Raw genomic sequence first — 45,421 nt, 5'->3', positions numbered from 1 at the left:
GGGAATGAAAAGCGGTATTTCTTTGGCTTGATTTCGGCGTTTTTCCTCAGTCATGTAGCTCGCTACATTCCTTTGTCACGCCTTGAACTCAAGGCCAAACGAACACCGCCATTCCGACAAACGAACCACTCAAATGGTATAAGAGCATCTACTGATGATGTTTCCACGGTATGAACACGGTGACGCATGCACTTATCCCCGCTGTAACAGCGGGGATTTTTTTGAACCTTTATCGAGGAAAAGAAGGTGGCTCGAGAGGGAGCTATAAGGACTTGTTGGTGATCGGGCTCTTCGGTGCGGCTCCTGACTTGTTGAATCCGCACATGTCATTGGAAGATCGGTATTCCAGTTGGTCTCACTCGATTTTTGCGTGGCTTGCCGTGTTGGTCTTTCTGCTTGTTAGCAAGTGGGTGCCCAGGCTCCCCTGGCAACGATGGCTCACCTGGTCGAAGCTTGTCTGGTGCTCGTCTGCTTATGGATTGCACTTGGCCTGCGATGCTGTGTCTGGCGGGATCGCATGGCTTTACCCATGGAAGGCGGATATCGTCGGTGCGTACCTGGTGCCACCGGTTTGGTGGATACCGATGGATGTCAGTTTGTTTCTTAGCTACTATTTTTTGTTTCGGGTGATACCCAAAACAAGGCAGCCGTCATCGGTCGGTGACCGCTGTGCATGAGCTCGATTACAGTATGCCGAAGTGTTCCATTGAGAAGGTGACACGTTCCTTGTAGTCGCGTTGCTTGGAGATTTCCGGCTCCACGGCATCGAAGCGGGTTTGCATACCGATGCCATTGGCCATTTGGATGGCGAGCCCCGGTCGCGCATTGAGTTCGAGGATCAGTGGACCTTTGTCGGCATCGAGGACGATATCGGCGCCGAGGTAGCCGAGCTCGGTGATTTCGTAGCATTGGCTGGCGAGCAGGAGGAAGTCTTTCCAGGCGGGCACGTGGAAAGCGTGTAAGTCCTTGCCGGTATCCGGGTGATTGCGGATGATTTGCCCGTGTTGGACTGCTTTTAAAGCTTTGCCGCTGCCGATGTCGATGCCGAGACCGACGGCTCCTTGGTGCAGGTTGGCTTTACCGTCGGAGTCATGAGTGGACAGGCGGGTCATGGCCATGACCGGGTAGCCTTTGTAGAGGATGATTCTGATGTCGGGAACCCCCTGATAGGAGTAGCCATCGAAGGCGGCATCGAAATTGACGAGTTCCTCGATCATGGCGACATCATTGGCACCGCCCAGACTGAACAGACCGCTCAGGGTGTTGGAGGCATGTTTGCAGACTTCGAGGTGGCTGACCCGTTCGCCACTGGGTTTGATGTAATCATCACCATCGCGACCGACAATGACCAGGATGCCCTTTCCTCCGCTGCCTTTGGCAGGTTTCATGACAAAGGAGGATTCATCCCTTAAAAACTCTTTGAGTTCTCTGACGTGTCCCTGGGTTTTGACGACGCCGATGAGTTGGGGCACGGCAATACCGGCTTCCCGAGCAAGCACCTTGGTCAGTAGTTTGTTGTCGACTCTTGGGTAGAGTTTGCGCGGGTTGTTACGGGCGATGCAGACCACGTTGCGGTGGTTCATGCCGATGATCCCTGCTTTGCGGAGTTTGGCTGGTGTGGTTAACATCTTAATGCTCCTTGGTCATGGGTTCGAAGCGGCGCAACTCGCTGAGTCGGTATCCTGAATAGCTGCCAATGATCAGAATCACAGCCAAGAGGACAAGCAGTAGCTCGGGGAAGGAATAGGTCAGGTGGCCGAGGAATTTATTGGTCATCACGAGGTAGATGATGCAGGCGGTAAACAAACTACCGCCCCCTTGGATCAGGACATCGCGTGGTCCTTCTTCTTCCCATAGCACAGACATGCGTTCGATGGTCCAGGAAATGATGATCATCGGGAAAAAGGTGACGCGCAGACCCTGTTCAAAATCCATTTTGATGGAGAAGACCGAGATGGCGACAAAGATGACGATCACGAAGACCAGCACCGCGGAAATACGAGGCACCAGAAGGAGATTCAGGTGGCTGAGATAGGAGCGCATCACCAGACCGACGCTGACGACCACGAGAAAGAGAATGAGCCCCCAGGTTAGCGAGGTTTGTAAGAAGGTGAGCGCGATGAGAATAGGCATAAAGGTGCCGGAGGTCTGGATGCCAACCAAATTACGCAGGATCACCACCACAAGGGCTCCGAGAGGGATCAGGAGCAGAAGCTTGAAGGTGTTTTGCTCGGCGAGTGGCAGTGAGTAGATTGAGAAATCGATCAATGCAGCTCCGCTGTTTTTGCCTGCCATCACGGCGGCCCGTCCGGCCATCATCCGTCCGGCATTCACCGAGAAGCTAAGAGAGGAGTTTTTACCTCCCTCGACTTCGAAGGTGGCGCCTTCTCCGGTTTGCCAGAGGATGTAGTTGTCTTCGGTTTTGACACTGGCAGTTTTGGGGTCGATTAGTTGCCAGCTCTTGCCGTCGAAGATCTCGAGCAGGCTGCTGAGTTTTTGTTTCCGGTTGTCATCATCGAGGAAGAGCACCTTGACCTTGGCCGCATGGACACCGGCTTTGGTGAGCATATCCCTGACGAGATCGAGGTGCGAGCCGGTGCCACTCTTGTTTTTTCGGAGCATTTCGAGGTGGGCTTTATCCGAGAGATTGAGTTGCTTGATGATGGATTGGGTGACCGCCAGGGGAGTGCCCTTGCCTTGTTGCTTGGCGCGGTCGACCATGAGTTTGGCGGCTTCTTTGGCAGCCCCGGAAAAAATGATGTCGCTGGCATCGGCATCTTCAGCAGGAATGGCCTTGGCATGAGAGCTGTTATCTTTGCGGTAGGCGGAGACGCGGTAGTAGAGCACTTGCTCGCCTTTGGCATCATCTTTACTCCAGACCAAATTGCGTTCGCCTTTTTCGAGGGTTTCGATTTGCCGTTTGAAATCACTGCCTACGCTTTCGTGGTTGAGCACGGCCATATTAGCGGTGTTATCGGCCTCATTCAGCCTGACGGTGACCGGGCCACCGTTGGCGGTGAAGGTAACTTTGGCCTCAATGGTCCAGGTATCTACTTTTGCCTGTGGCGATAAGGAGAACCCGAGCACCTGGATTTTATAGATCGCAGCTCCGAGGCCGATGGTGATCAGGAGGATGATGATGACCCTGAGCTGGGTTTTGGTTTTCATAGTTTTATTTTTTGGATTCTTCCTTGCTGATGGGGTGGGCGAGGTGCTTGCGACTGACATCGACCATGGCACGGCCACTGAGGAAGTTACGCCCGATCAGCACCGGGAACTCATACTTGCTGCGGTCGGTCAGGGAGAATTCGCAGCGGCATTTGATATTGCCGATGGAGACAATGAGGTAGACGACCGGGCGTTCTACGGCGTCGGCTCCGTGGCGTTTGATTTGGACGATTCGGGAGAGCGGTCGCTCCATTTTGATGGCTTGATCGTCTGGTCCGCCATTGATCTCGAAGCGGACCCATTTTTTACCATCGCGTTCGTATTGTTGGATATTGATCGCGCTGATGGAGGATGTTTGGGCGCCGGTATCGATGCGGGCCTGGAATTGAACTTTTTCTTTTTCCAAGGTGAGGGATTCAATTTCACCGATGACGGCCATCTTGGGTGGTGAATCGGCAGCGATCAGGCTGGTATGCAGCAGTATGGGCAGCAGGGTGAGCGAGAAGAGTAATGTTTTCATGGTTGTTGGGAAACGTGGTGAATCCTTGGTGGAAGGTGTCGTTCCATGGAAGCACGATGCAGCTATTGACGTCAACACGATTCCAAGCCATCCGCGGTTAGTCATCAAGGGTGTTTTTCCTGCAAAGGGCGGGTTTCGGTGGCGGAGGATGGGCTCATGCCTACAGGTAGGGCGAGAGCAGTCTCGCTGTGCCGTCTCTGAGCTGAATGGGAAGTGAGCGCGAGCGTAGCGCATCAGCATTTAACAAGCGTGATGCGGCCAATTTTTCATCGATGATGCTATCGAGTTGTTCGGCGAGGGCATCATCGTAACATTCGATGTTGTATTCGAAGTTGAGGCGCATGCTGCGGGCGTCCCAGTTGGTTGATCCGATCAGTGACCAGACACCGTCGACGACAAACAGTTTGGTGTGATCGAATGGAGCGGGGGACATGTAAACCCGGCATCCTTTTTCAATCAACTGTGGAAGCTGTGGGATCACCGCCCAGTTCATGATGGCAATGTTGTTTTTGGATGGCAGGATGATATCGACTTCCACACCTCGCATGGCGGTGACGGCGAGAGCTTTGAGGATGGATTCTTCAGGTAGGAAATAGGGGGTGATGATCCGGACCCGTTGGCTGGCCACGGCGAGAGCACCGAGGATCAGCTCGTTGATTTTGTCGAGATCTTCATCCGGCCCATCGGGGACACCACGGGCGAAGACCGGGCCGCAGCGTTGTAGCGGGGGGAACCAGGTAGGGCCGACGAGAGATTCCCCGGTGGTGAATGCCCAGTCGATGGCAAAGGTTTCTTGCAACTCCGCGACGACCGGGCCTTCAATTTTAAAATGCAGGCAGGCGACGGGAAATGAGGGCTGCAGTTTCAGGCAGTGACCTTCGCGGATGTTGGTGCCACCGGTAAACCCCGTGGTTCCGTCGGTGACGAGGATTTTCCGGTGATTGCGCAGATTGGCATAGGGGAGCATGGGGGCGCGTGAGGGAAGGAAGGCGGCCACGCGGATGCCTTCCTTTTTCAACCGGTCCACCATGCTGGGTTTACTGTAGCGGGCGCCGACGCCATCGATCATGACCCGGACATCGACCTGGCGGTCTTGAGCCTCTTTGAGGGCTTCGAGAAATTGCTCACCGATACGATCGCTATCGAAAATATAGCTGTTCAGGGCGACCGATACCTTGGCTTCGCGGATGGCCTTGAGCATTTCGGGGTAAGCATTGTCACCATTGACCAGCGGGGTGATTTGATTACCTAGTAGCGGGGTGTTGCCCGTTACGTCGGTGCCGAGTTTGGCCAAGCTGATGAAGGTCGGGTGGTATTGGTGCAGATCGTGGATCCGCTCGGCATCTTCATCGGTGAGATGTTGTTTGATTGCGTGATCCCAGGCGTCATAAAGTCCGAGTGAGACACCTTTGCGCTGAATCCGGTTGATGCCCAACAGCAGATAAGCAACGGATCCGATCACCGGTGATAGCCAGGCCAGGCCGATCCAGCCGATGGCGGAACGAACATCATGTTTGCGAAGAACGGCATGCAGGGTCACCGCCAGAGCGCCGGCGAAGTGCAAGGCGGTCAGGACATAGGGCCAAAGCCATTGGATGTGTTCGATCAGAGGGTCCATGATGCGAGGGGAACGATACCCTAGCAAAAGCATGGAAGAAGTCAATATGACGCTGAGCCGGCGTGCCGATCTACCCCGCGAGGGGGGTAGATTCTGTTAGTCCCTTTGGGTTTGGGGTCGCTTATTTTTTCGACCGTTTATTTTTACCGGTGTAGGGGAATGACTCATAGATGTCTCCTTTACCCTGCACTCGGAGATCGCCAGTGGTTTGCAGCTCTTGCATGAGTTGGGTACGAAGTTGTTTGAGTGTCTCGGCATGTTTTGGATCTGCAGCCAGATTGTGAATCTGCCATGGGTCATTTTTTACATCGTAGAGCTCGTCCTGTGGTCGCTTGGCAAAACAAAGTTCGTAGGCCTGGATGCTTTGCAGCTCGACCCGGTGGTCGAGAATGTACGATTTGCTTGGCCCGTTATCGCAGTCGGCCCAGTTGGATCGGAATTCGGCTTCGGGGGCCCCGACGGGCCAGCGGTCCGGGAAGAAATTGTGGATGTAGAGGAATTTGTGGTTGCGAATGGCCCGGCAGGGGGCTGCGATCGTTCCTTTTTCCTGGCAGGGGACATGACGCTCCTTGCCGTAGATGACATGGCTACGGGACGGCTCAACCTGTCCTGATTTTTGGCTGAGCAGCAGGGGGAGTAAGCTGCGGCCGCTCATGTCGTCGGGCCGGTCAACTCCGGCGAGCTCAAGAAAGGTGGGGGCAAAATCGACAAAACTGACAAAGTCATCGATGCGGCGTTTGCCTCCGAGTTTGTCTCCCCATTGCATGGCGAGCGGAACCCGGGCTCCGATGTCGTAGAGGTTGCTTTTCCCTCGAGGGAATGGCCAACCGTGGTCTCCGGTCATGACAACCAGTGTGTTGTCGAGCTCCCCGGATTGTTTTAAGCGGTCGAGCAGTTCCCCGACTTCGCGATCGAAGCGTTGCACTTCGAAATAATAATCGCAGATGTCACTGCGGACACTCGGGTGATCTGGATAGTAGGGGGGGAGTTGCACTTTAGCAGGATCCATTCCGCTTTTGATACCGGAACCGACTTTATAGCTGCGGTGCGGGTCGGACGAGCCAAACCAAAAGCAGAAGGGTTTGTCTTTCGGGCGCGCCTTGAAAAAGGCATCCACGGAGGCGTATTTTTTACCGGAGACGGATGGTGAGCGGTCGACTCCCGGCCCAAAAGCCTTACGGAATGACCCGACGTGGTAGCCGTGTTGGGTGAGAATGAGTGGGAAGGTTTGCACACCTTTGGGAAAGTGGCTCCAGAGATTGGCTCCGGATGTCAAGCGCCAGTGGTATTGGCCGGTGAGTGCGGCATTGCGAGAGGGAGTGCAGGATGGTGAGGAAACAAAGGCATGGTTGAAAAGCACCCCATTGGCGGCGATGCGCTGCAAGGTCGGAGTCTTGACAACTTGGTCGCCATAGAGTGGTGAGTGCGGCCAGCCCCAGTCATCGGCAATGCAGAAGACAATGTTGGGTCGGGTGTCACTGGTCTTGCCCATGGCCAGAAGGCTGGAGCACATCATGGCGGCTATGATGGTGAGGAGTCGGATCATGACGATACGCTACGGTGTGGTGTCAGATATTATTTCACCCTGGTGGACCGAGCGTGTTCGGTAGTGGATAAAGCGATGTGGCTTAAGATGCTAGAGGCTGCGGGGAGGAAGAGATGACGAGTTCTTGAAAAAAAGGGAAAAAAGGGCGTCACATTTCATCCTGTTTGTCATATGCTATGTAAGGAACGAATGAGTTATGGCGGATGCCCCGATCAAAGAAGATGCTTTTGTTAAATTGCTGGTGAGTCACCAGGATTTGATTCATGCCTTTGTGGTATCGTTGATGCCGGGCTCTTCCGAGACCGAGGATGTGGTGCAGGAGGTGAATGAAATTTTATGGTCGAAACGTGACAGCTTTGAGCTCGGAACCAATTTCAAAGCCTGGTCGCTCACCACGGCTCGCTTTCATGTCATGACACATCAGAGGAAGCGCAAGCGCGATCGTTGGGTGGTTTTTGAGGAAGAAGTTTGTGAGGCTATTCAAGAGGAAGCTCTAGAGGCGAATATGGCAGCCTCGAATAAAAAACTAACGCATCTCAATGAATGCATTAGTTTATTACAAGCCAAAGATCAGGAACTCATCATTCATCGGTATTGGAAAAAATCCGGACTGAGCAAGTATGCCCAGGCATCAGGACGTAGTGAGCAGGCGATTCGTGCTGCCCTGTATCGCATCCGTATTGCTTTGAGGAAATGTGTGCAGAAGAAATCCCAACAAGCCAATCACTCTGCATGAGCAATCAACAACAACCTCGATTGATTAGTTTGGATCAAGTGGAAAAGATCATTCAGGATCTAGAGGATGGTGTGATCTCGGATCGCGATCTGATGTGGCTTAAGGAAAACATCAAAAGTAATCCCGATGTCCGGAGTTTGTATTTCCAGCACATGGAATTGGTTGCTTTGCTGAAGAGGGATGTTCAGATCAGGGATGATTTAGGGAGTATCCCTGTAAGCGCGGTTCGTTTGGGAATGGAAAGGCGTAAAATGGCCGTGACATCCTTGGTGGTGGGACTGGCTGCGATTCTCTTACTCAGCTTTGGTTTTTTTCTCTTTCACGTTAGCAATCGACAAGTGCAGGAACCTACATGGGTCCTGATGGAACAATCGGGAGATGCCCTGTGTACTGTTACGACAAGCGACGGGGAAATGCGCCCGAACGGGCAATTGCTTCCAGGTGACTCGATTCAGATCGAGCAGGGGCTGGTTAAATTTTTATTTCCATCGGGTGTTGAGGCGCTGATTGAAGGGCCCTCGGATCTTAAGCTGATTGCCAAGACTGAACTTTCCATGCAACGGGGCGCCGCTTGGTTTCGGGTGCCGGAAGCGGGGCATGGATTTACGGTGACAACGGACCGTGCCCAAATCATCGATTTAGGAACAGAATTTGGTTTGAGATTTGATGGTGACGAAAAGCTTCAAGTGCATGTGAATCAAGGGAAGGTTCGAGTGGAGCCTGCGCTACAGGCAATGGAACAGATCGAGTTGAAGCAGAATCAGGCGATGGCCTTTAATATTTATGGCCAGGGTGAATCGATCAAGGCTGAGCCCAGTTTGTTTAGGAGAACATTCACCGATTCCATGCCCTATCTGCATTGGTCGTTTGATCATCAAAACCAGGGGAGGTTTGCGGCGGATGGGACCATTCCTGGTGCTGCGGGGTTTGGAGCAAGCTTACAGCGCTTGCATTCCCGGACGAAGCGCATTGATGCACCCAAGTATGAAACAGCAGGTCGTTTTGGCTCGGCCTTGGCATTGCATGGGGACGGCGTCTATGCCGCGTCCGCTTTTGCTGGTATTGGCGAAAATGCACCGAGAAGCGTAGCGGCATGGATTCGACACCGGAAAAATTGTGAGCGTCACAATATCACGCCATACTGCGCATGGGGGGTGCGTAAGAAGGGCAAGTTATGGCAGATCAGCTTCAGTGACGAAGGCAGGCTTAAAACATCACTCATGGAGCGCCCATTTGAAACGATTCAGGCGCAAGACACCATGCAACAGGAATGGGTTCACATCGCAGTTGTTTATACTGGTCGTGTCGATGATGATGGGTTTCCGGAAATTTACCACTATCTCAATGGTAAGCGGCAAGCCGTCAGCAAGCCAGATGAGCTGTGTAAGATGAAGACGGATAATTTCACAAAGTCTGCACTCCCTGTAAGGTTTGGTGCGAGCCTCGGTCCTGGTGCCGATAGTCGGACCTTGGATGCAGACATGGATGAACTCTATCTTTTTCGCGGTATTCTTAGCGAAAAGCAGATTCAGCAATTGATGAAGACCAATCACTTGGATTTCTTTCTCGATTAAAAAAACGCATGTTACGTTTTTTTTCGTCACATAGTAAAAATGGCCGCATTACTTAATGAGGCATCGAGGATTTTTTCCGGCGGTGCCGGTGAATCGGCTTAAGTGCCCATGAACCCCAGATATAAAAACACAATGAAAACAAAGCATCTATTCATGACAACGTGTGCTGCGCTCGTTACTTCGGCTGCAGTTCAGGCCGCCACTTCGGTGACAAACTGGAAGACTTGGAATAATGATACGACCGTCAGTTCGGGCCTGAATACTGACAGTCCTACGTTTGGCAATGGAACATCCAACAATGCCGATGGCTTATGGTATGCGGGTAAGTTTGGATCGGCGGTAACACTCGGCATTGGAGACACCCTCACGGTTTCAGCCATCATCAATTTAACGGGAGGAAATCATGATACCGGGGATAATGACTTCCGCTTGGGAATCTTTAACGATGGTGGACAGTTTGATGCGAATAGCGGGGAGAACTGGTCTGCAGGTTACATGCTGGTTCCAGGGACAGATCTATTTCAGATACGCACCAACGGAGCATTTATTTCCACGGCAACAAATGCAGTCGACCTTAATGCCACGAAAATAAACAACGGACTTTTTAGAGGAAACCATGTTGAAGATTACGTGTTTAGCATGTCCATTACGCGAGACTCAGCAACGACCGTCGATATCGTTTCAAGTTTAACGAGAAACGACAGTATATATGAGAAACTCTATACAGAAAACGACCGGGCAACTTCAAATTTCACCTTCACTGCCATGGGTGGATCTTTTGGAGGCAACCTCAATCTTGATCAGGGTTCTTACTCCAATGCCCAATACGAAGTGACAAGCGTTCCTGAGCCAAGCGCAGCTGCGCTTCTGAGTTTTGGTGGAGTCGCATTGATGATGCGACGTCGTAAATAATTCCTCTTGGTATCTCATATTCATCAAAAGGTATCCTACGCGAGTATGATACCTTTTTTCATCTTCCACCCTTTTTCACATGCATCCCATCAAAACCGTTTGCCTCATCAGTGCATTATTAGCCACCACCACCATGGCATTACCGGTCAGCGTAACGGACTGGGTCAAAATTTTTGATGGTTATTCCAATGCAACGCTGAACAACGCCGATACTGCCAGCCCAAGTATTACCAACGCAAAAAAATCATCCCTGGTCGCCCCGATCACTCCGGTGACATTATTGGATGGAGATCGGCTTACCTTAACTGGAACCATGACAGTGAATGGTTCTCTTAACTCTTCATCGTTCAGATTCGGGATCTACGATGCTCCCGACCCCCTGCCGGCATCAGGCACCGGTGATGGCTATTTGGGTATCGCTTACTATAACCAAGATGGGATTCAAAAGATATCTCCAACCACACAAACCCACCCTTTTACCGGAACCGTCAGTGAGATTCAAAACCACTCGACCACAGGAACCTATGTGCCCAATAGCCCCGTTTCGTATTCTCTCTCCATCGTGCGTGATGGCGACGACCTAACAATTACTGCCTCAATCACTCAAACAGGTGGAGCTTCTCCCTTTAGCTCCACTGCAAGCGGAAGCTACACCCCGTCTTCCGCTGCCGACTATTTCTTCGACACCGTCGCTCTCCTACACACCGATGGCTTCGATAACCAAGAGGCATTTTATAGCAATATCCAAATCGAATACACTCCAGAGAGCAGCCCAATCTCCCACTGGAAGACTTGGAATAACATCACCACCGTCAGTTCTGATTTAAACACAGAACACCCCACTTTTGGCGATGGCTCAGCAGACAATGCGGATGGTCTCTGGTATGCGGGAAAATTTGACACGCCTGTCACTCTTGAAGTAGGGGAAATGCTGACCGTTTCAGCCACCATCAACTTAACAGGAGGGGTGGATGCAGGTCACGGGGATTTTCGCCTGGGCGTTTACAATGATGGTGGACAGTTTGATGCCACTCCCAGTAGCGGAGAAAATTGGTCGGCAGGTTACTTCATCGTGCCAGGATCGGAACTTTATCAAATGCGAACCAATGGTGCCTTTATCTCCACCGGTGGGGACGCCGTGGATTTAAATGCGGATAAAACCAACGAAGGCGTCTTCCGCGGCAGTCATACTGAAGATTACATTTATAGTATGTCGATTACACGGGATTCCGCAACCAGCGTTGATATTGTCTCTCGTTTAACCAGAAATGAAAGCGCTTATGAGCAGGTTTACACAAAAAACAATCTGACCACCTCAAACTTTACCTTCACAACCATGGGGGGATCATTTGGAGGCAGCCTCAACCTCGATCAAGCCACCTATTCCAATGCCCGATACCAAGTCAGTTCCGCCCCGGAACCAGAACCCGGCTCCGAAGACAGCGATGAAGATGGAATGCCCGACACTTACGAATTTTTGTTTGGTTTCGACCCGGATGTCGATGATGCAGCCTCATCAGCGGATAGCGATGCACTGAGCAATCTGGAAGAATACCTTGGTGCGGATGGTGTTGCCAACACCGGTGATGAAACATCCCCCGTCTTGGCGGACACCGATGGCGACGGGGTGGATGACGATGATGAAATCACCGCAGGCACCGACCCCAATTCCCCTGAAGCAGGTTCTGCAGATCGTCTCTTTGGGGTCGATTTCAACCGCAGCGATGCTTACGCCTCCCCATCCCAGTCGCTTTTCCGAACGATTGCGGGTTCTACGGATCAGGCTTCCAATGCCAACAGTTACGCGAAAACCATCGGCTCCTACACCGTTACCGTCAGCCAACCTGACAGCGAAAAGCTTGAATTCCGGGGTGCTAACTCCGACAGCACACGTGCTATCCCCGGGGGCGATGTTTCTTGCTCCTTTCTTGTCTCGGATTTTATCGCAACACGTAAAGGCAGCATCCGGGTGACCATGGCTAACCTTCCTGCCGGCGATTACTTTTTCCGCTCCTATCATCTGGATTCCTACACGGGAGCAGGCTTCGCCTTTGCCCAAGGCTCATCGACTGAGACACCCAATACTATTTCTGTTAGCAAAGGAGGAGCTACTCTGCACTCGGTTCAACCCACGACCCTTGGCTCAGACGGACTCAATACCACCTTTATCAGCAACGCACAGGTTCCCCGCATCGGATGTTCTTTTTCCCATGATGGCTCCGGCCCTTTGGTTCTCGATTTCGATGCTTCACTCAGTAACGGTTCAGATCAGTTTTTGTTTTTGAACGGATTTGAACTCTATCTCATCAAACCATGAACATTCTTTCAGCAATCTCATTGATTATCACAACATCTGCTCTGGTAGCAGCGGATCCTCCGAATGTGTTGTTTATTGCGGTCGATGATTTACGGCCAGAGCTCAATTGCTATGGAGAAAGTCACATGGTGACTCCCCATATCGATACGCTGGCGAGTCAGGGCCGACTCTTCCGCAACCATTACGTGGCGGTTCCAACTTGTGGAGCCTCTCGTTATGCCTTGATGAGCGGTCTGACACCAACGTCAGCAACCGACGATAATGGAGCTTTTAGCAAAATGCCCACATCGTATCCAAGCGCACCCGAAAGCTGGGTGGACCTACTCCGACGCAATGGGTGGCATACGGTGTCGATGGGTAAACTCACTCACGAGCCAGACGGCTATCAGTGGTCCAATAACTCAGGCACCTATGACATTGGCCGCACCAAGGCAACCAACCCTGACATGCGTCATTCGTGGAATGAAATCCTTTGGGATCACAACAAATGGGGCGCCCAACGCTATCCACTTTTTGCTTATGCCGATGGCACCGGGCGCGTCAAAGTCACTACTCCGGCCTATGAGATCGGTGTGGATCAGCAGGGAAACTCGCTTCCGGATGAGGCCTACCCCGATGGCCAGATTGCACAGGGGGCTATTGAGAAACTACGTGAGTTCAAAGATGACGGCACAAGGTTCTGCCTGGCTCTGGGGTTTATGAAACCCCACCTCCCGTTTAATGCACCCAAGGCGTATTATGATCTCTATGATCCTGCAATGCTTCCTGCGGCGAGCCCGGCCGGCAAACCGACAGGGGCCAATGCTTCCACGACGACCAATTCGAGCGAAATCAACTCTTACACGAACCGAAGCGACCGCGATCAGCTTCGCCATGCTTATTTTGCCTGTGTTTCTTATGTCGACGCTCAAGTCGGTAAAGTCCTCAATGAATTGGAGGCATTGGGCTTGGCAGACAATACCATCGTGGTTCTTTGGGGTGACCACGGGTGGTGCTTGGATGATTATGGTTTGATTGGTAAGCACAAGGTGCTGGAGCGCTCTCTGGAGTCACCGCTTATCATCAAGGCTCCTTCCCATATCAGCCCTGATGTCTTCCACGGTATCCAAGCAGAGGGGGTTGTGGAAACCATTGATATTTACCCCACCATCGCTGACATGTGTGGTTTGACGACACCATCCGGAATCAGTGGAAAATCGTTATTGCCCATGATTCGTAACCCGTATGCACCCGGAAAAGAGTATGCCTATTCTCGTTTTGGAAGTCTTACCACAGTAAGATCGTTAGAGTGGCGCTTAATCAACACAGGATCAGACAAGGACTTGTATGACCTTTCGTCCTATCGTTACGAAGTGGAGGATGTCTCAGCTCAGAACCCAACCATCTTGAGTCAATTATCAGGGAAACTTGGCACCCCCAGTGAGAGAATCGATACCACCACCTACCCCGAGGCCGTTGCTCCCGAATTAGCCGATCCCAAGGCAGATGCCGATGGAGATGGTATTTCCAACGGGCTGGAATATTTGCTCGGAACCGATGCGCTTTCTCCAAGCGATACGCCGACTCCTTCGGCTGTCGTAGCAGATCTTTCCTCCGAGGGGTTCGGCTCAGAAGAAATCGTCTTTACCTACACCTCCATCGTCAACACCGACGACCTGACCATCAACCCCTTTGCCTCAGGTGATTTACAAACATGGTCACCCACGCGGCTGTCATTGATTGATGCCACTCCCGCAGGCGATGGCAAATACACCTTCCGCTGGCTCTATGATACGGATCAAGACCGCAATTTTTTCCGTGTGGAATTACAGGAGTAGGGTTGAGCCTGTTAATGCGTATCGGCTCACACCATACAAGGCACCAGAATACCATCCTTCATACCGTGGATTTTCTTTTTGTCGGCGGGAACGATGGTCGCGAGGCAGCCTGCAAAGGTGGTTTTGCCTGCCAGGTCGGTGAAAAAATATGGGCAAAGCCGGGCGCGTCCCTGCATGATGCGTTCCTGGCCGGTCTCGGGGTCGAAGTACGGGTGCTCGATGATTTTCCCGGCGTGGTAGCGTTGCATCATCCACGGTTGTTGATGGATGGATGCCGTTGCTTGCCGCACTTGTTCCTGCCATTCGTTGGATGGCATATCGTGACCGATGTGGACGCCGCGTGACCCCCAGGCGAGTTCGGAGAAGCCGCTGACTTTGAGAACCAACTGCCGTTCTTTTTGGCTGAAATTGGCAACGTCTTCCCAGGAGTGGACATTGAGCCCTGGAAGCGAAGCATGCGGTGGGAGAGGGGAGGGGTCGACGACCCATCCTTGCGGGATGATCTCGAGCAGCCGTTGGAGGTGATTGGCACGAAGCTCCTGTTGCCAGATTTTTCGTAATGATGGAGTGTGCAGCAGGGCGAGCCAGAGTTTCTCTTCGAGGTGGGGTTTGCAGGGGGAGCTTAGCTTTGGAGAAGCCGCAAGTTGTTGAGCTGCGGGGATATTTTGCCAATCGAACCACTCAAAAAATCGATAGGCGGCAGAGTGTTCTCCCTTGTCTTGTTCCGCACTTTGGGTGTTGAGGTTTTGGCATTGCGAAGCCAGCCATTCCATTTCCGGCAGGTAGTCGGCGGATTCTTCGCTGACCAGCACACGTCCGCCTGTGTCTGGAAACAAGGATTGAAAGCCTTCACGGATGCCCATTTCTCCTCCTAAGACATCATATCCATGTTGGCTGTAAAATTGGGATAGCCAGAGGGTGATGCCCATGCCGCCTGGGACGGAGTCGAGCTCGGTCAGGGCGAAGGAGCTATGGGTTTCATCGCCGGTGAGGATGAGGTCGGGTCGGATGACCCGGGGGAGGGTGTTGCGCAGTTCTGGTGAACGTTGGGCGCTGGTGATCCATTCGGGTTTGCCAGCATCCAGAAGCTCGGAGATCCAGGGGGGAAGTTTACCTTTGGCACTGCGTTGATAGACAGAGTCCGAGGCCCGTTGAAACTGGGCGAGTGGGTGTCCGAGCCGGGTCAGGGATTTGGCGGTACGCTTGTCCAGCTCCAGCGGTTTGGGTGAAAACAGCCAGTTGGCACCCTGTCTGAGGCCTGAATCAGGCAGGGCGGCTTGTATGGTTTCGAGTTTCAAGGTTGCGGAGGTTTACATGGTATCGGGTTTGATGACTACTGGTTTCCGGGTCAGCATTTCAACCGGGTCTGCGTCGTTGAAGAGGATGAAATATACGAGCCCATCCGGGCTGCTGAGTTTGATACGATTGGCTTTCAATTCCTCACCGGTGAGAAGTTTGTGCCATACCCGAATGTTTTCGATTTCACCGGAGGAGCCATGTTTACCGAAGGGGTCGGCAAAGACGGTGGTGCTGAGCACGCTGTTCAGTGAGTAGTCTCGGTCGGCTGGATCGATTTCAGCTTGGCCAACGGAATCACCATTGACGAACAATGTTGCCAGGCCCTGCGCACTGATGGAAAAGGCAAGTTGGACCGACTCCTCGAAGGGGACGCTCTTTTTGGGAGATGTGATCACCAGGGCCTGATCTTTCGGCCGTTTGTACGTGCGGCTGAAATTACCGTTTTGGCGTGGGGATAAATGCAAGGAGAGCTCCCCGTCCTTGTTGACGTCGAGATACCATCCCTTGGCATCTCTGAAAAACTTCCTGCGGTTGCCGGCGACGACACCCGCTTGGCTGAGTTTGACCGTGGCTTCAAAGGTAAGGTCTTGTTTTGCTCCGAACAACTCAAGCATACCCAGATCGATGTAGGATTTGTCGATCGCAACGGGCTTCGCCTTACCCTCTCCAAAATTGTCTTTCAGAGCGATTGCTTTCAGCGCTTTGGAGCGTGTTTCAATACCCGTGGTATGTTTCGGTTTCAGCGTCAGCTCCACCGTGTCGCCTGGTTTGCAGTTTTTGCTGACCAACATCGGCGTGTTACTCCCCTGAGGCTTTCCATTGATGGTCCAGTGGTAGTTGTAGTAGTCGGGCGTGACCAGTGGGCTATCGATACCGAACACCTTGATGTCAGCTAACTCGTTGAGCTGTTTGATGGCGAAGCCCTTGGGGTAAAATCGTTCGCAGGGGGTCATCAAAGGGGCTTCCCAGGCTCCGCGTCCGTAGCTGGCGGCCACCATCTTCTGCTGAGGGTAGTCGATACGGATTTCCTTGAAGTCCCTCAGGTCGAAACCATCCATCCAGAAGCTCCAATCATTGGAGTCTGCGGCTTTATAGAACACACCATATCCATTGATGAGTGCGTAAAGGTCGCCGCCCGTGCCTTCGTGCAGAATGAGCTCACTGACTTCTCCTTTTGGCAGGGTGCCGGAAAGATCCTGCCAGCTTGCGCCTCCGTTGTTGCTGAAAAAGACCTTGCCGTCTTTTCCCCCCAGCCAAAGTCTTTTTGGGTTGTTTGGATCAACTGCTCCACTGACTTTTCGGGTGCCTCCGGAGGCCTTGAAGGTTTTGGGATACGGATGGGTTTGCCAGTTTTGTCCCCAATCGGAAGTAGCCATGACGGAGGTGGCTGTAAAAATGGTGAGGATGGGAGCATCGGTGCGTGATACATTCATGGCGAAGACCGGCTTGTCCAGGTTCGGAACCCGGTCATAGCTGACGCCCCGGTTGTTGCTTTGATAAAGGAACTTCGGAAGCTGCTTGGATTTGGACGTTTCCCTGCGGCCAAAGGCGACAAAAAACTGGTCCGGGTTGCTGTAGTTGACCGTTGATTTCGGCATGTTCCACGAGTGCATTTTCCAGTTCCCGGGTTCCAGAAAATTCAGTCCCTCACCTTTCTCCGTTGGGGAGCATGGGTAATAGGTAACATTCGAGTACGGGTTGATAAAAATGGCATCCCCTTCGTAGCCGATCTCATTTTCCCAGACGCCGTAGCGGTAGGTTTGCACATTCAGGTCTTGGGTATTCCCGGCGATGTAGCGGTCGCCAAACTCGTTGACGATGATGGAGAACCAGAGGAAGGCCGGCATGTCACCGGAGATGTTGGTCCAGTTGGCCGCTTTATCCTCCCACTTTGCCATGATTCCACCATCACATCCCTTGACCCTGAACCCTCGCTTGGCCGGATGGAACTTAAGAACGTGGTTGTCGGCATTGTGGCCGGCATGGGGGGACGGGATCACCGAGCCATCGGGCATGATCGCATTCGCGCGCTTGCCCCAGGAGAAATAGTTCCAGGTCACACCACCGTCGAACGATTCGCAGTTGCCGACGCTCGATGCCATCAGGTGCTTTGGATCAAAGGGATCCACTTCGAAAAAGCTCGTCCATCCGCTGCTTCCATCGTTGCCAAAAATACCCTTTTCATGGCCGACTTTCTTGGCGGAATCCTGCCGGAGTTGCCAGTTTCTCCCCTTGTTTTTTGAAAAGTGAACCTGTGTGTCCCGACCGGTCGAAACGGCGACGTAGAGGCCATCGGCGTCAGCCCCATAGAGAGTCGTGATAAACATCGGGCGGTCACCAGTTTTAAAATCCTTGAGGAGTGAAAATGACTTCCCTGCATTCTTCGAAATGAACAACTTCGATCTGCCCGCCAAATAGACGATGTCCGGGTTCTTTTTGTGAAAGGCCATCTCTTGTAGTTTGTCGCCCTCAACAGCGATACGCTGCCAGGTTTTGCCTGTATTCTCGGTGCGGTAGACGCCCGGTTTCCACCCACCATTCCTTCCCGATCCTTTTGTGACCACCCCGATGATGACCAGCTTGTTTTTTCTATCGCGGAAGGCTTCGACCCACTTGAATTGTGGCACGTTGCCTTGTTGATTGGCGGTATTGATCACCAGTGACCAAGTGGCGCCCTGGTCTTTGGTTTCATACATCCGTCCGTAGTGGGAAATGGAGAAGACATGCCGGAAGTCCCGGGGGTCGACGATGATGTTTTCTGCACAGTTCCGGTGCAGGCGGGTTGGGATCGTATCTGTGATGACGTGCCAGTTTTTCCCTCCGTTTTTGGTGAAATAAATACCATCGCCATCCGGGTTGGCGTAAATTTCATCCGGATTTTTTGGATTCAGTTCCAGGTCATAGATACGTCCTCCTGTCGGATTCATGTAAATCCGCGACCAGACGCCTGCTTTGGATGGTGATCCCTTCGGGAGGGGGATGGAGGCATTTGGGAAATCCTTTTCAAACTTGGCGTAGTCCGCTTGGTACCCTGCAAAGAGCTTGGTAACAAACTGGTCCGGAGCCGGAAGTGGAAGCAAAAGGTCGTCGCCAAACGTATCTGCCAGAGCATCGGTGAGGGCATTGGCCTCCTTGCGGTGCCATCCCCGGTCGCGGAGTTCCTGGTTGTATTCTTCCAGTGCGCCTCGGTCTTTTTGGTTGGTTGATTCCTTTTCTGACTCTGCGTGGCAAAGAGAGGCCGAGGCAATGGCTGCAGCCAGCCATTGAGTGAATAAGGAAAGCTTGGATCTATTGTTTTTCACGACGGGAAAGTGATTTGTTGTGTGTGATGACCGGGAATCTTGTGATGGGGAGTGAGGTCCATACGGGAATCCGGAGGATGAATGCGGAGAGAAAATGGCGAGAGCTCAGGGGTCTGGCAAGGGGAAAGCACCGAGGCTAAGAGGTATAGAGCCACAATGCTGTTGTGATTCTCCCTGCACAGATGGAGGACGGGAGTAGGTGTTCGAGGGTATAGATAGCGATTAGGCATGCTGTGAGAATCTATTCAAATTGCCCCTTGATTGACGATATGGCCCATAGGCAGTCATTTGAAATGAGGTATGCTCTTTAGTGTTATGAAAAAAATATACACTACCGTTCTATGCATGGGAGTTATTACTTTTCCTGCTGTAGCCGCGTTAAGTTTCTCTCTCGATACTACAAGTTACACGAGCGCCGACGATGTGGTCGCCTCATGGTCCGGAGGCTCCGGATCAGGTAAAGACTGGGTTGCGATTTGCTCTGATGGCGTGACACCAAACAGGACAAACGCCGAAGACTGGCTTTATATCGGCGGGACTCAACAATCCAAAAAACGTGGCCCTAAAAGTGGATCCGTGACTTTTACCGGCCTGTCACTTTCACAAGGAACCTACAGTGCGTATTACCTGAGCAATGACAGCGATACGGTACTATCAGGCCCGATCAATTTTACCGTTTCTCAGGCAGGAGGCGGAAATCCGGCCGTCAGCCTTAGTCAAGATTCTTACGACGTCGATGAATCTGTCACGGTCAATTTTACAGGTGGGCCGGGGAATGATGCTGATTGGGTGGGTATCTATTTACCGGGGCAGACTCCTGCACAAGGGACGCCCTCTACCCTCTGGGCGTATACCAATGGCACGCAATCCACGGGTGGTGGGGTGACCTCGGGCTCGGTCACCTTTAACAACCCCGGGTTGGCAGAAGGAAATTATGTCGCTTATTTTCTCGAGAATAACGGCTATACGGTGCTCGATGGCCCTGTGGCATTTTCGGTAGACGTCGCCGGAGGTGATTCACTTTATACAGATAAAAGTTCTTATGATGTTGATGAAACCATCACCGTTAGTTATGCAGACGGTCCGGGCAACAGTACGGACTGGATAGGTATTTATTACCCCGGGCAAACTCCGGCACAGGGTACGACTTCACTGCTGTGGAGTTATACCAGCGGAACCTCAGGCTCTGTTGATTTTACTAACCCAGGACTGCAGGTTGGCACTTACGAAGCCTATTTCCTCGCTAATGATGGCTACACGGTGATCGAGGGGCCTATCTCATTTTCAGTGGTGGGCAGCCCTGGTCCAGCCAGACCGGAGTGGGTTCAATCTCCATTCAAGCGCATCCACGGAGTGGTTGGGCAAAGCTATACAGGATTGATCAGCGCTTATGCATCAGATCCAGACCTTGGTGATACCTTAAGCTATTCTCTGGTCAGTGGTCCGTCATGGTTGAGTGTGGCCGCCGATGGCTCACTAACAGGAACGCCCGGCAGTGCTGATGTGGGAGCGAACACCTTTGTCGTGAAGGCCACCGATCTTGGCGGTAAAAATGCGGATGCCACCATGCATATTGAGGTTTTTGCCGCAGGTGCAGAAGTGGTTACGGAACTCAAAGTCTTATCCTTCAACCTCTGGCATGGGCTTGGCAAAATCAACTTTGGCCACCGCAAAGGTGTCGAAGCGATCATCTTATCGGGTGCCGATTTGATTGGGACGCAGGAAACCGTTGATAACGTCAGTGGAACCAATGCTTATCAGGCGAAAAAAATTGCAGAGCTTCTTGGCTGGCACTATAGCCCGGCTGGAGCTGGTGATAGTGGCATTATCAGTCGTTACCCTATCACCAGTGAGTTTACCGCCGGAATTGCCAATGGTATCAAGGTGAAGCTGACATCCGATGCCGCTCAAGAAGTTATTCTGTATAACTGCCATTTGGATTATGTCTACTATGGGCCCTATGAGGCCCACCTGAATGGATCGACAGCTCAGAAAGTCCTTACGGAAGAGAAAAAATCCCAACGCGATGAAGAGATTGCCACGATTATCTCAGGGATGAACAACCATCTGAATCATGCGGACACTGTGCCTGTTTTATTGACCGGCGACTTTAATGCTCCGTCACATCTTGACTGGACGAGTGCGACCGCATCATGGCATGGCGGCGTCGGATATGTTGCTTGGCCAACTAGCCTCGCCTGTGTCAATGCCGGCTTGCTGGACTCCTATCGTATGGTTCACCCAAACCCGGCCATCGACCCGGCGGACACATGGTCACCACTGCATGGTGGAAGTGAGCCACAGGATCGAATCGACTTTATTTACTATAAAGGAAATGATTTGAATGCGACGGCCTCCGAAGTGTTTACCACCGAGGTTGAAGTGACTGTGGGCGCATGGGGAAGTGATATCACACCGGCGCTGAACAATACCTGGCCATCAGATCATAGCGCTGTTCTGACTACCTTTTCGGTGGCGCCTTGAGTCAGCGTAAGTGGACGATCTCCTTATCTAAGAGGATACATCTTTTCCATACCTCCAGACCATGCTTGGTGGGGGCACGGGGTGGCGCGACACCCCGTGAATGGGAAATTGCGCGTGCCGTAATTCCACGATGGTTTTATGTTAGGTTCTATGGGGGCTTGAATCCATTTGGGCATGGTATGTGATCTTTTTTTGTGTCGGCGCTTTGAAGGTATGAGCTTGCAGAGCCGGGTGAGAATAGGCAGTTTGGTATCGGTTGGTAGTTTTGATCCCTTTGCTTTTACGTCCAGCCGACTCAACTACTATTCTTTTTCGAAATGCCTGTCATTTTATTTCTCCTTCTCTGTTTGCCGCTATTAGGGGCTGAATCGAAACCCAACATCGTGTATATCATGGCGGATGACTTAACTCACCGCGATCTGGGGTGTTATGGTGGTCAGGCCCACACGCCGCATATTGATGCCCTGGCGAAGCAGGGAAAACGCTTCACCCAATGTTTTCAAGCCGCCCCGATGTGCTCCCCGACGCGACACAATATCTACACGGGTCTCTATCCGGTTAAGAGTGGTGCATACCCTAACCACACCTTTGCTAAATCCGGAACCAAGAGCATCGTTCATTACCTCAAGCCCTTGGGGTATCGCGTGGCATTGAGTGGCAAGACCCATATCGCGCCGAAGGAAGTGTTTCCTTTCGAATACTCGGGTAAGAAAAATCCGGACATGAAGGCGATCGATGAGTTGATGCGCGATTCAAAATCCTCCGGTAAGCCCTTTTGTCTCTTTGCTTGTTCGAATGAGCCCCACACACCTTGGGATAAGGGGGATGCCTCCCGATACCCTGTTGATCAAATCAAGCTGCCCCCGTATTATGTCGACACGCCTGAAACGCGTAAAGGCTTCGCCAAATATCTGGCGGAAATTACCTACTACGATAGCCAGGTTGGACAGATTCTTGCATTGCTCGATCAGCATGGCCTCACAGAAAACACCTTGGTCATGGTGACCAGTGAACAGGGGAACAGCCTGCCTTTTGCCAAATGGACTTGTTACGACTCCGGTTTGCAAAGTGGTTTGGTTTGTCGCTGGCCGGGCGTGGTGGAGGCGGGCACGAGCAGTGATGCTTTGGTGGAGTTTGTTGATTTTACGCCGACCTTTATCGATGCTGCCGGCGGGAGCCGACCTGCCACGCTCGACGGTCAAAGCTTATTACCGCTACTTAAGGGAGAGAGCAATGAGCACAAAGATTACGTGTATGGCATCATGACCACACGTGGTATTCATAGTGGATCGGATTATTATGGCATTCGCTCGGTGCGATCGAAGAGCCACAAGTTGATTGTGAACCTTAGCCCTGAAGCAGAGTTCTCGAATACCTGCATGAAAACGAAGGAGTTCAAATCGTGGGAAGCGCGGGCTGCTGCAGGTGATGCTCATGCCGCAACCACGGTGGCACGTTACAAAAAACGTCCGGCGCTCGAACTCTACGATTTGACCAAGGATCCGTTTGAAATGAACAATATTGCGTCGAACCCAGAGAACGCCCCGTTGATTGCGGCCTTGCGTACTCAGCTGGAAACCTGGATGAACAGCCAAGGTGATCTGGGGCAAGCGACTGAGTTGGCGGCCAATGAACGCCAAACCCGCGGTAAAAAGAAACGAAAGACAAACAAGAAAAAATAACCTATGAAATACCTTCTCCTATGCTTAGGGATTCTTTCCTGCGGCTTTCTCAGTGCTGCTGATCGGCCTAACATCATTGTTATTCTAGTCGATGATATGGGCTTTTCAGACATCGGGTCTTATGGTGGTGAGATCCAAACGCCTCATTTGGATTCCTTGGCGATGGGAGGTGTGCGATTTTCGCATTTTTATAATGCATCGCGTTGCTGTCCGACCCGGGCATCGCTCATGACCGGACTACACCCTCATTTGACTGGCATTGGACATATGACCAACCCACCTCAATCGATGTATCATGACAAGGGGGAGGCCTTCCCTAACTACCGTGGATTTTTAAATCGTCAATGTGTCACGCTGGGCGAAATGCTGCAGGCATCCGGGTATCAAACTTATCTGACCGGTAAATGGCACTTGGGCCATCATGACCGTTCGCGTTGGCCGTTGCAGCGTGGCTTTGAAAAGTTCTACGGTTGTATCTCAGGAGCAACCCGTTTATTCAAGCCTTTGGCTCCGCGTGATATCAGCCTTGGCAATGAAGCACTCACAGAACTGACCAGCACCACCGATCGTCCCTATTACACCACGGATGCCTTTACCGATTATGCCATCCGTTTCATTGAAGAAGGAAAAAAAGAGAAACCCTTTTTTCTCTATTTGGCTTACACTGCACCTCATTGGCCTCATCAGGCACATGAAGAGGATATTGATCGATACCGCGGAAAATACATGGCTGGATGGGATGCGTTGCGTCAGCAGCGATACAAGAGGCAGCTCGAGCTTGGTTTGTTGGAATCGAAGCATGCATTGAGTCCGCGCGATGCGAGAGTTCCCTCTTGGGAATCGTTCTCGCCTGAGAAACAGAAAGAATTGGACCTGCGTATGGCGGTTTATGCCGCAATGATTGACCGCATTGACCAGAATATTGGCAAATTAAAAATGGCCCTTCAAAAGCAAGGGCAATATGAGAACACCCTCATTCTGTTTATGTCGGATAATGGTGCCTGCGCTGAGGGGGCCGTTCTCGGGAGAGGCCATATTCTTGATCCGCAGAAACGTAATCTTGAGCACAACAACAACTACGGTGCCGCCTGGGCCAACGTCTCAAGCACACCTTTTCGGCTCTACAAGCATTTCACTCATGAGGGTGGTGCAGCGACTCCCTTTTTTATGCACTGGCCCAAGGGGATCAAAACTCAATCTGATTGGTATCGAGAAACGGCACAGGTGATTGATGTCGTGCCGACCTTGTTGGAGGTAAGTGGAACCCCATACCCGAAAAGCTATAATGGCAACAAGCTGCCAACGTTACGCGGAATCTCACTGGCTCCATCATTTTCGGGGGAGTCGCTTAAACGTACCGCGCCGATGTTCTCTGAGCACGAGAACAATGCCTTTATCATCGACGGTGAGTGGAAATTGGTCGGACGCGGTGTGGCCGCTGCTTCGGGGCCGGATCTGAAGAAGTGGGAACTCTACAATCTGCGTGAAGATCGTACAGAGCTACACAATTTGGCGGGCAAGCATCCGGAACGCCTCAAGCAGATGGCGAAACTTTGGCAGGAGTGGTCGCAGCAGGACAAGGTGTATCCCAAGCCATCTCGAAAGAAGAACAAAAAAACGAAATGAACTGGGGTGACTTAGATGTGAGCACGGCCATTCTCGATCTATCCGTAGGAGAAGCAACCCTCCAGCCCCTCCATGCCAGCTCCCCAGTTACGGAGAGCAAAGTAAAATCAAACCCAAGGTTATACCACTCCGTAAAACAGACGGGACGATTGATCATTGTTGAGGTATTTGGAAGAGCACTGCGTGATCCATGAGCGTTCCGGATGAATGACTCCTTTGGCTTTGTTTCTCCTTAGTCATGGTGCCCGCACCATTCCTTCGTCGCGCCTTGCCAAAGAACTCATTCCTCTCGGCTATCGTCCCGTCTGTTTTACTACTTGGTATTAGATAGCTGAGTCATCAATAAAACTCACTTTTTACTGGCTACAAAAGAGAGGTCACGTCATAGATGCTTCATACCTTATGAAGTTCATAATTAAAATAACGACTCTGTTCGCGGCTTTATCCTTATCGGTTGGAGCAGCTGGTAAAGCGCCCAATATCCTGATCATTTATGCGGATGATTTAGGTTTTGGAGATCTTCAGTGTTATAACGCAGAGAGTAAGATTCCAACACCTCATCTCGATCGTCTTGCCAGCGAAGGCATACGTTTCACAGATGGGCATTCTTCGTCTGGAATTTGCACGCCGTCACGTTACGCTTTATTGACAGGTCGCCACCACTGGCGCGACTTCCATGGCATTGTCGGAGCAATGGGAAATAGCGTGTTTAAACCCGAGCGCCTGACTCTGCCGGAAATGCTCAAGCAGAAAGGCTACGATACCGCCGCGATTGGAAAGTGGCATTTGGGGTGGAACTGGGATGCGATTCGCAAACCGGATGCAAAAAAACGAGTCGACCCTAACGATAAGCGGAAACGTAAAACGTACGGACCTGAGGCATACGATTGGACTCAACCAATCCCGAATGGTCCGCTCGATCATGGGTTTGATTATTACTTTGGAGACACGGTCATCAATTTTCCTCCCTATGCGTGGATTGAGAATGACAAACTTGTTAAAGCCCCTGATACGCTCATGAACACGGGCAAGTGGAAAAAAATCAAGGAGGGAAGCTGGGAATGCCGTCCCGGCCCAATGTGTTCAGATTGGGATCCTTATGAAAATATCCCTGTCACAACCCAAAAGGGGGTTGCTTATATTAAAGCACAAGCAAAAACAGATAAGCCGTTTTTCCTCTACTTTGCCTATCCATCGCCTCATGCCCCGATTATTCCCAATGATGAGTTCGATGGTAAATCCAAAGCCGGCCCGTACGGTGATTTTGTTTTTGAGACAGATGATTCGGTCGGACGGTTGTTGGCCGCCGTTCAGGAGAGCGGCCAGTCAGACAATACCATTGTTATTTTTTCTGCAGATAACGGACCGGAAAAATACGCCTATGCTCGAGATCAAAAATACGACCACTGGTCGTCCAAGCCATTGAGAGGGCTCAAGCGCGATATTTATGAAGGTGGGCATCACGTACCATTTATCATCAAGTATCCGGGTGTTGCCAAGGCTGGCACGACGAGCACAGCGTTAGTGTCCCAGATTGATATTATGGCGACACTGGCCTCGGTTGTTGGATTCGAGCTCCCCAACGAAAATGCGGCGGAAGATTCTCACGACCTTCTTCCCTTGCTCAAAGGAGATACAAAAAATGTTAGGTATTCTCATGTACACAACACACGTGCCAATCAATACGCAATCCGTCATCACGACTGGGTTCTTATTGTTGCAAAAAATGGCTACTTGTCGGGACGCAATGCCGAATGGGAAAAGAAACACGGATATAAACCGGATGATCAACAAGCCGTGGAACTTTACAATCTGAAAGATGATATCGGGCAGCGGCACAACATCGCAGATAAATACCCGGAAAAGGTCAAGGAACTAACTGGCTTGTTAAAAGGTATTCGAGAGCAGGGTTATTCTGCACCAAGATTAACCAAATAACGCCCTCGTGCAGGGCTTGCTTAAAGCCATCGTCAAAGCTTACGCTTTTAGGAAGTTTTCCAGCATTTTCATGCCGTCTTCCGTCAGGATGCTTTCGGGGTGGAACTGGACGCCGTGGATTGGGAACTCCTTGTGCATCAGCCCCATGATGGTGCCATTTTCTGTTTCCGCCGTGATTTCCAGGCAGTCGGGAAGGGTTTCCCGTTTCACGATCAGGGAGTGGTAGCGGGTCGCGGTCAGCGGGCTGGGTAGCCCGGCAAAGACACTCTTGCCGCCGTGGATGATGGGCGATGTTTTCCCGTGCATCAGTTTGCTGGCGCGGATGACATCGCCGCCAAAGACCTGGCCAATCGACTGATGGCCGAGGCAGACGCCGAAGATTGGCGTGCTGCTGCCAAACTCCCGGATGACGTCGCAGCTGATGCCAGCTTCGTTTGGCGTGCAGGGGCCGGGAGAAATGCAGATGTGGCTCGGCGTCAGTTGGCGGATTTCATCCACACTGATGGCGTCGTTGCGAACGACTTTCATTTCCGCGCCCAACTCGCCGAAGTACTGAACGAGGTTGTAGGTGAAGGAGTCGTAGTTATCGATGACGAGGAGCATGGGGAGATAGTTATCGGTTATCAGTTATTTGGAAATAGGATTCACGTACCGCTGGGGCGGCGTTATTCTCCAATGGTTTTGGCAAGGCCGATGGCGCGAAGGATGGCCATGGATTTGTTGACGGTTTCGTTGTATTCGTAAGTCGGATTGGAATCGGCAACCACACCGGCGCCAGCCTGGACGTAGGCTTTTCCATCCTTGAGCAGGCAGGTGCGCAGAGTGATGCAGGAGTCATGTCCGCCGTCCCAGCCAAAGTAGCCAACCGCTCCCGAGTAGGAGCAACGTTTGCTTTTTTCCAGTTCGTTGATGATTTGCATCGCTCGGATTTTCGGGGCTCCACTGACGGTACCGGCAGGGAAGGTGGCGCGCAGGACGTCGTAGGCGCTGTGGTTGTCGTCGAGTTCCCCGTGCACGTTGGAGACAATATGCATGACATGGCTGTAGCGTTCGACAATCATGAAGTCATCCACCACAACGCTGCCGTGTTTGGAGATGCGGCCGACATCGTTTCGTGCGAGGTCGACAAGCATCAGGTGTTCGGCGCATTCTTTTTGGTCGGCGAGTAGGTCGGCGGCCAGCGCATCATCTTCTTCCTGGGTTTTACCTCTCCAGCGGGTACCGGCGATCGGGCGGATATCGATACGTCCGTTGATCGCGCGGACATGGACTTCCGGTGAGCTTCCGACCAGGGCAAATCCCTCGAGCTGGAGGATGAACATGTAGGGGGATGGGTTGACGTGTCGCAGGGCGCGGTAGAGGTCAACCGGTGAACCGGAGTAGTCGGTTTCGAAGCGTTGACTCGGCACGATTTGGAAGGCATCACCGGCGGCGATGTATTCCTTGGCCTTGACCACCATGGATTCGTATTCGTCCTGAGTGGTGTTGCTGGATGCCTGCGGTGTTGCGTATTCGGCCAGGCCGTTGAGCGGGGCGATGTGCAGTGGCTCATCGAGTTGTTCAATCATCGACTGGATACGCTGCACGGCGTCGGCATGGGCGGCATCCGCGGTTTCAAACTCATCGATAAAGGCGTTGGCGACAACAATCAGTCGGCGCTGTAGGTGGTCGAAAATAAGCAGGGTGTCTGCGATGATGAACAGGGCGTCGGGTAGGCCGAGTTCGTCTTTGGATGCAGGGGCGATGCTGGGTTCGAACTGGCGGACGGCATCGTAGGAGAGGTATCCGACGGCTCCGCCATAGAAAGGAGGGGCGTGGCCGTGGCTGGCGGGTTGGTAGCGCGCCATCAGGGATTCCAGCTCGGTGAGGATGTCTTTTTCTGCGGTCCACTGCCGGGTTTCACCCTTTTCGGTGAAGGTGATGTTGTGGTCGTGGGCCTTGATGACGGCCCGCGGGTTGCTGCCGAGGATGGAGTAACGTCCGCTGTCGCCGGCGCTTTCGGCACTTTCAAAGAGAAAGGCTTCACCTTCGCCGCTGATTTTGACGTAGGCGGAGAGTGGCGTTTCGAAGTCGGCGGCCAGTTGGGCGTAGACGGGGACAACATTTCCTTGTTCCGCCAATGGGCGGAAGTCATCGAGTGCGGGTTTGACAGGTGGCGTGTTCAACGCCGCAAATCATGGCTGTTATCGCGACGGGTGCAACAGGAAATCGTGTCGGATTTCCTGTTCCATTGAAGAAATCGTGTCGGATTTCCTGTTCCATTGAAGAAATCGTGTCGGATTTCCTGTTCCATTGAAGAAATCGTGTCGGATTTCCTGTTCCATTGAAGAAATCGTGTCGGATTTCTTGTTCTGCGCGGGGCGATGGCAGCCTTTCTGTTGGAGGGGAAGATCGTGCTGGATGTCTCACATGCCAGATCGCGCCCTGAAAGGGCGTGCTATTATAGCCCGGGGCGTCACCCCGGGGGGGGCATGAGGGGGTATAAAGAGCCCTGAAAGGGCGCTTTAATCCCAAACATATGGTTCGTTGTAATCCATGTTGTGCTTTGCCAGAAAACTTCGGTATTCGTCCTGGAAGGATGTGTGGCGGTGGTGTTCCTCTTGGTTACGGATGTAGTTGGCGACCTTACCGGCATGGGATTCACTGACGGAAAAGGTGCCGTAGCCAGCCTGCCAGGCAAATTTCTCATATTGAGGTCCTTGGGTTTTGATCCATTTCGAGGAGCCTTTTTTAACTTCTTCGACGGCTTTGGCCACGGATATCGTTCGGTTTAGTTTGAAGAGAATGTGGATATGATCAGGCATGGAGTTGATTAGGATGGCTGGACCATTGAGTTTGTTGAGAATCGTGGCCATGTAGGCGTGGAGATCGGGGGCAATGTCTCTGGATATCAATGGGTGCCGTGACTTGGTTGAAAAAATCAGGTGGATATAGATGTTGGATAGGGATTGAGGCATGTGGGTGTTTGTTCGCCCTTTCAGGGCTGGGTGGTTGATTCGGGATTGTCCCAGGGCGTTGCCCTGGGCTACGTTAGGTCGCACCTTTGCTGCTCAATGCAAGCGTGTGGAAATGTTGAGTGTTGAGTGTTGTGTCGGGTGTCGGGTGTCGGGTGTCGGGTGTCGGGTGTCGGGTGTCGGGTGTCGGGTGTCGGGTGTCGGGTGTCGGGTGTCGGGTGTCGGGTGTCGGGTGTCGGGTGTCGGGTGTCGGGTGTCGGGTGTCGGGTGTCGGGTGTCGGGTGAGTAGGCCGTTTTGTTAGCCCTGAAGGGGCGTCTTATCCCAGCCCGGGGCACCGCCCCGGGTGGGTGTGGCAATAATGACGAGCCCTGAAAGGGCGGCTTAACACCGTGAGCGATGCGAACGATCAATGGAAGGATCCAAAGGCGCGCATTTACATCTATCAGAAATAATGTTAGGCAGCCAGTGTGAACCTTGATTCGGACGGATAAGGTTGGATGACTACGTCCGTTTGGTAAAAAACGCCTGAGTGACCCGGGCAAGCATACCGATGCCGAGGAGGCTGATGATGCCGGAGCCGAGGATGACGCTGCCAATTTCCATCCACCCGAGCAGCGACGAGGTGTCGCAGTAGCGGTAGGCCCACCAGAGAACGGTGACGCCGCCAGCGATCGTGATCAGGAAATAAAGCCACACCCCGGCGAGGACACAAAGCTTGGGTCGTTCGACGGCAGCCCGCCAGACGAATCCCGTGGCCATAACCCTTTCGTAGGGGCAGATCGCCGACAGGGGGTGGATGGGTGCCCTGCAGTGGCGACAGAACTTCACTTGCGGGGCGTTGGGCTGGGCGCAGTGGATGCAGAGTTCGTTTTCAAAGCCGTTGTCCTCGTTGCTCAATTCCGTAGTTTCGGGAGCGTCGGCAGTGGGAGACGGGTCTCTGCTATCCATAGGTGTAAACTAACATGGAATCATTCACATTTGCGAACTAAAAATATGGGTAGAGCTGCAATCATGACTCGACCTTTTTGCGCCAGCGACTATGAAACCAGCGCACTCATGACTCGCCGCCGTCACCGTTGGTCTGATTGGATGCGTCGCCGGTTTAACGACCGGGAACGCTTCCTGGTCGCCTGTGTGTTTTGTGGTTTGCTTTGTGGCTTGATGGCCGTTGTGTTTCACCTTGGAATTGAGCATACCTTTCATGCGGTGTGGACTGCGGCTACCGGGCAGGTGGAGACCTGGAAATTTGTGGCCATCATGTTGGCCGCGCCGGCGATGGGTGGCTTGATTTGTGGTTTGGCGATTCGCTTTGTGGTCCCAGGAGCGGTGGGCAGTGGCATCCCGCAGACCAAGGATGCGTATTACAACCGGGGTGGGTTTATTCCGGCGACCACGGGTTTGTGGCGGGTGGTGTTGGGCACGGTTTATGTTGGTTTGGGTAATGCTCTCGGGCGGGAGGGCCCGATTGTGCATGCCTCTTCCGCAATTGCTTCGCGCCTGGGTCGATTTTTTTTCAAGGACCCTGAGCGGATTAGGGCGATGATTCCGGTGGGCATGGCTGCCGGGATTGGTGCGGCATTCAACGCACCACTGTCTGCGATTACCTTCGTATTTGAAGAGTTGTTGGATAACTTTTCGACCAAGGCGATAGGTGGAATCATCGTGGCGGTGGTGATTGCCTCGGTAGTGTCGAGGACCTTGCTTGGAGAAGAGCCGGTGATTGCCCATCACTTGTCGAGGCACTACGATACCGCGGGTTGGATGTTGGTGGCTTTGCCCTTGGGGTTGGTGGCGGGGTGTCTGGGGCATCTTTTTGTCGGGTCGGTGCTTTCGTTGCGGCGTTGGGTGAAAAACAGAACCTGGCTACGCTCTTGGTACGCGCCGGCATTGGGTGGCTTGCTGTGTGGGGTGTTTGGTTTGCTAACCTGGTCGCTGACCGGAGCCATGGGAAGTGCCCAGAATGGGGTGTTCAGCATTGGTTATGATTCTTTGGAAGCGGCCTTTGAGAATCAACTGGTGGTTGGAATATTGGTGACCTTACTGACCTTCAAGATCATCGCTGTGGTGGTGAACTACGCCAGCGGTGGTAGTGGAGGCTTATTTTCTCCGACCTTGTTTATTGGGGGGATGCTGGGCGGGGTGGCCGGCGTGTTGTTGGTCGAACTGAGTCGTTTCTGGCCGATGCTCGGCGGGGTGGATGAATCACAAATCATCGGGGGCTGTGTGTTATTGGGCATGGGGGCGATGTTTGGTTCGGTGATCCGCTGTCCATTTACTTCGTTGATTATTATTTTTGAAATGACTGGAAACTACTCGTTGATCCTCCCCTTGATGGGCGGCAACGTGCTTTCCTGGGCGATTGCCCGCCAACTGCGTCCGATGCCGATTTACGATGCCTTGCTGCATGACGATGGCATCTCGCTCAAGCGGATGTCGTCTTACCGGGGGACGCAGGATTACCGTAACCTGCCGGTCTCTGCGATCATGAGTCACGATGTGGTTTCCGTTCAATTAAGCAAAACCGCGGGTGAGAATTTGGAGGCGATCCACCGATCGGGGTTTCGCCACAGTCATTACCCGGTGGTGGATGCGGAGGGATTGCTGCAGGGGATGATCACGCATCGACAATTGCAGGAAGCCGGAAGTGGCAAACTCCTGAGCGACTCCCTGTCCGGGGAGCTTGAGCCGCAGAAGGAACACTTGGAAATCCGCGTGCATCCGAAGGACTCGATACGTGTCACCCAGAAGCTGATGCAGCTGAAAAAAATCCAGCACGTGCCGGTGGTCAGCGTGCTCGACGGGCATCGTTTGCTCGGCATTGTCAGTGCCAAGGATATTGCCAGACAAAAAAATGCGTCAGAGATCTAGGGTCCCCTTGCACGGCTCATGATCTGCCGAATCCTGTCTGAAAATAATCTTGCCTCGGTTGAGGAATATGACATGCTAGATCCCCTCTCTTCAGGTATTTTTTAATGTTAGATGTAGCGTATGAAAACAAATGGCCAACTTCTGCTTTGCTTCCTCACGATCGCACTCCCACCCGTGGCCCAGGCGGCTTCTTATGCCTCGGTCATCAGCGGTCAAAATCCGATGGAGTATTATCGGCTCGATACCCTGATCGGTGAAAAGGGAGATAGCCTAACCCCAAACGGCGTTGACTATAATCAGTCAAGCCCCGCTCCCGTACTCAACTCGACCACATTCGCCGGATTTGATGCTGGCAATACCTGGGCAAATTTTGGGGGACAGCCTGCAGACACTCTCACTGACGTTGTCACCGGTTGGAACAGCGACAGCGGTTCGGTCAGTTACTGGATTCGCGTCAGTTCTTCATTGGGAACCGCAACGGGAATGATGGGGCGGACCACTGGCGGCAGTGGTTCATTCACCGGTTCCGGCGATGGGATGATCGGCACCTTTCTGCGAGGGAACGGAAGTTTTGGCATCAAAATAGACAACCAACAAGTTGAGGCTGCGACGGGTTCATTTTCTGCCGATGCTTGGCACCATTTGGCCGTCACCTGGAACCGGAACACAGGCTCGAGCGACGGCGTGGTTGAGCTCTATGTCGATGGTGTGGACGTCGGCGGCACCTCCAGCGGATCTTGGGACAGCATTACCATTGATGACGCTGCCCGCTTTGGCAAAGAGTTATCAGGCACCCGCTATTTGATTGGATCTGCCGATGAAATAGCGATTTGGAATCGCACGCTCTCACCCAGCGAAATTGCAGCACAATATGCTGCAGCCACCATCCCCGAACCCACAACGGTGAGCCTTCTGGCACTCGGTGGTATGGTCTTATTTCGTCGTCAGCGAAAATAGCCTCAAATCAAACGGCAGGCCGGTTCGCTACTCTTGGCGACACCTCAAGGCATGCCTCTATGCGAGGAGCTTTTGTGTGATCGGTCATTTTTTGAGGTTAAAAATTGAGGACTCATCAGCAGATCAGATTCGCCCTGTCTGCCTGATTTCAGCTTACCTCATTTCCCCGGTATTTTCGCTTTTCACGAGGCTGGAAATAGGCACACTGCGCGGCTCATGAGCAGCATTGATTCCTCACACGTTTTTGTTTCCCGTATTTCTTCCGAGCTATCCCTGAATCCCGCTCAGGTATCAGCCACTGCCAAGATGTTTGCCGAAGGAGCTACGGTTCCTTTTATCGCCCGGTACCGGAAAGAGGCGACCGGTGGTATGGATGAAGTGCAGATCATGAATGTGCGTGACCGTCTGACCCAGCTCGCCGATCTCGAAAAGCGTCGTGAAGCCATTGTCAAAAGCCTCGACGAGCGTAAGTTGCTGACCCCCGATCTGAAAAAGAAGGTGCTGGCGGCTGAGACCATGACCCGACTCGAGGACGTGTTTGCTCCCTTCCGCCCGAAGCGCCGAACCCGTGCCACCATGGCCAAGGAGCGGGGGCTTGAGCCGCTGGCCGATTACATCTGGGAGAACCGTGAGAATGCTTCAGCCGACCCCACTGCCGAGGCGGAGCAGTATGTGATTAAAAATGAGGACAAGGACAAGGCCGTGCCGCTCGGAGTGGATGCCTTGGCTGGTGCGCGTGATATTCTGGCTGAGCGATTCAGCGACGATGCCGATTGCCGGACCGAACTGCGTGAACTGATCGAGCGCGATGGTGTGGTGAGCTCAAAAATCATGTATGGCAAGGAAAACGAGCCGGATGCCCAGAAGTTCAAAGATTACTTTGAATGGAGTGAGCCCTTCGACAGCGTGCCATCCCACCGGATGCTGGCGATGCGTCGTGGTGAGAAGGAAGGTTTTTTGTTTATGCGGATTCAGGCGGACGAGGAGCGGGCAGTCGATATGATCCGTGGACGTTTCGGGGCGTCAGGAACCGGCCCCTGTGCCGAGCAGCTTGATCTTGCGATCATCGATACTTATAAGCGCTTGCTGAGCCTTTCGCTCGAAACCGAATGCCGGATGAAAGCGAAAAAAGAGGCTGATGCCGAGGCGGTCCGGGTGTTTGCTGAGAACCTGCGCGAGTTGTTGCTGGCATCACCACTCGGTCAGCGGCCGATGGTGGCAATCGACCCCGCTTTCCGCACCGGTTGTAAGACCGTGGTACTTGATGCCCAGGGGAATTTACTCGCCGATACCGTCCTGCATTTTACGACCAGTCATACGCAGGCCATGGAGGCGACCTCGATTCTGCAAAAAATCGTAGAGAAATACCAAATCGAAGCGGTTGCCATCGGTAACGGTACGGCCTCGCGCGAAACCGAAGCCGTGGTTCGGGCCGCCGGACTACCGAAGTCAGTGGCGATTGTCGTGGTCAATGAATCTGGAGCTTCGATTTATTCGGCCAGTGAAGTGGCTCGTGAGGAGTTTCCGGACAAGGACATCACCGTGCGTGGTGCGGTCTCGATTGGTCGTCGATTGATGGATCCTTTGGCAGAGCTTGTGAAGCTCGATCCGAAAAGCATCGGGGTGGGCCAGTACCAACATGACGTTGACCAAAACCTGCTGAAGAATGGCCTCGATGATACTGTGGTGAGTTGTGTGAACGGCGTGGGTGTGGAGGTAAATACCGCCTCCCGCCAGTTGCTCGGTTATGTTGCCGGACTGAATACCGGTATCGCATCGAATATCGTTGCCTACCGCACGGAAAACGGGCCGTTTAAAACCCGAGCCGAATTGAAAAAGGTGCCACGACTCGGTGCCGTTGCCTTTGAACAAGCTGCTGGATTCCTTCGTATTCGTGGTGGAGAGCATCCCTTGGATTCCTCGGCGGTGCACCCCGAGCGTTATGCGCTGGTAGAGCAAATGGCCTCCGACCTTGGTGTGGATGTGCCGACTCTGATCCGTGATGCCGAGGCCCGCAAACGCATCAACCTGCAACAATACGTCAGTGAGGAAGTTGGTTTGCCAACCCTCAAGGACATCGTCGCTGAGTTGGCCAAGCCGGGGCGGGATCCGCGGAAGCAATTCGAGCTCTTTACCTTTGCCGAGGGGGTGAACAAGCCTTCTGATCTAACCCAGGGGATCAAGCTCCCGGGTATCGTGACCAATGTCACCAACTTCGGAGCCTTTGTGGACGTCGGGGTGCATCAGGATGGCTTGGTGCATATTTCCCAACTCGCCGACCAGTATGTCTCCGATCCTGCGGACGTGGTCAAGGTGGGCCAGAAGGTGCAGGTTACCGTGATGGAGGTGGATTTGAATCGGAACCGGATTTCACTTTCGATGCGCAGCAACCCGGAGCCTGCAAGTCAAGGGGCACGCCGTGACTCCAACGGAGGCCGTGGCCCGCGTGGCGGAAACGGTGGACGCGGAGGAAATGGTGGTGGTGGGCCGCGACGCCAGAACGGTGGCGGCCGCAATCACAACGATTCCTTTGGCGGCAACTGGTTCGATCAGGCGCTGAAGAATGGCAAGTAGCAGAAATGCTGCTGCCATCGCCGCCCGGATACGCAAAGAGAAGCTATCACTCCCGGTCTTTTTCCCTTTCAAGCCTTTCCTCCTCTTCCTCCAGCTTTTTGAGGAAGTTTTCGGGGTGGCTGCGGGTCATGAAGGTGGTGCCATTGCTTGAGAGCTTGATGACAAAGCCGGTGATGGTTTCCCGCTTGGAGGTGTCAGGTCCCTCTGCCGGTTTATTCAACATATTGACACATCTGACCTTTTCGCTGTCGAGTTGGACTTCTTTTTTGGCTTCGAGGGTTTTCAAGGGGACCGATTTTTTGATTTCTTTGACGACGGTGACGGGTTCTCCTTCGCCTCGCTCGCTGACGCGTTGATAGATGGTATAAGTGGCTTCGAGTGCGTGGATGGTTTTCTTGGAGTAGTTGCTGATATGGCAGGTGAAATAGGTTTCGGTTTCGCTGGATTTCTTTTTGCTGCGTTCCGATCTTTCGGTTTTAGGCCGTTTGATCCATTCGAACTCCTTGGTGATGGTGAGCTTGACGTCACTTTCCGAAATCTTGTTTTTATTTTTTTCCTGCCAGGATTTGGCAAATTCCTGATCGGCTTCGGAAAGTGAGGAGAGTGGCACCTTGGCTTTTTTACCGTTGCTCAGTTTCAAAGTGACCGAGTCCTCAGCTACGTCGATGAGTTCCGCATTGATGGTTTTTCCCTCGGTATTGGTGAAGGTGCGCGCTGCTGTTGACGGGCTGAGGGCCAGACAAGAAAGCAAACTCAGCATCGTGAGGAATATCCGTTTCATACGGACCGAACGTGTGGGTTTGTTGTTAGCTGGTAAAGGTGAATATGGCATGTCCTGCCCACCATCGGCCAATCTCGGAGGATGGGATCAGGTATTGGCACAAGGACGGTATTTTGAAGCGAGCTATTTACGGAGGAAGCAAGTGTGGCGATTTTCATTGGAATCAAATCATTGTCGGCCTAGCGTCTGGGCATGAGTGAATTTGCAGCTGACAAGCCCGAAGATGTTCCGGATGCTGATATCGACCAGCGCGAGATTGAAAACGATGATGCCCCGAAGACGCGGTCGGAGTCGCTGTGTCCGTGTAAAAGTGGCAACAGCTATTATATTTGTTGTATGCCGCTGCATCACGGCAAGGCGAAGGCCCGGACTGCCGAGGAGCTGATGCGTTCACGCTACAGTGCCTATTTTTTCCGTTTGGTGGATTATTTGGTGGAGACCACCCACCCTGACAGCCGGGAGCCTGGGTTGAAAAAGGAACTGGCGAAATCGGTGCATAACATCAGTTGGCAATTCCTGACCATTGTGGATACTTCGAAAGGGGGAACGAAAGACAAGGTGGGAAAGGTCGAGTTTATTGCCAAGTGCTTTGTCCAGGGGGAACCTCACGAATTACACGAACGCTCGCGCTTCCGTCGCTATAAAGGTGCCTGGAAATATCTGGACGGCGTGGCACTCGGGGACAGCTAGACCATCGTGGAGGATTGAGGCCAATCCTCCCTACCGAGCCAGAACCTTTGGCCAGAACCTTTGGCCAGAACCTTTGGCCAGAACCTTTGGCCAGACCCTTTTGTAGGGGTAAACCCGTTCTTGCCATGAGCTGGGCAATTCGACATGATCGTGTTCGTGCCGGGTGGTTCCGGCAGACTGATTGATTTTTTTGTGAATATTCTGCGACATCTGGCGTCCAAGGGGTTACAAGGAGCGTTGCGCGCCCCTCTGTCGTCCGCATCCACTGATTTTGGTGGGGGAGGTCGTGCGGGTGGCGGTGATCAGGGTTCCAAGTCGACCGGTGGCACCGAGACGGATGCCAAAAGGTTGAACACCGAGACGCCGAACAGTGAAAAACAAGCGAACGAAGCCAGCGCCAGTGAGGACGTTGAATTGGTCCGTAAAGCCCAGCAGGGCGATATGCGGGCATTTGACCAACTCGTCAGCAAACACCGGGGGAAAATCTATGCCATGATCCGCAATATGGTCAAAAATGATGCCGATGCCTGGGACCTCTCCCAAGAGGCCTTCATCAAGGCATGGCGTGCCTTGCCCAAATTCGAGGCCAGGGCCCGCTTTTCCACCTGGTTGTTCCGGATCAGCCACAATGTGGTGTATGACTGGTTGCGCAAACGACGTATCGAAAGTGAAGGTGAGCTCAATGACGAGGTTCTTGATGCGAGTCGGATCGATCCGGGGGCTGCAACCTCGCCCAGTCTGGCAGAGCGTCCGGACGAAGCGATGCAGCGCGAAGAACTCCGACAACACATCCACGCTGCGATTGGCAACCTTTCACCGGACCACCGCGAGGTGATCCTCTTACGCGAAGTCCAGGGGCTCGATTATAAGGAGATTGCCGAAGCCACTGGCAGCTCGATGGGAACGATCATGAGCCGCTTGCACTACGCACGTAAAAAACTAAAACAACTTCTCTCTCCCGAGGCCTAAAACCACCAAGCTGATTCCTGATATGAAAACGAAACCTGATGACATCACCCTCACCCAGTGGATGGATGGGGAGCTGAAAGGCGAGGATCTACGCTCTGTTGAAGCGTATGCCCGGGAACACCCGGAGCTTCTCGCCGAGCGCGCTGCCATACAACGCATCTCCGCTGAGATCCGCAGTCATGTGCCATCAAGCGAAGAGCCGCCATACCCTGAGTTTTTTAATCAGAAAATCCTTCAGGCGATCGAAGACGATCAGCAGAGCAGCCGGCAAGCCATCGAGGATACCGAAGGTGTGTCTCTGCGCGGGTTTTGGCATTGGTTGACCGCACCGGTGGCCATACCGATGGCTTTGGTCGCCATGGGCGTTTGTTTTTATCTTGGCACCCAGGTGGGAACCGAGCGAGTCGATGGAGGGGTGGAGACCGTTGCCGTGGTTCAGGATAGCACCGTGTACACCCCGGATGGGGACGTCAGTGCGGATATGTTCAACTCGGAAGATGGAGGCGCCACCGTCATTGTGCTCAAAGGCTTGAATGACATTCCTGACGATCTTGAAATGGCAGGTGGTCCGGCGATGTCCTCGTCCGGAGCGATGATGATCCACAATCAGGATGAGAATCGGACGTTTTAATTGACCCGTATGAAAGTGATGACGATACCTGTGTTCCTCCAGTGCTGCCTGATTCTGGTTTCAGGTATGGGACTTGCCGCTGCAGATGAATCTGCTGCTCAAGACGGGGGTGCGGATCGCGGGAAGGAGCGGGTCGGACGGATCATGGCAACCTTGTATATCGGAACGGATGCCGAGTTGTCACGTCTGGGAGAGCAGGCAAAAAAGGCCCCCGAGCCGGGTGCCGAGGTTGTCAAACGCTTGCAGAGTGTTGAGAAACTTCGATTCAAGCACTATCGCCTGCTCGGCAAGGATACCCAGTCGGTTTTTCGGAGTTACGAAAACTGGTTGTCTCCGTTGAAACCCTCCGAGGAGATTTTGCTCAGCTACGAATCCCGTGGACGCTCACCGGATGGAGGGTTGAGGCTCGACCTTGAATTCTGGCAGCACCGACGCAAGGTGATGAAAAGTGATCCGGTGTTGCACAAGGGGCGCCCCTTGCTGATTCTCGGCCCGAAGTGGCGCGGAGGCACCTTGATCATCGCGGTGGAACTGTTGGAATTGAAAAAAACGCTTTAGGTATGATCTCGGGGTTCTAACTGTTTAGTTTGATTGCCCTAGTCACTCAGGGTTTGCTTTTTTTTGTTTCTCCTTCATGGTGAGTGCACCGCTTCATCACCTCTTTGACCCTTGATTATGCGCACCTCTACGATCGCTACCGCCCTGATGGCTTGTCTGGCCTTTTGTCTTTGTTCCTCTGTCTCACTCGCTGACCGGGGCTTCAGTTTTGTTCAGAACCGGATTGCGGTCACGGTGAAGCCGGAAGATAAACTGGTGTCGATTCCCTTTGAATTTGAGAACAAGACCAAACGAACGATCACCATTGCACGTTACGACTCTGCTTGCTCCTGTATCAGTGCCCGGGTGACCAAGCCTCTGGGCAAGATGACCTACAAGCCAGGAGAGAAGGGGCAGATCACCGTTGATTTTGAATTGAAGAATTTCCAGGGGCTCCAGGAAAAAACCTTATTGCTCTGGACCAAGGATGACCCTGCTGAAGCGCCCTCGTCGGTGCTGACCTCGGCGATTACCATCCCCGAGTTGTTTAAGGTGGAGCCTAAAACTTTGTTCTGGGAGCAGAACGGTGAGAAAACGGCCAAAACTTTCAAGATCACCATTCCACATGATCAGCCGATCAAGATCCTCGAGCTGGAGGGGAGCAATCAACAATTCCCCTACACCTTGAAAACCATCACCGAAGGGCGCGAATACGAGATTTCAGTCACTCCGACAGATGTCAGTAGCCCTTCGATGGGGGTTATCAAACTTACCACGGATTCCAAGATTCCCCGGTATCGACGCCACCAGGCATTTGTCTGTGTGCGCCGGCCGGAGCTGGTTAAGCCGAAACCTGTGACCCCTTGATGTGATCTGTTAGCTTTGGGAGCTGTGTTTTTCTCGGTATTCCAAGGGCGTGCATTTTTCTCTCAGGTGGAAAAGGCGCGACATCGGTTGAACGTGAGCAAAACCGGAAGCCTTGGCGACTTGATGGATTTTCAAATCGGTTTTTTCTAATAGGTTTTTGGCTCGGGTCAGGCGGTGTTGATTGATTTCCTCATAGATGCCGTGATCCAGGTTTCTATTGAAGGCACGTTCCAATGTCCTGCGAGAAACCCCGACATGGGAACACACGTTCGGAACCCCGTCCAAGCGGGCGATGTGGTCTTTGATATAGCGTATGGCTGTTGCTACGAGTGGGTCGTCCTGGATCACCGGCTCGCTGGATCTGCGAACTTCTACCCGGATGGCCTTAACCGGGATGATTTGTTTGTTTTCCGGCAGATGGCCGCTCATCAGCTGATCGATGAGTTTGGCTGCCTCGTAACCGGCATTTTTGGTGTCTAGAACGATACTGGTCAGAGGGGGGGAGGAGAGCTCGCATACCAGTTCGTCATTATCCACGCCGATGACAGATATTTGGTCGGGGACTGACAGGTTGGCTTCGGCACAGGCTTTGAGGACTTGCTGCCCCAAAATATCATTACAAGCCATGAGGCCGGTGGGATGAGGCAATGACAATAGCCATTGTTTCAGTCGCTGATTATTTGTTTTGTCATGGTCTTCATTGAAGACGGAGCAGGAGAGAGATTGTGATTCAAGATAGGATGTGAAGACTTCCTGCCGCCCCTGTGACCAGGGGCAGTTGTTTTGACCGTAAAAAGCAAATTGCATCAGGCCTTGGCTGATAAGATGATCCGCAGCCATATCGGCGATGTTTTTGGAATCCGTTCTGATTTCGTGAAATTTCTCGTAGATGCTCGTCAGCTCTGGATCAGAGTTGGATGGTTCGAGAAGGACGGCTGGCTTTTTTGACTTCAGGATGGCTTTGGCATCTGATGCGGAATGAATGCGTGCGATGATCCCTCCAGGCGTAGATGAATTTGTTAGTTTGGGGGTTTCGCGAAAATGCCCAGGTTCTACATGTAATGACCAGGGGCCATAGTGCCTGGCGTATAAGGCGCACCCGCGCAGCAGGCTGCGCCCGTATTCCAACGAGGTTTCTAGTAGAAGTCTTACTTCGGGTAATCGGTTCATGAACTTACCATGATGGGATCATACAGATGGTAGGCCATCATTGGATGGGAGGCAGGCCAGATGCAAGAACGTTTTTTTTACGTCGTATAGGGCTAAATAATATGTCGAAGAACTTAAACCGGAAGGGGTTCCATTTGTTAAACAATTGGCTGATAAGGACGGTAGTATGTTTGTGTGCCATGTCGGGTTTGGCGCAGTCGGAGCAACGTCCGCACATCATCCTGTTCATTTCTGATGACCATGGGTGGAATGATTCCGGTGCCTATGGGGATGGGTATATCAAGACGCCGAGTATCAATCAACTGGCTGCTGAGGGAATGAAGTTGACCCATGCTTATGCGGCCACTCCCTTGTGTAGTCCGTCACGTTGCGTTATTCAGACGGGCCTGATGCCCCATCGGAATGGTGGACATAAATTTGGCACTCCGATTCAATCGGGGATCATGACCATGCCTGAGTATTTCAAGAAGGCGGGCTATTACACCGCGCATTTTGGCAAATTTCATCATAATCCGAGAAAGCGTTTCCCATATCAGCATATTCGGAAGGACGAGACAGCGGCGGCATCCTTTCTGATGAATTATAAGCGGAAGCAGCCCTTGTTTCTTGTGGTATGCTCCCATCCACCGCACACGCCCTGGGTAAAAAACGAGATTTATGATCCATCGAAAATCAAACTGCCGCCCAATTTTGTAGATACGCCGGAAACCCGGGAAGATCGGGCGAGGTATTACAGTGATGTGACTCTGATGGACCAAATGCTGGGTTCTGTCATCAATGTGGTGGATCAAAAAGGTTGGAAAGACGAGACCCTGTTGATTTACACGACGGATCAGGGGTCCAATTGGCCCTTTTCGAAATGGTGTGTGTACGATGGTGGACTCCGTGTCCCCTTGATTGCCCGTTGGCCGGGAGAGATCGATCCGGGCTCGATTGCCGGGGGCATGGTGAGTTTAGCTGACTTGTTGCCCACCTGTTTGAATGCGGCGGGTGAAGAGATACCCGCAGGGATCGACGGCAAGAGTTTTTTGCCGATGTTGCGCGGTCAGCGGACCAGCCATCGTGAAGGAGTGTTTGGAACGCACACTGGAAATGATAACGGAGGCCCAGGAATTGCCAACGCATGCCCGGCGCGAACGCTCAGGACCGAACATTTCCGTTATATTGTCAATCTTTCACCCGAAACGCCCTTCACGACTCATATTACCGGCTGTAAGTCCGGACCGCATTATTTACCCCATTGGGATTCTTGGCTCAAGAAGGCGGAGAAAGATCCACATGCGGCACAGCTGGTTCGACGCTACCTCAAGCGGCCTCAAGAAGAACTCTATGACTACCGGAAGGATCCATTTGAATTAAATAATTTGGCTTCCCATCCGGAATACGCACATGTGATGAAATCAATGAGAGTACAATTGCTCGAGTGGTGCGAAAGCCAAAAGGACACGGAGGGAGTAAAGGTGTTGAACCCTCTGCGCTAGGAGGGCCGGAGAGCCTGGAATGGAAGCTGGTTTGCCCTGAGTTCACTGGGCCGATCGAGCGTGTGTTTGTGTTTCGGCGGCAGCGATGGCGTGTCCTCCATGGGTGACGCAAAATGAACATGCCCAGACGCAGAATGCCTGTAGACCACCATGGGCGTTTGCTGTTAAATCACAAGGCAGCAGCATGGGACTCAAGCGATCGATATTAACGAATTTGGCTGGCACGCAGCGAGCTTAGCATAAAAGAATCAAACTTGTAAGTCCGACAGCCCCACTGTTTAAATGGTATAACTCATTCTTCGGAGTGCCCCACCTTTTTTTCCTCCGGTGTTTGTACTCGTTCAGCAGACCAGAGCAAACACCACTTTGTATTGCTGGCACGTCCATCCAACCTTCCAGCACAGGACGCTTCGCCGTCACCACAGTACGCACGGCACTGGCCGCCGTGACCTCCCCAAAAAAACATCATCTGTTGCTCTCCCTTGCTCACAGGGCAACCCTACCACAGCAAAGAAACCTCCAGATAGATATTTTGCTAACAAAATCAATCAGTAAGCTTCACTGCGACTTCACGCTTCTGGCATTTTACCCGTATTCTTCTTACATGTAGATCGAGATCATTGTGAGTTTTCTCCATCAGCTCCAATTCCCCAGGATTTTTTGTCTGATCTTTTCGGTCACAAAGAGACTGATCGGTATAGAGAGCATCACTCCAGGTTGAATGCACATGAGCCAGACAATTGGCCTGATCTTCAGGTAGCATAGACTGAACCTGCAATCTCAAGCGGCCAGCTTCTTTTTTATATCTTCCGAAGGCCTCCCTAGATTTTTTTGCATTAGTTTCAATCTGACCACTTTGGTGTTTAAATCCATGATCATGCAGCTTCTCAACAGCAGTCCAATAGCGCTCCAATCGAATTAAAAATTCTCCTACATCTACGGCGTTTCTGTTTTTATATTGACCACGAATATCCCGGCCAAAAACAAATGTAATCCCCGAGACAGTCAGCGACAGCAAAGAAATACCGATAGCCCATTGGGGGAGCGTGATTTGAGTAAAATCAATTTGGGCAATCATTTCTTAAACCTTCGGTGTCTAATCTCGTTTAAATCATCAATGGCATCAGGGTCATCGGTTAGCAAAATTATAAATTTTTTATCAAATTTATCCTTGCCTATTCTCTCCATAATAACACCAAAAGATTCATCCAAGAAAGAAGGTGCTATCGCTGCCGCTCCGTCTAAATCAACCGTTATGACTACACTGGATGCCATAGCTGGCTCCAAAATATCGGTTCTAAATTTCTCACCAGAGAACGGCCCATTATCCTCGTATCTGCCACCAGGATAAGGGCTAAAATCTTCAACAAGATTAATAACGCATTTTGGGTTCTTTGTCATTTAAGTGATACTGTAGCTTTCCACACAATAAGCGTCCCTGCAAGTCGTATGTCAGACCTTTCTGATCTAATCCCTCTACTCCTGTTAAACCAACACCTGACATGGTGCGTTTGCACAAACAACTCTCCATTGTCAGAAGCTTCAGCAAACTCTCGGAGGCGAGGGAGCCCTAAACCTCGGTTTTTCTTGCCCGTCCTCGACATGCTTTGGCGGAAAGCTGTCACCACCAATTCCTCTTCATTTCGGGGAATCAGAATTCCTTTGTCCATAAATCTCCCCTTTAGAGTTGCTGGCATTCCGATGCCTTGATCCATAAGAGCAAAATAAGTTTCGCCACTTTCCAAATCCTTGTATCCCATCATCCACCACTTAATTCCCTCGACCCACCTTTGGTGTCCGGTTCTTTCATAAGCATGGCTGACAGCATTATCCATTAGCTCAATAAGACTGCTTCTCAAACGCTTGTTGGCCACTCGTGACAAATGATCCATATTGTAAAATTCTTCGAACTCATTGACTAGTATATGAACATCTTTGGCAGTTACTTTTTTCCCAGATCTGTGCCCAATGTATATTCGACTTCCCGCTCTTACCTTTCCACCTTCAGCTGTAGCAAATCCAGGATAAAATCTGTTGAGGTAACCAACTCCCGCTAGAACATTAACTACATCATCGTTCATTTTTTTCCCAAACTGTCCAAGCAAAGATAAATTAGGGGAGTGCTTTCTATAACGCGAAAATTCAGCAACTAGAAGTAGCGCAACTTCGGGGTCGATGACGGATATTTTGGTGTGGTCCACCTTAATTCGTGCAGCTTTTAGCTTGAAAATGGCATGCTCCATTTGTGAGAAAAAACTTAATGTGAGGTGGTCTCCTTTTTGTTGCCAGTAAAAAGTGAGTTTTGTTGATGATTCGCTGATCTAACCTTGGGCTTGGTTTTGCTTGGTTCTCCGTAGCTGGAGAGGTGGAATGGAGGGGCTGGAGCGTAGCGACAGGCCCGG

The 45,421-nt window shown here is 52.3% G+C and carries 36 protein-coding genes; 19 read left to right on the top strand and 17 right to left on the bottom strand.

What is annotated here, in order from left to right:
• Positions 1-170 precede the first annotated feature (170 nt).
• Positions 171-677, top strand: coding sequence for a metal-dependent hydrolase (locus HW115_RS18445; protein ID WP_227021662.1), 507 nt, complete (start codon positions 171-173; stop codon positions 675-677).
• A 6-nt stretch (positions 678-683) separates the two neighbouring features.
• Here the strand turns inward: HW115_RS18445 and HW115_RS18440 are convergent, their stop codons facing one another.
• From HW115_RS18440 to HW115_RS18420, 5 genes are all read right to left on the bottom strand, one after another.
• Positions 684-1,628, bottom strand: coding sequence for an alpha-L-glutamate ligase-like protein (locus HW115_RS18440; protein WP_178934888.1), 945 nt, complete (start codon positions 1,626-1,628; stop codon positions 684-686).
• Between the two features lies 1 nt (position 1,629).
• Complete coding sequence (locus tag HW115_RS18435) at positions 1,630-3,168, bottom strand: UUP1 family membrane protein (protein ID WP_178934886.1); 1,539 nt, start codon at positions 3,166-3,168, stop codon at positions 1,630-1,632.
• A gap of 4 nt (positions 3,169-3,172) precedes the next feature.
• The gene (locus HW115_RS18430; protein ID WP_178934884.1) at positions 3,173-3,688 is read right to left on the bottom strand and encodes an ATP-dependent zinc protease family protein; all 516 of its coding nucleotides are present in this window, start codon (positions 3,686-3,688) and stop codon (positions 3,173-3,175) included.
• A gap of 160 nt (positions 3,689-3,848) precedes the next feature.
• Positions 3,849-5,306: a cardiolipin synthase gene (gene cls, locus HW115_RS18425; RefSeq protein ID WP_178934882.1), complete on the bottom strand. Its 1,458-nt coding sequence runs from the start codon at positions 5,304-5,306 to the stop codon at positions 3,849-3,851.
• 121 nt (positions 5,307-5,427) lie between these two features.
• Positions 5,428-6,852: a sulfatase family protein gene (locus tag HW115_RS18420; RefSeq protein ID WP_178934880.1), complete on the bottom strand. Its 1,425-nt coding sequence runs from the start codon at positions 6,850-6,852 to the stop codon at positions 5,428-5,430.
• Between the two features lie 196 nt (positions 6,853-7,048).
• Here HW115_RS18420 and HW115_RS18415 point away from each other — a divergent pair, with 196 nt between their 5' ends.
• The 5 genes from HW115_RS18415 (at position 7,049) to HW115_RS18395 (ending at position 14,208) form a co-directional block, all read left to right on the top strand.
• A complete protein-coding gene (locus HW115_RS18415) occupies positions 7,049-7,588 on the top strand; it encodes a sigma-70 family RNA polymerase sigma factor (protein WP_178934878.1) in 540 nt (179 codons plus the stop codon).
• Positions 7,585-9,162 carry a LamG-like jellyroll fold domain-containing protein gene (locus HW115_RS18410; protein ID WP_178934876.1) on the top strand — a complete coding sequence of 526 codons (1,578 nt, stop codon included), beginning with the start codon at positions 7,585-7,587 and terminating at the stop codon, positions 9,160-9,162. Before HW115_RS18415 ends, HW115_RS18410 begins: the two co-directional genes overlap by 4 nt.
• Before the next feature lie 132 nt (positions 9,163-9,294).
• The gene (locus HW115_RS18405; RefSeq protein ID WP_178934874.1) at positions 9,295-10,074 is read left to right on the top strand and encodes a PEP-CTERM sorting domain-containing protein; all 780 of its coding nucleotides are present in this window, start codon (positions 9,295-9,297) and stop codon (positions 10,072-10,074) included.
• Between the two features lie 79 nt (positions 10,075-10,153).
• On the top strand, positions 10,154-12,391 hold the full coding sequence (locus HW115_RS18400) for a hypothetical protein (RefSeq protein WP_178934872.1): 2,238 nt from the start codon (positions 10,154-10,156) through the stop codon (positions 12,389-12,391).
• Positions 12,388-14,208, top strand: coding sequence for a sulfatase (locus tag HW115_RS18395; RefSeq protein ID WP_178934870.1), 1,821 nt, complete (start codon positions 12,388-12,390; stop codon positions 14,206-14,208). The genes HW115_RS18400 and HW115_RS18395 overlap by 4 nt, the downstream gene beginning before the upstream one ends.
• Before the next feature lie 26 nt (positions 14,209-14,234).
• On the opposite strand, the gene HW115_RS18390 is transcribed toward HW115_RS18395, so the two are convergent.
• Positions 14,235-15,506 (bottom strand): hypothetical protein, encoded by a 1,272-nt coding sequence (locus HW115_RS18390; RefSeq protein ID WP_178934869.1) that lies wholly within the window; start codon positions 15,504-15,506, stop codon positions 14,235-14,237.
• Positions 15,507-15,518: 12 nt separating this feature from the next.
• Entirely contained in the window at positions 15,519-18,809 is a 3,291-nt protein-coding gene (locus HW115_RS18385; RefSeq protein ID WP_178934867.1) for a VPS10 domain-containing protein, read from the bottom strand.
• 315 nt (positions 18,810-19,124) lie between these two features.
• On the opposite strand from HW115_RS18385, the gene HW115_RS18380 reads away from it, so the two are divergent.
• The 4 genes from HW115_RS18380 (at position 19,125) to HW115_RS18365 (ending at position 26,539) form a co-directional block, all read left to right on the top strand.
• Positions 19,125-21,293 (top strand): endonuclease/exonuclease/phosphatase family protein, encoded by a 2,169-nt coding sequence (locus HW115_RS18380; RefSeq protein WP_178934865.1) that lies wholly within the window; start codon positions 19,125-19,127, stop codon positions 21,291-21,293.
• Positions 21,294-21,610: 317 nt separating this feature from the next.
• Positions 21,611-22,975, top strand: a complete 1,365-nt coding sequence (locus HW115_RS18375; RefSeq protein ID WP_178934863.1) for a sulfatase family protein — start codon at positions 21,611-21,613, stop codon at positions 22,973-22,975.
• A gap of 3 nt (positions 22,976-22,978) precedes the next feature.
• Positions 22,979-24,601 carry a sulfatase family protein gene (locus HW115_RS18370; RefSeq protein WP_178934861.1) on the top strand — a complete coding sequence of 541 codons (1,623 nt, stop codon included), beginning with the start codon at positions 22,979-22,981 and terminating at the stop codon, positions 24,599-24,601.
• A gap of 402 nt (positions 24,602-25,003) precedes the next feature.
• Entirely contained in the window at positions 25,004-26,539 is a 1,536-nt protein-coding gene (locus HW115_RS18365) for a sulfatase family protein (RefSeq protein WP_178934859.1), read from the top strand.
• Positions 26,540-26,578: 39 nt separating this feature from the next.
• Here the strand turns inward: HW115_RS18365 and HW115_RS18360 are convergent, their stop codons facing one another.
• The 5 genes from HW115_RS18360 to HW115_RS18340 all read right to left on the bottom strand — a co-directional run bounded on the left by HW115_RS18360 (position 26,579) and on the right by HW115_RS18340 (position 30,442).
• On the bottom strand, positions 26,579-27,142 hold the full coding sequence (locus HW115_RS18360) for an anthranilate synthase component II (protein ID WP_178934856.1): 564 nt from the start codon (positions 27,140-27,142) through the stop codon (positions 26,579-26,581).
• Between the two features lie 62 nt (positions 27,143-27,204).
• Positions 27,205-28,704: an anthranilate synthase component I gene (gene trpE / locus HW115_RS18355; protein ID WP_178934854.1), complete on the bottom strand. Its 1,500-nt coding sequence runs from the start codon at positions 28,702-28,704 to the stop codon at positions 27,205-27,207.
• Between the two features lie 339 nt (positions 28,705-29,043).
• Entirely contained in the window at positions 29,044-29,496 is a 453-nt protein-coding gene (gene tnpA, locus HW115_RS18350) for an IS200/IS605 family transposase (RefSeq protein WP_178934853.1), read from the bottom strand.
• 93 nt (positions 29,497-29,589) lie between these two features.
• Positions 29,590-29,850, bottom strand: a complete 261-nt coding sequence (locus tag HW115_RS18345) for a hypothetical protein (RefSeq protein WP_178934851.1) — start codon at positions 29,848-29,850, stop codon at positions 29,590-29,592.
• 145 nt (positions 29,851-29,995) lie between these two features.
• Positions 29,996-30,442: a hypothetical protein gene (locus HW115_RS18340; protein WP_178934849.1), complete on the bottom strand. Its 447-nt coding sequence runs from the start codon at positions 30,440-30,442 to the stop codon at positions 29,996-29,998.
• Between the two features lie 63 nt (positions 30,443-30,505).
• On the opposite strand from HW115_RS18340, the gene HW115_RS18335 reads away from it, so the two are divergent.
• From HW115_RS18335 to HW115_RS18325, 3 genes are all read left to right on the top strand, one after another.
• Positions 30,506-32,362 carry a chloride channel protein gene (locus HW115_RS18335; protein ID WP_178934847.1) on the top strand — a complete coding sequence of 619 codons (1,857 nt, stop codon included), beginning with the start codon at positions 30,506-30,508 and terminating at the stop codon, positions 32,360-32,362.
• A 120-nt stretch (positions 32,363-32,482) separates the two neighbouring features.
• The gene (locus HW115_RS18330; protein WP_178934845.1) at positions 32,483-33,319 is read left to right on the top strand and encodes a LamG-like jellyroll fold domain-containing protein; all 837 of its coding nucleotides are present in this window, start codon (positions 32,483-32,485) and stop codon (positions 33,317-33,319) included.
• A 216-nt stretch (positions 33,320-33,535) separates the two neighbouring features.
• Positions 33,536-35,893: a Tex family protein gene (locus HW115_RS18325; RefSeq protein WP_178934837.1), complete on the top strand. Its 2,358-nt coding sequence runs from the start codon at positions 33,536-33,538 to the stop codon at positions 35,891-35,893.
• Between the two features lie 46 nt (positions 35,894-35,939).
• On the opposite strand, the gene HW115_RS18320 is transcribed toward HW115_RS18325, so the two are convergent.
• A complete protein-coding gene (locus HW115_RS18320) occupies positions 35,940-36,674 on the bottom strand; it encodes an SHD1 domain-containing protein (RefSeq protein ID WP_227021661.1) in 735 nt (244 codons plus the stop codon).
• 192 nt (positions 36,675-36,866) lie between these two features.
• Here HW115_RS18320 and HW115_RS18315 point away from each other — a divergent pair, with 192 nt between their 5' ends.
• The 5 genes from HW115_RS18315 (at position 36,867) to HW115_RS18295 (ending at position 40,368) form a co-directional block, all read left to right on the top strand.
• Positions 36,867-37,364 (top strand): YchJ family protein, encoded by a 498-nt coding sequence (locus tag HW115_RS18315; protein WP_178934833.1) that lies wholly within the window; start codon positions 36,867-36,869, stop codon positions 37,362-37,364.
• Positions 37,365-37,556: 192 nt separating this feature from the next.
• On the top strand, positions 37,557-38,333 hold the full coding sequence (locus HW115_RS18310; protein WP_319609416.1) for an RNA polymerase sigma factor: 777 nt from the start codon (positions 37,557-37,559) through the stop codon (positions 38,331-38,333).
• Between the two features lie 22 nt (positions 38,334-38,355).
• Positions 38,356-38,964, top strand: a complete 609-nt coding sequence (locus tag HW115_RS18305) for an anti-sigma factor family protein (RefSeq protein ID WP_178934829.1) — start codon at positions 38,356-38,358, stop codon at positions 38,962-38,964.
• Between the two features lie 15 nt (positions 38,965-38,979).
• Entirely contained in the window at positions 38,980-39,522 is a 543-nt protein-coding gene (locus HW115_RS18300; protein WP_227021660.1) for a hypothetical protein, read from the top strand.
• 117 nt (positions 39,523-39,639) lie between these two features.
• A complete protein-coding gene (locus HW115_RS18295; protein WP_178934825.1) occupies positions 39,640-40,368 on the top strand; it encodes a DUF1573 domain-containing protein in 729 nt (242 codons plus the stop codon).
• Positions 40,369-40,377: 9 nt separating this feature from the next.
• Here HW115_RS18295 and HW115_RS18290 read toward each other — a convergent pair whose 3' ends face one another.
• Positions 40,378-41,538 (bottom strand): AraC family transcriptional regulator, encoded by a 1,161-nt coding sequence (locus HW115_RS18290; RefSeq protein ID WP_178934823.1) that lies wholly within the window; start codon positions 41,536-41,538, stop codon positions 40,378-40,380.
• A 101-nt stretch (positions 41,539-41,639) separates the two neighbouring features.
• On the opposite strand from HW115_RS18290, the gene HW115_RS18285 reads away from it, so the two are divergent.
• Positions 41,640-43,019 carry a sulfatase family protein gene (locus HW115_RS18285; RefSeq protein WP_178934821.1) on the top strand — a complete coding sequence of 460 codons (1,380 nt, stop codon included), beginning with the start codon at positions 41,640-41,642 and terminating at the stop codon, positions 43,017-43,019.
• Positions 43,020-43,563: 544 nt separating this feature from the next.
• On the opposite strand, the gene HW115_RS18280 is transcribed toward HW115_RS18285, so the two are convergent.
• The 3 genes from HW115_RS18280 to HW115_RS18270 are packed head-to-tail and all read right to left on the bottom strand — an operon-like array spanning position 43,564 to position 45,262.
• Positions 43,564-44,097 (bottom strand): hypothetical protein, encoded by a 534-nt coding sequence (locus tag HW115_RS18280; protein ID WP_178934819.1) that lies wholly within the window; start codon positions 44,095-44,097, stop codon positions 43,564-43,566.
• Entirely contained in the window at positions 44,094-44,420 is a 327-nt protein-coding gene (locus HW115_RS18275) for an STAS-like domain-containing protein (protein ID WP_178934817.1), read from the bottom strand. The genes HW115_RS18280 and HW115_RS18275 overlap by 4 nt, the downstream gene beginning before the upstream one ends.
• Complete coding sequence (locus tag HW115_RS18270; protein ID WP_178934814.1) at positions 44,417-45,262, bottom strand: ATP-binding protein; 846 nt, start codon at positions 45,260-45,262, stop codon at positions 44,417-44,419. Before HW115_RS18270 ends, HW115_RS18275 begins: the two co-directional genes overlap by 4 nt.
• Between the last annotated feature and the right edge of the window lie 159 nt (positions 45,263-45,421).

This window comes from Oceaniferula marina, from assembly GCF_013391475.1.
GTDB classification, from domain to species: Bacteria; Verrucomicrobiota; Verrucomicrobiia; order Verrucomicrobiales; family Akkermansiaceae; genus Oceaniferula; species Oceaniferula marina.
The sequence above is the reverse complement of the archived record's forward strand: the minus strand, read 5'-3'. Positions and strand labels throughout refer to the sequence as shown.

What these genes read in the sequence shown, in the direction of transcription:
- HW115_RS18445 (WP_227021662.1), top strand. Translation starts at nt 171, where the DNA reads ATGAACACGGTGACGCATGCACTTATCCCCGCTGTAACAGCGGGGATT.
- HW115_RS18440 (WP_178934888.1), bottom strand. Translation starts at nt 1,628, where the DNA reads ATGTTAACCACACCAGCCAAACTCCGCAAAGCAGGGATCATCGGCATG.
- HW115_RS18435 (WP_178934886.1), bottom strand. Translation starts at nt 3,168, where the DNA reads ATGAAAACCAAAACCCAGCTCAGGGTCATCATCATCCTCCTGATCACC.
- HW115_RS18430 (WP_178934884.1), bottom strand. Translation starts at nt 3,688, where the DNA reads ATGAAAACATTACTCTTCTCGCTCACCCTGCTGCCCATACTGCTGCAT.
- cls (WP_178934882.1), bottom strand. Translation starts at nt 5,306, where the DNA reads ATGGACCCTCTGATCGAACACATCCAATGGCTTTGGCCCTATGTCCTG.
- HW115_RS18420 (WP_178934880.1), bottom strand. Translation starts at nt 6,852, where the DNA reads ATGATCCGACTCCTCACCATCATAGCCGCCATGATGTGCTCCAGCCTT.
- HW115_RS18415 (WP_178934878.1), top strand. Translation starts at nt 7,049, where the DNA reads ATGGCGGATGCCCCGATCAAAGAAGATGCTTTTGTTAAATTGCTGGTG.
- HW115_RS18410 (WP_178934876.1), top strand. Translation starts at nt 7,585, where the DNA reads ATGAGCAATCAACAACAACCTCGATTGATTAGTTTGGATCAAGTGGAA.
- HW115_RS18405 (WP_178934874.1), top strand. Translation starts at nt 9,295, where the DNA reads ATGAAAACAAAGCATCTATTCATGACAACGTGTGCTGCGCTCGTTACT.
- HW115_RS18400 (WP_178934872.1), top strand. Translation starts at nt 10,154, where the DNA reads ATGCATCCCATCAAAACCGTTTGCCTCATCAGTGCATTATTAGCCACC.
- HW115_RS18395 (WP_178934870.1), top strand. Translation starts at nt 12,388, where the DNA reads ATGAACATTCTTTCAGCAATCTCATTGATTATCACAACATCTGCTCTG.
- HW115_RS18380 (WP_178934865.1), top strand. Translation starts at nt 19,125, where the DNA reads ATGAAAAAAATATACACTACCGTTCTATGCATGGGAGTTATTACTTTT.
- HW115_RS18375 (WP_178934863.1), top strand. Translation starts at nt 21,611, where the DNA reads ATGCCTGTCATTTTATTTCTCCTTCTCTGTTTGCCGCTATTAGGGGCT.
- HW115_RS18370 (WP_178934861.1), top strand. Translation starts at nt 22,979, where the DNA reads ATGAAATACCTTCTCCTATGCTTAGGGATTCTTTCCTGCGGCTTTCTC.
- HW115_RS18365 (WP_178934859.1), top strand. Translation starts at nt 25,004, where the DNA reads ATGAAGTTCATAATTAAAATAACGACTCTGTTCGCGGCTTTATCCTTA.
- HW115_RS18360 (WP_178934856.1), bottom strand. Translation starts at nt 27,142, where the DNA reads ATGCTCCTCGTCATCGATAACTACGACTCCTTCACCTACAACCTCGTT.
- tnpA (WP_178934853.1), bottom strand. Translation starts at nt 29,496, where the DNA reads ATGCCTCAATCCCTATCCAACATCTATATCCACCTGATTTTTTCAACC.
- HW115_RS18340 (WP_178934849.1), bottom strand. Translation starts at nt 30,442, where the DNA reads ATGGATAGCAGAGACCCGTCTCCCACTGCCGACGCTCCCGAAACTACG.
- HW115_RS18335 (WP_178934847.1), top strand. Translation starts at nt 30,506, where the DNA reads ATGACTCGACCTTTTTGCGCCAGCGACTATGAAACCAGCGCACTCATG.
- HW115_RS18330 (WP_178934845.1), top strand. Translation starts at nt 32,483, where the DNA reads ATGAAAACAAATGGCCAACTTCTGCTTTGCTTCCTCACGATCGCACTC.
- HW115_RS18325 (WP_178934837.1), top strand. Translation starts at nt 33,536, where the DNA reads ATGAGCAGCATTGATTCCTCACACGTTTTTGTTTCCCGTATTTCTTCC.
- HW115_RS18320 (WP_227021661.1), bottom strand. Translation starts at nt 36,674, where the DNA reads ATGAAACGGATATTCCTCACGATGCTGAGTTTGCTTTCTTGTCTGGCC.
- HW115_RS18315 (WP_178934833.1), top strand. Translation starts at nt 36,867, where the DNA reads ATGAGTGAATTTGCAGCTGACAAGCCCGAAGATGTTCCGGATGCTGAT.
- HW115_RS18305 (WP_178934829.1), top strand. Translation starts at nt 38,356, where the DNA reads ATGAAAACGAAACCTGATGACATCACCCTCACCCAGTGGATGGATGGG.
- HW115_RS18295 (WP_178934825.1), top strand. Translation starts at nt 39,640, where the DNA reads ATGCGCACCTCTACGATCGCTACCGCCCTGATGGCTTGTCTGGCCTTT.
- HW115_RS18290 (WP_178934823.1), bottom strand. Translation starts at nt 41,538, where the DNA reads ATGAACCGATTACCCGAAGTAAGACTTCTACTAGAAACCTCGTTGGAA.
- HW115_RS18285 (WP_178934821.1), top strand. Translation starts at nt 41,640, where the DNA reads ATGTCGAAGAACTTAAACCGGAAGGGGTTCCATTTGTTAAACAATTGG.
- HW115_RS18280 (WP_178934819.1), bottom strand. Translation starts at nt 44,097, where the DNA reads ATGATTGCCCAAATTGATTTTACTCAAATCACGCTCCCCCAATGGGCT.
- HW115_RS18275 (WP_178934817.1), bottom strand. Translation starts at nt 44,420, where the DNA reads ATGACAAAGAACCCAAAATGCGTTATTAATCTTGTTGAAGATTTTAGC.
- HW115_RS18270 (WP_178934814.1), bottom strand. Translation starts at nt 45,262, where the DNA reads ATGGAGCATGCCATTTTCAAGCTAAAAGCTGCACGAATTAAGGTGGAC.